This window comes from Nonomuraea sp. NPDC049624, from assembly GCF_040675255.1.
Classification (GTDB): domain Bacteria; phylum Actinomycetota; class Actinomycetes; order Streptosporangiales; family Streptosporangiaceae; genus Nonomuraea.
Genome location: NZ_JBFAOR010000012.1, coordinates 1 through 55910 on the forward strand (window position 1 = coordinate 1; position 55910 = coordinate 55910).

Annotated in this window: 53 protein-coding genes and 1 riboswitch (1 of these 54 running past the window's edge); of the genes, 32 read left to right on the forward strand and 21 right to left on the reverse strand. The window is 71.2% G+C overall.

The window, feature by feature from the left end; all coding sequences use genetic code 11:
* Nucleotides 1-311: 311 nt before the first annotated feature.
* Both AB0J76_RS39745 and mgrA read left to right on the forward strand, forming a co-directional pair.
* Entirely contained in the window at nt 312-2402 is a 2091-nt protein-coding gene (locus tag AB0J76_RS39745; RefSeq protein WP_352320537.1) for a S9 family peptidase, read from the forward strand.
* Nucleotides 2399-3397: an L-glyceraldehyde 3-phosphate reductase gene (gene mgrA / locus AB0J76_RS39750; RefSeq protein WP_352320535.1), complete on the forward strand. Its 999-nt coding sequence runs from the start codon at nt 2399-2401 to the stop codon at nt 3395-3397. Before AB0J76_RS39745 ends, mgrA begins: the two co-directional genes overlap by 4 nt.
* 42 nt (nt 3398-3439) lie before the next feature.
* On the opposite strand, the gene AB0J76_RS39755 is transcribed toward mgrA, so the two are convergent.
* A complete protein-coding gene (locus AB0J76_RS39755) occupies nt 3440-5815 on the reverse strand; it encodes a lysylphosphatidylglycerol synthase transmembrane domain-containing protein (protein WP_352320533.1) in 2376 nt (791 codons plus the stop codon).
* A 425-nt stretch (nt 5816-6240) separates the two neighbouring features.
* Between AB0J76_RS39755 and AB0J76_RS39760 the strand changes: the two genes are divergently transcribed.
* Nucleotides 6241-8253: a molybdopterin oxidoreductase family protein gene (locus tag AB0J76_RS39760; protein WP_352320531.1), complete on the forward strand. Its 2013-nt coding sequence runs from the start codon at nt 6241-6243 to the stop codon at nt 8251-8253.
* Nucleotides 8254-8264: 11 nt separating this feature from the next.
* On the opposite strand, the gene AB0J76_RS39765 is transcribed toward AB0J76_RS39760, so the two are convergent.
* On the reverse strand, nt 8265-9011 hold the full coding sequence (locus AB0J76_RS39765; protein ID WP_352320529.1) for a hypothetical protein: 747 nt from the start codon (nt 9009-9011) through the stop codon (nt 8265-8267).
* 93 nt (nt 9012-9104) lie between these two features.
* Between AB0J76_RS39765 and AB0J76_RS39770 the strand changes: the two genes are divergently transcribed.
* Complete coding sequence (locus tag AB0J76_RS39770) at nt 9105-9656, forward strand: helix-turn-helix transcriptional regulator (protein ID WP_352320527.1); 552 nt, start codon at nt 9105-9107, stop codon at nt 9654-9656.
* On the opposite strand, the gene AB0J76_RS39775 is transcribed toward AB0J76_RS39770, so the two are convergent.
* Nucleotides 9645-10571: a GNAT family N-acetyltransferase gene (locus tag AB0J76_RS39775; RefSeq protein WP_352320525.1), complete on the reverse strand. Its 927-nt coding sequence runs from the start codon at nt 10569-10571 to the stop codon at nt 9645-9647. The two genes, AB0J76_RS39770 and AB0J76_RS39775, sit on opposite strands and share 12 nt — an antisense overlap.
* Nucleotides 10572-10646: 75 nt before the next feature.
* Here AB0J76_RS39775 and AB0J76_RS39780 point away from each other — a divergent pair, with 75 nt between their 5' ends.
* Complete coding sequence (locus AB0J76_RS39780; RefSeq protein WP_352320523.1) at nt 10647-11096, forward strand: hypothetical protein; 450 nt, start codon at nt 10647-10649, stop codon at nt 11094-11096.
* Here AB0J76_RS39780 and AB0J76_RS39785 read toward each other — a convergent pair.
* From AB0J76_RS39785 to AB0J76_RS39800, 4 genes are all read right to left on the reverse strand, one after another.
* Nucleotides 11062-11334, reverse strand: coding sequence for a zinc-binding dehydrogenase (locus AB0J76_RS39785; protein ID WP_352320521.1), 273 nt, complete (start codon nt 11332-11334; stop codon nt 11062-11064). The two genes, AB0J76_RS39780 and AB0J76_RS39785, sit on opposite strands and share 35 nt — an antisense overlap.
* Nucleotides 11335-11503: 169 nt before the next feature.
* Nucleotides 11504-11887 (reverse strand): VOC family protein, encoded by a 384-nt coding sequence (locus AB0J76_RS39790; protein ID WP_352320520.1) that lies wholly within the window; start codon nt 11885-11887, stop codon nt 11504-11506.
* 4 nt (nt 11888-11891) lie between these two features.
* Nucleotides 11892-12212: a multidrug efflux SMR transporter gene (locus AB0J76_RS39795; protein WP_352320519.1), complete on the reverse strand. Its 321-nt coding sequence runs from the start codon at nt 12210-12212 to the stop codon at nt 11892-11894.
* Nucleotides 12213-12244: 32 nt separating this feature from the next.
* Nucleotides 12245-12318, reverse strand: a riboswitch (guanidine-III (ykkC-III) riboswitch).
* Between the two features lie 10 nt (nt 12319-12328).
* Nucleotides 12329-13126: a methyltransferase domain-containing protein gene (locus AB0J76_RS39800; protein WP_352320517.1), complete on the reverse strand. Its 798-nt coding sequence runs from the start codon at nt 13124-13126 to the stop codon at nt 12329-12331.
* A gap of 103 nt (nt 13127-13229) precedes the next feature.
* Here AB0J76_RS39800 and AB0J76_RS39805 point away from each other — a divergent pair, with 103 nt between their 5' ends.
* The 3 genes from AB0J76_RS39805 (at nt 13230) to AB0J76_RS39815 (ending at nt 16337) form a co-directional block, all read left to right on the forward strand.
* Entirely contained in the window at nt 13230-15035 is a 1806-nt protein-coding gene (locus AB0J76_RS39805) for an acyl-CoA dehydrogenase (protein WP_352320516.1), read from the forward strand.
* Between the two features lie 67 nt (nt 15036-15102).
* Nucleotides 15103-16041, forward strand: coding sequence for an MBL fold metallo-hydrolase (locus tag AB0J76_RS39810; RefSeq protein ID WP_352320515.1), 939 nt, complete (start codon nt 15103-15105; stop codon nt 16039-16041).
* A gap of 71 nt (nt 16042-16112) precedes the next feature.
* On the forward strand, nt 16113-16337 hold the full coding sequence (locus tag AB0J76_RS39815; RefSeq protein ID WP_352320513.1) for a hypothetical protein: 225 nt from the start codon (nt 16113-16115) through the stop codon (nt 16335-16337).
* Nucleotides 16338-16353: 16 nt separating this feature from the next.
* Here AB0J76_RS39815 and AB0J76_RS39820 read toward each other — a convergent pair whose 3' ends face one another.
* Nucleotides 16354-16647 carry a Dabb family protein gene (locus tag AB0J76_RS39820; protein WP_352320511.1) on the reverse strand — a complete coding sequence of 98 codons (294 nt, stop codon included), beginning with the start codon at nt 16645-16647 and terminating at the stop codon, nt 16354-16356.
* 79 nt (nt 16648-16726) lie between these two features.
* On the opposite strand from AB0J76_RS39820, the gene AB0J76_RS39825 reads away from it, so the two are divergent.
* From AB0J76_RS39825 to AB0J76_RS39840, 4 genes are read left to right on the forward strand one after another with little or no spacing between them, the layout of a single operon-like run.
* Nucleotides 16727-17458, forward strand: coding sequence for an NUDIX hydrolase (locus AB0J76_RS39825; protein ID WP_352320509.1), 732 nt, complete (start codon nt 16727-16729; stop codon nt 17456-17458).
* Nucleotides 17455-18309, forward strand: a complete 855-nt coding sequence (locus AB0J76_RS39830) for a molecular chaperone DnaJ (protein ID WP_352320507.1) — start codon at nt 17455-17457, stop codon at nt 18307-18309. The genes AB0J76_RS39825 and AB0J76_RS39830 overlap by 4 nt, the downstream gene beginning before the upstream one ends.
* 11 nt (nt 18310-18320) lie before the next feature.
* On the forward strand, nt 18321-19289 hold the full coding sequence (locus AB0J76_RS39835) for a hypothetical protein (protein ID WP_352320505.1): 969 nt from the start codon (nt 18321-18323) through the stop codon (nt 19287-19289).
* Nucleotides 19286-20470, forward strand: coding sequence for an adenylosuccinate synthetase (locus AB0J76_RS39840; protein ID WP_352320503.1), 1185 nt, complete (start codon nt 19286-19288; stop codon nt 20468-20470). The genes AB0J76_RS39835 and AB0J76_RS39840 overlap by 4 nt, the downstream gene beginning before the upstream one ends.
* 52 nt (nt 20471-20522) lie before the next feature.
* Here the strand turns inward: AB0J76_RS39840 and AB0J76_RS39845 are convergent, their stop codons facing one another.
* From AB0J76_RS39845 to pdhA, 3 genes are read right to left on the reverse strand one after another with little or no spacing between them, the layout of a single operon-like run.
* Entirely contained in the window at nt 20523-22043 is a 1521-nt protein-coding gene (locus tag AB0J76_RS39845; RefSeq protein WP_352320501.1) for a dihydrolipoamide acetyltransferase family protein, read from the reverse strand.
* Between the two features lie 17 nt (nt 22044-22060).
* A complete protein-coding gene (locus AB0J76_RS39850) occupies nt 22061-23041 on the reverse strand; it encodes an alpha-ketoacid dehydrogenase subunit beta (RefSeq protein ID WP_352320500.1) in 981 nt (326 codons plus the stop codon).
* The gene (gene pdhA, locus AB0J76_RS39855; RefSeq protein WP_352320498.1) at nt 23038-24129 is read right to left on the reverse strand and encodes a pyruvate dehydrogenase (acetyl-transferring) E1 component subunit alpha; all 1092 of its coding nucleotides are present in this window, start codon (nt 24127-24129) and stop codon (nt 23038-23040) included. The genes AB0J76_RS39850 and pdhA overlap by 4 nt, the downstream gene beginning before the upstream one ends.
* A 228-nt stretch (nt 24130-24357) precedes the next feature.
* Here pdhA and purS point away from each other — a divergent pair, with 228 nt between their 5' ends.
* From purS to purL, 4 genes are all read left to right on the forward strand, one after another.
* On the forward strand, nt 24358-24603 hold the full coding sequence (gene purS, locus AB0J76_RS39860) for a phosphoribosylformylglycinamidine synthase subunit PurS (protein WP_352320496.1): 246 nt from the start codon (nt 24358-24360) through the stop codon (nt 24601-24603).
* A gap of 221 nt (nt 24604-24824) precedes the next feature.
* Entirely contained in the window at nt 24825-25214 is a 390-nt protein-coding gene (locus AB0J76_RS39865) for an ATP-binding protein (RefSeq protein WP_352320494.1), read from the forward strand.
* A 151-nt stretch (nt 25215-25365) separates the two neighbouring features.
* Nucleotides 25366-26049 carry a phosphoribosylformylglycinamidine synthase subunit PurQ gene (purQ, locus tag AB0J76_RS39870; protein WP_352320492.1) on the forward strand — a complete coding sequence of 228 codons (684 nt, stop codon included), beginning with the start codon at nt 25366-25368 and terminating at the stop codon, nt 26047-26049.
* Nucleotides 26046-28298 carry a phosphoribosylformylglycinamidine synthase subunit PurL gene (gene purL, locus AB0J76_RS39875; RefSeq protein ID WP_352320490.1) on the forward strand — a complete coding sequence of 751 codons (2253 nt, stop codon included), beginning with the start codon at nt 26046-26048 and terminating at the stop codon, nt 28296-28298. Before purQ ends, purL begins: the two co-directional genes overlap by 4 nt.
* Nucleotides 28299-28455: 157 nt before the next feature.
* Here purL and AB0J76_RS39880 read toward each other — a convergent pair whose 3' ends face one another.
* Nucleotides 28456-29343 carry a hypothetical protein gene (locus AB0J76_RS39880; protein ID WP_352320488.1) on the reverse strand — a complete coding sequence of 296 codons (888 nt, stop codon included), beginning with the start codon at nt 29341-29343 and terminating at the stop codon, nt 28456-28458.
* 196 nt (nt 29344-29539) lie between these two features.
* Between AB0J76_RS39880 and AB0J76_RS39885 the strand changes: the two genes are divergently transcribed.
* The 3 genes from AB0J76_RS39885 to AB0J76_RS39895 are packed head-to-tail and all read left to right on the forward strand — an operon-like array spanning nt 29540 to nt 33762.
* A complete protein-coding gene (locus AB0J76_RS39885; RefSeq protein ID WP_352320486.1) occupies nt 29540-31552 on the forward strand; it encodes an adenylate/guanylate cyclase domain-containing protein in 2013 nt (670 codons plus the stop codon).
* A 32-nt stretch (nt 31553-31584) separates the two neighbouring features.
* Nucleotides 31585-32247 carry a Crp/Fnr family transcriptional regulator gene (locus AB0J76_RS39890; protein WP_352320484.1) on the forward strand — a complete coding sequence of 221 codons (663 nt, stop codon included), beginning with the start codon at nt 31585-31587 and terminating at the stop codon, nt 32245-32247.
* A gap of 45 nt (nt 32248-32292) precedes the next feature.
* Nucleotides 32293-33762 carry an MFS transporter gene (locus AB0J76_RS39895; RefSeq protein WP_352320482.1) on the forward strand — a complete coding sequence of 490 codons (1470 nt, stop codon included), beginning with the start codon at nt 32293-32295 and terminating at the stop codon, nt 33760-33762.
* On the opposite strand, the gene AB0J76_RS39900 is transcribed toward AB0J76_RS39895, so the two are convergent.
* Together AB0J76_RS39900 and AB0J76_RS39905 are read right to left on the reverse strand one after the other, a co-directional pair.
* Entirely contained in the window at nt 33723-34469 is a 747-nt protein-coding gene (locus AB0J76_RS39900; RefSeq protein ID WP_352320480.1) for a methylenetetrahydrofolate reductase, read from the reverse strand. The genes AB0J76_RS39895 and AB0J76_RS39900 overlap by 40 nt on opposite strands.
* Nucleotides 34470-34479: 10 nt before the next feature.
* Complete coding sequence (locus tag AB0J76_RS39905; protein WP_352320539.1) at nt 34480-35133, reverse strand: TetR family transcriptional regulator; 654 nt, start codon at nt 35131-35133, stop codon at nt 34480-34482.
* 73 nt (nt 35134-35206) lie between these two features.
* Between AB0J76_RS39905 and AB0J76_RS39910 the strand changes: the two genes are divergently transcribed.
* Nucleotides 35207-36628, forward strand: coding sequence for an MFS transporter (locus AB0J76_RS39910; RefSeq protein ID WP_352320479.1), 1422 nt, complete (start codon nt 35207-35209; stop codon nt 36626-36628).
* Here the strand turns inward: AB0J76_RS39910 and AB0J76_RS39915 are convergent.
* Complete coding sequence (locus tag AB0J76_RS39915; protein ID WP_352320477.1) at nt 36589-38469, reverse strand: ABC transporter ATP-binding protein; 1881 nt, start codon at nt 38467-38469, stop codon at nt 36589-36591. The two genes, AB0J76_RS39910 and AB0J76_RS39915, sit on opposite strands and share 40 nt — an antisense overlap.
* A 63-nt stretch (nt 38470-38532) precedes the next feature.
* The gene (locus AB0J76_RS39920; protein WP_352320476.1) at nt 38533-40617 is read right to left on the reverse strand and encodes a PhoX family phosphatase; all 2085 of its coding nucleotides are present in this window, start codon (nt 40615-40617) and stop codon (nt 38533-38535) included.
* 114 nt (nt 40618-40731) lie between these two features.
* Here AB0J76_RS39920 and AB0J76_RS39925 point away from each other — a divergent pair, with 114 nt between their 5' ends.
* Nucleotides 40732-41169 carry a sterol carrier family protein gene (locus AB0J76_RS39925; protein ID WP_352320474.1) on the forward strand — a complete coding sequence of 146 codons (438 nt, stop codon included), beginning with the start codon at nt 40732-40734 and terminating at the stop codon, nt 41167-41169.
* Here AB0J76_RS39925 and AB0J76_RS39930 read toward each other — a convergent pair.
* Nucleotides 41166-41432, reverse strand: a complete 267-nt coding sequence (locus AB0J76_RS39930) for a DUF4190 domain-containing protein (protein WP_352320472.1) — start codon at nt 41430-41432, stop codon at nt 41166-41168. The genes AB0J76_RS39925 and AB0J76_RS39930 overlap by 4 nt on opposite strands.
* Nucleotides 41433-43173: 1741 nt before the next feature.
* On the opposite strand from AB0J76_RS39930, the gene AB0J76_RS39935 reads away from it, so the two are divergent.
* The 4 genes from AB0J76_RS39935 to purM all read left to right on the forward strand — a co-directional run bounded on the left by AB0J76_RS39935 (nt 43174) and on the right by purM (nt 46932).
* Nucleotides 43174-43581, forward strand: a complete 408-nt coding sequence (locus tag AB0J76_RS39935; protein ID WP_352320471.1) for a MarR family transcriptional regulator — start codon at nt 43174-43176, stop codon at nt 43579-43581.
* A 94-nt stretch (nt 43582-43675) separates the two neighbouring features.
* On the forward strand, nt 43676-44422 hold the full coding sequence (locus AB0J76_RS39940; RefSeq protein ID WP_352320469.1) for an SDR family NAD(P)-dependent oxidoreductase: 747 nt from the start codon (nt 43676-43678) through the stop codon (nt 44420-44422).
* A gap of 51 nt (nt 44423-44473) precedes the next feature.
* Entirely contained in the window at nt 44474-45910 is a 1437-nt protein-coding gene (gene purF / locus AB0J76_RS39945) for an amidophosphoribosyltransferase (RefSeq protein ID WP_352320467.1), read from the forward strand.
* Complete coding sequence (purM, locus tag AB0J76_RS39950) at nt 45907-46932, forward strand: phosphoribosylformylglycinamidine cyclo-ligase (protein ID WP_352320465.1); 1026 nt, start codon at nt 45907-45909, stop codon at nt 46930-46932. Before purF ends, purM begins: the two co-directional genes overlap by 4 nt.
* A gap of 35 nt (nt 46933-46967) precedes the next feature.
* Here purM and AB0J76_RS39955 read toward each other — a convergent pair whose 3' ends face one another.
* Nucleotides 46968-47513, reverse strand: coding sequence for a CGNR zinc finger domain-containing protein (locus AB0J76_RS39955; RefSeq protein WP_352320463.1), 546 nt, complete (start codon nt 47511-47513; stop codon nt 46968-46970).
* An 86-nt stretch (nt 47514-47599) separates the two neighbouring features.
* Here AB0J76_RS39955 and AB0J76_RS39960 point away from each other — a divergent pair, with 86 nt between their 5' ends.
* Nucleotides 47600-48442 (forward strand): alpha/beta hydrolase, encoded by an 843-nt coding sequence (locus AB0J76_RS39960; RefSeq protein ID WP_352320461.1) that lies wholly within the window; start codon nt 47600-47602, stop codon nt 48440-48442.
* A gap of 91 nt (nt 48443-48533) precedes the next feature.
* Here the strand turns inward: AB0J76_RS39960 and AB0J76_RS39965 are convergent, their stop codons facing one another.
* Both AB0J76_RS39965 and AB0J76_RS39970 read right to left on the reverse strand, forming a co-directional pair.
* Nucleotides 48534-48761: a DUF3073 domain-containing protein gene (locus AB0J76_RS39965; RefSeq protein WP_352320460.1), complete on the reverse strand. Its 228-nt coding sequence runs from the start codon at nt 48759-48761 to the stop codon at nt 48534-48536.
* A 151-nt stretch (nt 48762-48912) separates the two neighbouring features.
* Nucleotides 48913-49992: a Glu/Leu/Phe/Val dehydrogenase dimerization domain-containing protein gene (locus tag AB0J76_RS39970; protein ID WP_352320458.1), complete on the reverse strand. Its 1080-nt coding sequence runs from the start codon at nt 49990-49992 to the stop codon at nt 48913-48915.
* Nucleotides 49993-50097: 105 nt separating this feature from the next.
* Between AB0J76_RS39970 and AB0J76_RS39975 the strand changes: the two genes are divergently transcribed.
* Both AB0J76_RS39975 and bldC read left to right on the forward strand, forming a co-directional pair.
* Entirely contained in the window at nt 50098-50961 is an 864-nt protein-coding gene (locus tag AB0J76_RS39975; protein WP_352320456.1) for a hypothetical protein, read from the forward strand.
* A gap of 322 nt (nt 50962-51283) precedes the next feature.
* Nucleotides 51284-51487 carry a developmental transcriptional regulator BldC gene (gene bldC, locus AB0J76_RS39980; protein WP_013133571.1) on the forward strand — a complete coding sequence of 68 codons (204 nt, stop codon included), beginning with the start codon at nt 51284-51286 and terminating at the stop codon, nt 51485-51487.
* A gap of 123 nt (nt 51488-51610) precedes the next feature.
* Here bldC and AB0J76_RS39985 read toward each other — a convergent pair whose 3' ends face one another.
* Entirely contained in the window at nt 51611-52222 is a 612-nt protein-coding gene (locus AB0J76_RS39985) for a TetR/AcrR family transcriptional regulator (protein WP_352320454.1), read from the reverse strand.
* A gap of 257 nt (nt 52223-52479) precedes the next feature.
* Between AB0J76_RS39985 and AB0J76_RS39990 the strand changes: the two genes are divergently transcribed.
* From AB0J76_RS39990 to AB0J76_RS40005, 4 genes are all read left to right on the forward strand, one after another.
* A complete protein-coding gene (locus tag AB0J76_RS39990) occupies nt 52480-53472 on the forward strand; it encodes a LacI family DNA-binding transcriptional regulator (protein WP_352320452.1) in 993 nt (330 codons plus the stop codon).
* A gap of 209 nt (nt 53473-53681) precedes the next feature.
* A complete protein-coding gene (locus AB0J76_RS39995) occupies nt 53682-53930 on the forward strand; it encodes a hypothetical protein (RefSeq protein ID WP_125645653.1) in 249 nt (82 codons plus the stop codon).
* Nucleotides 53931-54061: 131 nt separating this feature from the next.
* A complete protein-coding gene (locus AB0J76_RS40000; RefSeq protein WP_352320449.1) occupies nt 54062-54910 on the forward strand; it encodes an N-acetylmuramoyl-L-alanine amidase in 849 nt (282 codons plus the stop codon).
* Nucleotides 54907-55910, forward strand: the 5' portion of a protein-coding gene (locus AB0J76_RS40005) for a beta-N-acetylhexosaminidase (protein WP_352320448.1). The gene runs 589 nt beyond the window's last position; the window shows 1004 of its 1593 coding nt (coding positions 1-1004); it begins with the start codon at nt 54907-54909; its stop codon lies beyond the right edge, outside the window. The genes AB0J76_RS40000 and AB0J76_RS40005 overlap by 4 nt, the downstream gene beginning before the upstream one ends.

Sequence of the window (55910 nt, forward strand, 5' to 3'; positions counted from 1 at the left end):
CAGCCGTTCAAGTCTCTGTCAAATTGACCGGACTTGCTCGACCTGCTGGAATTAAGTCGCGCCCCGCTTCCGGGACAACCCCTCTAACTTACCAGCCTGTCGCTCGGTTAGCGAACCGATCTTCAAACCCGCGAGCCAGAAGGGATTGCCGTCGATACGCGTCGCAACACACCAAAGTCACCGGAGTGAAGGGAGTGGGTTGCGCCGCACCTCGTCGGCTCCTAAAGATTAGCAGCGCTCCCGACCACTCGGGACGCGTTCGGCAGCTCTCCCGGCCACAGAACGATCACGGCCGAACATAGACTCCCCCCGTGAGCAGCAACACGCCGCCAGTGGCGAAGAAGGTACCGACTGAGCGCATCCATCACGGCGACACGTTCATCGACGAGTACGCCTGGCTAAGCAACAAGGACGACCCGGACACAACGGCGTACCTGGAGGCAGAGAACGACTTTCTCAAAGAGCACACCGCGCATCTCGCCGAGCTCCAGGAACAGGTCTTCCAGGAGATCAAGGGGCGCACTCAGGAGACCGACCTGTCGGTGCCGAGCCGTAAGGGGGCGTGGTGGTACTTCTCGCGTACCGAGGAGGGCAAGCAGTACGCGGTGTCCTGCCGGGTGCCGGCCAACAGTGACGCGCCGCCGCAGATCACCCCGGGCGAGCGCCTTGAGCGCGAGCAGGTCGTGCTCGACGGCAACGAGCTCGCCGGCGACAGCGCGTTCTTCTCCGTCGGCACCAGCGCCGTCGCGCCCGACGGGACGATGCTGGCCTACTCGACCGACTACAAGGGCGACGAGCGTTTCACGCTGAGGTTCAGGAACCTCGAGACGGGCGAGGTGCTGCCCGACGAGATCAAGGACATCTTCTACGGCGGCGCCTGGTCGGCCGACGGCTCGGCGTTCTTCTACACGCGGGTGGACGACGCCTGGCGTCCCTACCAGGTCTACCGGCACACCCTCGGGACGGAAGAGGACGTCCTGGTCTACGAGGAGACCGACGAGCGCTACTGGGTGGGCATCGGGCTGACCCGCAGCGAGCGGTACCTCGTACTGGGCGCGGGCAGCAAGATCACCAGCGAGGTGCGCATCCTCGACGCCGCCGACCCCACCGGCGAGTTCCAGGTCGTCCGGCCCAGGAAGACCGGTGTGGAGTACGGCGTCGAGCACGCGGGCGACTTCTTCTACGTCCTGCACAACGAGAACGCCGAGAACTTCGAGCTGGCCACGGCCCCCATCGACGAGCCCGGCTCCTGGACCCCGCTGATCGGGCACCGCGAGGACACCAGGCTGCTGGAGATCGACGCCTTCTCCGACCACGCCGTCGTGCACTTCCGCCGTGACGGCCTGACCGGCCTGCGGGTGCTGCCCTACGGCGCCGCGGGCGCGGGCTGGCGGGAGCGGATCGAGGCCGCCGAGCGGAACGCGTACGAGATCGACTTCCCCGAGCCCCTGTACGACGTCGGCCCGGCGGGCAACCCCGAGTTCACGACGACGCGGCTCAGGCTGGCGTACACGAGCATGGTGACGCCGCCGAGCGTCTACGACTACGAGCTGGACTCGCACGAGCTGATCCTGCTCAAGCAGCGTCCGGTGCTGGGCGGCTACGACGCGGGCGACTACGAGCAGTTCCGGGAGTGGGCGACGGCCGAGGACGGCACGCGCGTGCCGATCTCGATCGTCAAGCGCAAGGACACCACGACGCCTGCTCCGACCCTGCTCTACGGCTACGGCAGCTACGAGACCTCGATCGACCCCGGGTTCTCGGTTCCCCGGCTGTCGCTGCTCGACCGCGGGTTCGTCTTCGCCGTCGCGCACGTCAGGGGCGGCGGCGAGATGGGCCGTCGCTGGTACGAGGACGGCAAGCTGACCAGGAAGCGGAACACGTTCACCGACTTCGTGGCGGCGGCCCGGCATCTCAAGGCGAGCGGCTGGAGCGGGCGGATCGTCGCGCGCGGCGGCTCGGCGGGCGGGCTGCTGATGGGGGCGGTGACGAACCTGGCTCCCGAGGAGTTCGCGGGGGTGGTGGCCGAGGTGCCGTTCGTGGACGCGCTCAACACGATCCTCGACCCGTCGTTGCCGCTGACGGTGATCGAATGGGACGAGTGGGGCGACCCGCTGCACAACCCGGACGTCTACGCGTACATGAAGAGCTATTCGCCGTACGAGAACGTGGACGGCAGGGTGTACCCGCCGATTCTGGCGATCACCAGCCTGAACGACACGCGGGTGCTGTACCACGAGCCGGCCAAGTGGATCGCGCGGCTGCGGGCGACCGCGTCCGGCGGGCCGTTCCTGCTCAAGACGGAGATGGGCGCGGGCCACGGCGGGCGCAGCGGCCGGTACGACGCCTGGCGCGAGGAGGCGTTCGCGCTGTCCTGGATCATCGAGAGGGGGACGGCGTGAGCTTCGTGGCCGATGAGCGGCGGTACGAGCGTCAGCCGTACAACCGCAGCGGGCGCAGCGGGCTGAAGTTGCCGGCGGTGTCGCTGGGGTTGTGGCACAACTTCGGCGACGACCGGCCGATCGAGAACTCGCGGGCGGTGCTGCGGCGCGCGTTCGACCTCGGGGTGACGCATTTCGACCTGGCCAACAACTACGGCGTGCCGTACGGGTCGGCGGAGCGGAACTTCGGGCGGATCCTGCGGGAGGACTTCGCGGCGTACCGGGACGAGCTGGTCATCTCGACCAAGGCCGGGTACGACATGTGGCCGGGGCCGTACGGGGAGTGGGGGTCGCGCAAGTACGTGCTGGCCAGCCTCGACCAGTCGCTCGCCCGCATGGGCCTGGAGTACGTGGACGTGTTCTACAGCCACCGTCCGGACCCGGAGACGCCGCTGGAGGAGACCATGGGGGCGCTGGACCGGGCGGTGCGCTCGGGCAAGGCGCTGTACGCGGGCGTCTCCAACTACTCGGCCGAGCAGACCGCGCAGGCCGCGCGGATCATGCGCGAGCTGGGCACGCCGCTGCTCATCCACCAGCCGTCGTACTCGATGATCAACCGGTGGATCGAGGACGACGGGCTGCTCGACGTGCTGGAGGAGGCGGGCATGGGCTGCATCGTGTACTCGCCGCTGGCGCAGGGGCTGCTCACCGACCGCTACCTGGAGGGCGTGCCCGAGGGCTCGCGGGCGGCGACGAGCCGGTTCCTGAGCGCCGAGCAGATCGACCGGGACCTGGCGCGCGACCTCAACGAGATCGCCAGGGGCCGGGGTCAGACGCTGGCCCAGATGGCGCTGTCGTGGACGCTGCGCGACCCGCGGGTGACGAGCGTGCTGATCGGGGCGAGCAGTGTCCGGCAGCTGGAGGACAACGTGGCGTGCGTGGACGGCCCAGTGTTCACCGAGAGCGAGCTGGCGGCGATCGACAAGATCACCGAGCCGGTCACGTCGGCCCGCTGACTCACCCGCGGCGCACGGGGTCCTGTTCCGCCCGAGTGCGGTTCACAGGGCCTCGTGCCGCTGGAGGTAGGTGAAGGCGGCCCAGCCCGGCAGCACCGGCAGCCAGAACGTGAGCAGCCGGTGCAGCAGCACGGCCGAGGCGGCCAGGTCCCATTCGAGGCCGGCCGCGACCAGGCCGAGGGTGAGCGCGTACTCGACGGCGCCGAGGCCGCCCGGCGTGGGGGCGGCCGAGCCGATGGCGTTGGCCGTGAGGTAGACGACGGCGACGGCGGTGAAGCTCAGCTGGCCGCCGAACGCCGCGACGCAGGCGTCGAGGCAGGCCACGAACGCGATCGTGATCATGAGCGTGCCGAAGGCGGCCTCGATCATCTTGGCCGGCGACTGGAGCACGTCGAGCAGGCGGGGCAGCACGTTCGAGAACAGCCTGCGCATGCGCACGGTCACCATCCTGCGCAGCGGCGGCACGCCGAGCACCACCGCGACCAGCAGCGCGATGGCGAGCATCGCCACGACCAGGCCGCGCGAGGGGGTGAAGGAGGTGGCGGCGTCGGAGCCGGTGATGTAGGCGAACAGCAGCAGCAGGGCGATGTGGAAGACCAGCATGATGAGCTGCGAGGCGCCCACGCTGGCCACCGCGAGCGCCGGCGCGATGCCGCGCTTCTGCAGGTAGCGGGTGTTGATCGCGACGCCGCCGACCGCGGCGGGCGCGACCAGCTTGACGAACGACGACGCGAACTGCACCAGGACGGTACGCCACAACGGCAGGCGTTCCGGGACGAACCCGCGCAGCATGAGGGCGGCGGCGACGAAGCTGGTGAACGAGGCGATCAGCGCCAGGCCGGACCACCCCCAGTTGGCCGTGGTCACCACCTTGTAGAGGTCGACCTTGCTGAGCTGGGACAGCACGACGTAGGCGGCGACCGTGCTGGCGATGATCGTGATCAGGGTGCGCGGGCGGAAGCGCTCCAGGCGTACCTCTTCGACCTTGCCCTGGGGCTTGAGGGCGACGATGTGGTCGCGCAGGCCCGTCAGCACGTTCTTGGCCTTGGACAGGGCCGAGCGGGTCTCCCTGGTCAGGGCGATGCGCTGGAGCAGCGGCATGGCGGCGGCGAGGGCGTCGGGGCCCATCACGGCGGCGGCGGCCCGGACCGAGCGCTCGGCGCCGACGCGCAGCGCCAGGTAGGTGAGGAGCTGGGCGATGTCGAGCCGGAGCAGCAGGTCGCCGGCGGCGATCTCGCCGCTGCGGGCGTCGGTCAGCACGACCCGGCCGGCGCGGTCGAGGTGGATGCTGTCGCCGGTGAGCCGCCGGTGTGCCAGCCGCTGGATCTGCAGCAGCTCGACCTGCTCCCAGATCTGGGCGAGCAGGGCGTCGTCGATCTCGGCGTCGGGCACCTCGTCGAGCGGGCGGGTCTCGATGTGCTCGTAGGCGAGCAGGGCGGCCTCGGTGCCGATCTCGCTGGTGCCGAGCAGGCGCGGCGTGCTGGCGCCGGCGGCCTGGGCCGCGTAGGCCATCAGGGCCTCGCGTTCCAGCTCGGCCCGGAGCGAGCGGATGGCCCGGCGCCTGGTCTCGGAGTTGAGCCTGATGCGCCGCCACAGCCGGTACGGCAGCCCGGCCACCTGGCGGTCGCGGTCGAGGACGGTGACGTCGAGGCTGGTGCCGTCCTTGAGGCCGATGGCGTAGCGGCGGCTGCCCTGGTGGTCGTCCTCGATGCGGCGGGCGGAGACGGGCGAGAAGGACAGCTTGCGCAGCGCGGCGACCACGGCGCTGCCGGGCGGGCGGGTGTTGGGGCTGCCGACGCCGTAGAGGGTGGCGTAGCCGATGGCCATGCCGACCAGGACGGTCACGATGGCGCTGGGCAGGGTGATCTGCCTGCCGGAGAAGTAGGTGAGGATGTAGAGGGCGATCGAGGTCCACATGAGCATGCGCCACGTGGGGCGGCGCGCGATGCGCACCGCGGTGGTGTAGGCGATCACCGAGGTGAGCAGCGTGTTCAGCGGCTCGATCGCGCGGTCGCCGGTGAGCAGGATGCGCAGGTCGGTCAGACTGCTGGCCTCGATCCACTGGCCGAGCAGGAACGACCCGGCCATGCCGATGATGGCCGCGATCAGCCCTTCGGCGACGCGCAGGCCGTCGCGGTGGAAGACCCGCTCGACGGCGAACGCGGCGGGCACGATGAGCACGGCCGCGCTGCCGATGAAGGCCGCGACCCGGCTGAGCAGCGGGACCATCTCGGCGCCGACCTTGACGTCCTGCTCCAGACCGTTGAGCGTCTGCTTGGCGACGAGGGCGAGCAGGATCACCGCCGCGAGCACCGCCAGCGTCGCGAAGAAGCGCAGCAGGTCGGACGGCCGCCGCAGCCGCTGGGGAAGGAGCGGCTCGACTACGTAGACGCCGCCGTCGGCGCGTGGCTCGGACACGGCTGGATCCCCCTCCGTGAGGTCCTCCGTGTCATCGTCTCGTTCCCTGATTTCGGCCACCGACAGTGATTCTGCACCTTCCCGGCCGGACCGTACGATCTCTGTTGTCCAGTGTCCTCGTTCGCCGCTCCGGCGCGCGCACCGGGTGAGGACCCGACCGGCGTCGGCCTGCCCGCGTGTCTGGCATGTTCACTCCCGCGGTGCCGGTGCCGGCCCTCGTCGCCCCCGACGCCCGGCGCCCACGGGGAAAACCGCGCGGCCGGGCGGCCCGGTCACGACGCGTCGGCCGAGTACACCGCGGCCAGGCTGCGCGAGGCAGGGTACACGGTGGAACTCCCACCGTTCACCTTTGACTTCTTTCACGAGGTCGGCTCGGCGGTGTCGCGGGGACGGCGGGCGCGGGCCTCTCGACGTAGGCTGTGCGCATGTCGGGTGATTTGAGGGTTTTGGGGGCATGTCCGCTTGACTGCCCCGACACCTGCTCCTGGATCGTGACCGTACGGGACGGGCAGGCCGTCAAGATGCGCGGCAACCCCGACCACCCCTACACCCGCGGCGCGTTGTGCGTGAAGGTCAACCGGTACCTGGAGCACACGCAGGCGCAGGACCGCATCCTGTACCCGATGCGGCGCACCGGGCCGAAGGGGTCGGGCCAGTTCGAGCGCATCACCTGGGACGAGGCGCTCGACGAGATCTCGACCCGCCTGCGCGCCATCGTGGACGAGCACGGCGGCGAGGCGATCTGGCCGTACCTGGGCACCGGGTCGCTGGGTTACCTCCAAGGCTGCGAGGGCGTGGCGGGCCGCCGGTTCTGGAACGTGCTGGGGGCGTCCAAGCACTGGCTGAACATCTGCTCGGCGGCCGGCAGCAGCGGGCTGATGAAGGCCAACGGCACCGCGGGCGGCATGGACCCGGAGAACTTCGCCCAGGCCAGGCTGATCCTGCTCTGGGGCACGAACACGCTGACCAGCGGCCACCACCTGTGGAAGTTCATCCAGGACGCCCGCGCGGACGGCGCGCACGTGGTCGCCATCGACCCCATCCGCACCAGGACCGCCGACCAGGCCGACCAGCACCTGGCGATCAGGCCGGGCACGGACGCCGCGCTCGCGCTCGGGCTGCTCAACGTCGTGCTCGCGGAGAACGCCCAGGACGAGGAGTTCCTGGCCGAGCACACCGAGGGCTGGGAGGACTTCCGCAAGGAGATCCTGGAGTACCCGGTGGAGCGGGTGGCGGAGATCACCGGCATCCCGGCCGAGGACGTCCACAGCCTGGGGATGCGCCTGGCCCACACCCGGCCGACCGCGATCCGCGCCACCATGGGCATCCAGCGGCACGCCGGCGGCGGCACCGCGATGCGCACGATCGCCGCGATCCCCGGCGTGACCGGCGACTGGCGGCATCCGGGCGGCGGCGTGGCGTACTCGACGAGCGGTCACGTGCGCGTGACCGTCGACACCCGCGACGACCTGCTGGCCAAGCCGGTGCGCACGCTGGTCATGACCAAGCTCGGCTCCCAGCTCGACGACGTCAAATGTCTGTGGGTGTACGCCGCCAACCCGCTCGGCTCGACCCCCGACGCCAACGCGATCAGGCGGCAGCTCGCCCGCGAGGACCTGTTCACGGTCGTCATGGAGCAGTTCCCGACCGACACTGTGGACTACGCCGACATCGTGCTGCCCGCGACCATGCAGACCGAGCACATGGACCTGCACGCCGGTTACGGCCACATGTACCTGCTGTGGAACGAGCCCGCCGTGCCGCCGCCCGGGGAGTGCCTGTCCACCACCGAGACCTTCCGCCGGCTGGCCGCGCACATGGGGCTGAGCGAGCCGTCCCTGTACGACTCCGACCTGGAGCTGGCCGAGTCGTTGTTGTCGGGCGGGCACCCGTCGCTCGAAGGCGTCACGCTGGACCGGCTGCGCAAGGAGGGGTGGGTGCGGATGAACTACCCCAAACCGTTCGCGCCGTTCGCCGAGGGCTTCCCGACGCCGTCCGGGCGGCTGCGCTTCCCGCCCGCCGGGAAGGCGTACGTGCCCTCGCACACGGCGGCCGCCGACCGGTCGGCGTACCCGCTGACGCTGGTCACGCCGGCCTCGCACACGTTCCTGAACACGATCTTCGCCAACAATCCGGAGCTGCGGCGGCGGGCCAAGGGGCCGGCCGTGCTGGTCAACCCGGCCGACGCGGCGGCCCGGGGGCTGGTGGCCGGGCAGCGCGTACGGGTGCACAACGACGGCGGCGAGTTCCTGGCCGACGTGGAGATCAGCGACCGGGTCGCGCCCGGCGTGGTGGCCTCGCCCAAGGGCCGGTGGCCGAAGCTGACCCCGGGCGGCGCGAACGCCAACGCGGTCGTGGCCGAGCGGGACGGCGACATGGGCCGGGGGCCCGCCTTCCACGACAATCTGGTCGAGATCAGCCCCTGCGCCGGTCCATGACCTGGTGAAGGTCAGCCCTTGTGCCGGTCCATGAACGCCACGACCGTGTCGAGCACCTTGGCGGCGTGCGGGCTGCCGAGCAGGGCCGAGGCGTGCAGCGACTCGCCGGGGATGATCAGCACCTGGTTGTCCGGGGACTTGGTCGCGGCGGCCTCGGCCGCGCGCATCGATTCGGCGCCGCCGTAGGAGTCGTGCTCGGAGCCGATCTGCAGCAGCGGCACGGTGAGCGCGGCGGCGTCGCCCTCGTCGATCTCGCCGGACAGGGCGACGACGCCGGCCACCTCGGCGCCCAGCCGCTCGGCCGCCGGGACCGAGGCCGTGGCGCCGATCGAGCCGCCGACCAGGAACAGCCGCTCGACGCCCTTCTCCTTGGCCAGGCGCTTGCCCATGGCGACCGCGCCGTCCTCCGGGAGCAGGCCGGCGTCCCTGGCGTACAGCAGGACGCGGTAGCCGGCGGCGACCAGGCGGTCCGACAGCGGGCGCCAGGAGCACACGGTGCCGCGGCGCTCGTAGCTGATCACCACGCCCACCGGGCCGTCGCCGGCGATCACGCCGGGCAGGCCGCGGACGTGGGTGAAGATCTTGCCGTCCTGCTCGGTGAAGCAGCCCGAGACGTTGGGGCCGGTGGGCGGCGCGCTCGGGGTGGCGCTTGTCTCGCTGACAGGGGCGGGGGACTCGGCGGCCGTCGTGCGGACGGCGGTGGTGCCGGCGCCGACCGCGCCCCCGCAGCCGGTCAGCCCCATGGTGAGGAGTGCCATCCATCCGACGATCTTTCGCATGGCCGCCGCGCCCTTCTCCCGACTATGTCTGAACTGACATAGTGCCGCAAGCACCATATCCTTGGACGCACCATGACCTCAACGCTCGGATACGCGATCCTGGCCGTGCTGGCGCGCGGCGATCGCACCGGATATGACCTCGCGGCGGCCATGCGGCGGCCGGTCGGCTACTTCTGGACGGCCGGCCACAGCCAGATCCACGCCGAGTTGCAGAAGCTGCGGGCGGCCGGGCTGGTCGGGTTCGAGAGCGCGCACGGGCCTGGGCCGCAGGCCAAGAAGGTCTACCACCTGACCGCCGAGGGCCTGGCGGCGCTGCGGGCATGGGTCACCGAGCCGCCGCGCGAGCGGCCGGAGCGCGACGAGCTGGTGCTGAAGACGTACGCGGCGTGGCTGGCCGAGCCGGAGCTGCTGCGGCGGCTGTTCGCCGACCAGCTCGCCGCGCACGAGGAGCGGCTGGCCGACTACGAGCGGCAGGAGGCGTCGTTCGGCGGCCGGCCGGCCTTCGGCGACCCCGGGTTCGGCGGCTACGCGACGCTGCGCTGCGGGCTGAGCTACGAGCGGCACCGGGCCGAGTGGTGCCGCTGGATGCTGACCCAGCTCGCCGACGCCGCGTCAGCCGAGTGAGAGTTTGTAGCCCTCGTGGGAGGCGGTGAAGCCGAGCGCGTCGTAGAAGCGGTGGGCGTCGGTACGCGACTTGTCGGAGGTGAGCTGGACGACGGCGCACCCCCTGGCCCGCGCCCGGTCGACGGCCCACTGGATCATCTTGCCGCCGAGCCCCTGGCCGCGCGTCGAGGCGGCCACCCTGACGGCCTCGATCTGACACCGCTCGGAACCCAGCCGCGACAGCCCGGCCAGGTACGTGAGCTGCATCGTGCCGACCACCTCGCCCTCCCGCTCGGCCACGATGAGCTCGTCGTGCGGGTTGGCCTCGATGCGGTCGAAGGCCATCAGGTAGCGGGTGTCGTCGGGGTCTCCCTCGCGGGCGGCGCCGAGCGGGTCGTCGGCCAGCAGCTTGACGATGGCCGGGACGTCCTCCTTGCGGGCCTGGCGGAACAGCAGGGACAACACGTAGTGGGACTCCATCAGGGACGGGTTGGAGGGCAGGGCCATGACCTTGCCGCTGCGCACGAAGCCCTTGGCCGCGTAGAGCGCGCGGGCGGCGTGGTTGCGGTCGACGGCCCAGAGCTGCACCTGCTCGGCCCCGGCCGAACGGGCCCACTCGACGGACCGGTCGACCAGGCGGGAGGCGAGCCCACGTCCCCTGGCCTCGGGGGCGACCCACATGGACAGCAGGTGGGCGCCGGTCTCCTCCAGGAGCATGCACACCAGGCCGACGTCGCCCAGGTCGTCGTCCTCGGCCACCCACCACCGCGAGTGCGGGTTCTTCAGCCGATCGGCCCAGTCGTCTGCGGAGAACGCGACCTCGCGCGCGTAGGAGGAGCCGAACGCGTCCGGTGACTCCTGCAGCGCCCGCAGCCGGACGTCCCTCAGCCGTTCTCCTTCGTCCGGCCCCAACTGCACAATGGCGATTTCCGTCATATGGGAATCATGTCAGGGACAGGTCAGGGTCCGTCCCCGATGCCTCACGGGGGCCCGCGGCGGCACCATGAGGACATGAACGAAATCAGTAGGCGCGACGAGGTCTCACTGTCCGCGGCGGCCCTGCGGGGCGCCCCTTGGAAGACCGCCGCCATCGGCGGCGTCGTGGTGTCGGCCGCCAGCTTCGGGATGGGCCTGGTCACCGGCGGCGGTGACCTGGTCTGGGCCCTGGGCCTCGGCATCAGCCTGTTCGCGCTGATCGCCGCGATCGGCGCGGTCGCCAAGCCGCACGAGGGCGACCGCGTCACCCGCCAGGCGCGGCTGTGGTCGCTGCGGCACCCGTGGAAGTTCGCGCTCCTGCCCTCCGCGATCACGGCGGTGCTCGACTACCCGGTGCAGCTCGTGCTCGACGACGAGGGCGTGTTCGGCTCGGCCGTGCAGGCGATGTGGCACGGCGCGCTGGTCTACCTGATCGCCGCGATCCTCACCCTCACGATGAAGGGACGAGCACGATCTTCCCAGTGACCCGCCGCTCCAGCAGGTCGTCCATGGCCCGGTTCTCCGCGGCGTGGCCCATGGACCACGCGCCCCAGTCGACGCCCACCACGGCCCGGTTACGCAGCAGCACCTGGTTGGCCGGCAACCTCACGATCCCGCCCGAGGCGAATCCGACGACCAGGAGCCGCCCGCCCTCGCGCAACCCGCGAAGGGCCTGCTCGGACAGCTCGCCGCCGACCGGGTCGACGCCACGTCCACGGACCACGCCCTGGCCGCTTCCTTGAGCCCGTCGTAGCCGATCACGTCGTCGGCTCCCGCCCGCCGGGCGCGCTCCCTCTTCTCGCCGGTGGACGCCGCCGCCGCGAGCACGTCGAAACCCTCGGGCAGCGGTACGGCGCACCATCAGCCCGTCCACGAGCTTCACCGACAGAACATCATTCCGGCAAGGCCTTCTCCGCCTCGCTCCGGCACACGCAGAACTCGTTCCCCTCCGGGTCGAGCATGGTCACCCAGCCCGTGCCGTCGGGCCTGCGCTGGTCCTGGAAGACGGTCGCGCCGAGGCCGAGCAGCCGCTCGATCTCCTCGTCACGCGTACGGCCCTCGGTGCCGTTGACGTCGAAATGCACCCGGTTCTTGCCCGTCTTGGTCTCGGGCACGCGGATGAACAGCAGGAAAGGGTCGCGCGGCGTACGCAGCATCACCTCGTCGGCGCCCGGCTTGTCACCCTCGCCGAGCGGCCACCCGGTGGCCTGGCTCCACCAGTTCGCGAGCTCGTAGGGATCGGCGGCGTCGACGGTGACGGCGTGAATCTCAATCATCGCACTAGTGTCCACCAGCCAGATTGAGCCCCACGACACCGGCCAGGATGAGCGCGATCGAGGTCAGGCGCAGCGGCGACACGTCGTCGCCCATGGCGACCATGCCGAGGATCGCGGTGCCGACGGCCCCGATGCCGGTCCACACGGCGTACGCGGTGCCGACCTCCAGCGACTTGAGCGCGTAGGCGAGCAGCCCGAAGCTGAGGGCGGCCGTGGCCAGGAAGGACAGGGTCCACCACAGGTTGCTGAGGCCGTTGCTGAGCTTGAGCGACAGTGCCATGGCCACCTCGAACAGGCCGGCCAGCACGATGAGGATCCACGCCATGATCAGACTCCTGAGGACGAGACGTACGGGTACGTGCGTCGTCTTGGCGTGTCCGGGTACGGCGCGTCTCGTCCGGGAGCGTCAGCTCATTTCGTACAACGGCTGAGCAAAACGGATCATTCCCACCAGACGGTGACCCACCGATCGCGCGGCACCGGCCACATGCCCAGCTCGACGGCGGTCTCGGCCACCTCCGCCACCCTGGACGGGTCGAGGCACACCCGGCGGCAGGCGCTCTCGGCCAGCTCCTCGACGGTCGTGAAACGTTCCAGGGGCGCCTCACGCTCCTCCACGCGTACCGGGAAGCCCAGCGCCGCGGCCAGGGCCACGCAGTCCTCCGCGATGGGCCGGACCGGGCGGTCGACGCCGTGGAAGTGCTGCCAGAGCGGCGTCATCCAGCTCATGGGATGGCGGTGGGGCAGTTCGAGCACCACCCGGCCGCGGGTGCGGCTGTCGAGCGCCTGGAGGAACTGCGCCAGGTCGGGCACGTTGTAGACCACGTGCGCGGCGACGGACACGTCGGCCACCGGCACCTGGTCGGCCACGTCGGGCCAGCGCCCCTCGACGGTGGTGGCGGGCACGCCGAGGTTCATCGCCCTGACCTTCAGGCCCTCCAGCATCGGCGCGGAGGTGTCGACCGCGTAGAGGTGGCCGATGCGCTCGCGCAGCGGCAGCGACGCGGCGCCGGGACCCGAGCCGACGTCGAGCAGCGTGCCCTTGTCAGGCAGCGCCTCGGCGAGCCGGGTCATGGTCGGGCCGTCGTCGGGCTCGGCCAGCGCCCGGTCGGTCCGCGTGGCGAACCTTTCCGGCGAGTGGCTCCACGGATCGGCCGGAGCCTTGGCCAGGATCTCCTCGGGGATGGCCCAGGATTCCAGTCGCTCCCGCCATCTTGTGGCGAGTTCTTCGGCGTCCATGGAGTCGAGCATGCCACGCATGGGCGGGGTTACCCACGGGTAGCATTGCAGGTAAGGTTACTGGCCAGTACATGAAGACCTCGGTTCAAGGAGATCTGCACCCATGGGCCACTACAAGAGCAACGTGCGTGACCTGGAATTCAACCTCTTCGAGGTGTTCGGTCGACGCGAGATCCTCGGCACCGGGCCCTTCGGCGAAGTGGACGAGGACGTCGCGCGGAGCATCCTGGACGAGGTCAACAGGCTGGCGACCGGCGTGCTCGCCGACTCCTTCGAGGAGGGCGACCGCACCCCGCCGGTGTTCGACCCCGCGACGAGCACGGTGACCGTCCCGGCCGGCGTCAAGAAGTCGTTCAAGGCGCTGGTGGACGGCGGCTGGGCGCACCTCGACCTGCCCGCCGAGCTGGGCGGCCCCGGCATCCCGCGCAGCCTCGCCTGGGCGACGGCCGAGATGGTGCTCGGCTCCAACCCGGCCCTGTACATGTACGCCGCCGGCCCCAACTTCGCCTACACCCTGTGGAAGCTGGGCACGCCGGAGCAGAAGCGCTTCGCCGAGCTGGCCATCGAGAAGAACTGGGGCGCCACCATGGTGCTCACCGAGCCGGACGCCGGCTCGGACGTCGGCGCCGGCCGGGCCAGGGCGGTCCAGCAGCCCGACGGCACCTGGCACATCGAGGGCGTCAAGCGCTTCATCACCAGCGCCGAGCACGACATGGCCGACAACATCTTCCACCTGGTTCTGGCCCGTCCCGAGGGCCACGGTCCGGGCACCAAGGGCCTGTCGATGTTCCTGGTGCCCAAGTTCCACGTGGACCTGGAGACCGGCGAGCTGGGCGAGCGCAACGGCGCCTACGTCACCAACGTCGAGAAGAAGATGGGCCTGAAGGTCTCCACGACCTGCGAGCTCACCTTCGGCGACAAGCACCCGGCGATCGGCTGGCTGGTCGGCGACGTGCACGAGGGCATCAAGCAGATGTTCATGGTGATCGAGCACGCCCGCATGATGGTCGGCACCAAGGCCATCGCCACGCTCTCCACCGGCTACCTGAACGCCCTCGACTACGCCAAGTCCCGCTACCAGGGCGCGGACCTGACCAAGATGGCCGACAAGTCCGCCCCCCGGGTGACCATCACCCACCACCCGGACGTGCGCCGCGAGCTGATGCTGCAGAAGGCGTACGCCGAGGGCATGCGCGCCCTGGTCCTCTACACGGCCACCTTCCAGGACGCCCTCCTGATCGACCCGGCGGACCGGCACGCGGAGGCCATGAACGACCTGCTGCTGCCCCTGGTCAAGGGCGTCGGCTCGGAGCGCTCGTACGAGCTGCTGGCCCGCTCGCTGCAGACCCTGGGCGGTTCGGGCTACCTGCAGGACTACCCGATCGAGCAGTACATCCGCGACGCCAAGATCGACTCCCTGTACGAGGGCACCACCGCGATCCAGGGCCTCGACCTGTTCTTCCGGAAGATCCTGCGCAACCAGGGCGCCGCGGTGGGCGCGCTGCTCGCCGAGATCAACGAGTTCGCCGCCTCCGAGGCGGGCAACGGCCGGCTCAAGGAGGAGCGCAAGCTGCTCGCCGAGGCCGCCGCCGACGTCAAGGTCATGGGCGACACCATGGCCGGCTGGGCGCTCGGCTCGCTGGAGAAGCCGGAGGAGGTCTACAAGGTCGGCCTGAACAGCACCCGGTTCCTGCTCGCGCTGGGCGACCTGGTGATCGGCTGGCTGCTGCTGCGCCAGGCCGAGGTGGCCCTGGCCCGGCTGGCCGAGTCGGAGGACCCGTTCTACCAGGGCAAGGTGGCCGCGGCGTCGTTCTTCGCCACGACCGTGCTGCCCAGGCTGGCGGCCGAGCGGCGCGTCCTCGCCGCCACCGGCCAGGACCTCATGGAGCTTCCCGAAGAGGCCTTCTGAGCGTGATCCGCGTTCCGTGACGCCCGCTCCCCGTCCGGGGGGCGGGCGTCGCTGTTAGGTTCCGGGCATGAGCTCCTCACCTCATGACCACCCCCTGCCCCCGCCGCGCGTCGAAGAGGTCTGCGAGGGCGTCTACGCCTACGTCCAGCCCGACGGGAGCTGGTGGATCAACAACACCGGCTTCCTGGCCGGGCGGCGCGGCGTGATCTGCGTGGACGCCTGCTCGACCGAGCGCCGCACCCGCGACCTGCGAGAAGCCGTCGCCAAGGTCAGCGGCAGGCCGATCACCACGCTGGTCAACACCCACCACCACGGCGACCACACCTTCGGCAACTGGCTGTTCCCTGAGGCCACGATCGTCGGGCACGAGGGCGTACGCGCCCAGATCCTGGCCGACGGCGTTCCGGCGTACCGGGGGGCCTGGTCGCCGGAGGTGGTGTGGGGGGCGATGGAGGTCGCGCCGCCGTTCCTGACGTACACCGAGGGGGTCACCCTCTACTCCGACGACCTGCGCTGCGAGGTGCGGCACGTCGGGCCGGCCGCGCACACGACCAACGACTCGATCGTCTGGATCCCGGAGCGGCGGGTGCTGTTCTCCGGCGACCTGGTCTTCAACGGCGGCACGCCGTTCGTCCTGATGGGCTCGGTGGCCGGGACGATCGCCGCCCTGGACACGCTCAGGGAGCTGGGCGCGGAGACGATCGTCCCCGGGCACGGCGAGGTGTGCGGGCCGGAGGTCTACGAGCGGGTCGAGGGCTACCTGCGGTTCGTCCAGGAGACCGCCCGGCGGGGCCACGCGGCGGGCCGGACGCCCCTGGAGGCGGCGCGGGAGACCGACCTCGGCGAGTGGGGCGCACTGCTCGACCCCGAACGGATCGTGGGCAACCTGCACCGGGCCTACGCCGAGCTGGACGGCCGCCCGCCGGGGGCGCCGATCGACGTCGGCGCGGCCGTCCAGGACATGATCGCCTACAACGGCGGGCGGCCATTGTCCTGTCTCGCCTGACGCGGCGGGGGTGTGGTCACCGATACCCGGGTATGACCGTGGGCACATCTCGCCTTTGCCTGGAGGTCGTCATGGGTGTCGGGGTCAGCATCTTCTTCCTCACGCTCGGCGCCATCCTGCGGTTCGCCATCGAACCCGACGTGTTCGGCCAGAGCGTGCACATGGACATCATCGGCGTCATCTTCATGATCGTCGGAGGCGTGGGCGTCGTGCTGAGCATCGTGCTCGCGCCCCGGCGCGGACGCACCTCCGAAGACCGGCTGATGCACCGCGAGAACCACCCGCCCGAGTTCTAAAGGGTTCTAGAGGGTTCTAGAGACTGAGCTGCACGGCGGCGCGCGTCGCCAGGATCGGCTTGATGTGCTCCGCGATCACGGCCTGGTGGCGGGGGTGGTCGCGGTAGATCACGAAGTCGTCCACACTGTCGAGGTCGGCGACCACGGCGAAGTCGTGGTTGCCCTGGGTGATGCCCGCGTCGGGCCCCACCGTGTACGCCCGTAGCTGCGGGATCTCGCCCGGCAGCTTGCGCAGCTCGGTCGCGACCGCGGCCTTCTGCTCGTCGGTGGCGTCGTCGGACCAGGTGAACAGCACAATGTGACGGATCATGCGCCAACCCTATCGACACACACCCGTCGGCGGAGTTATTCTCAGATCGAGATTGACTCGAACTGAGAAGGACTTGGGGATGGAAGAGTTCCTGGCCGGCTACAACCCCCGCCTCTACGCGCCGGTCGCGGTCACCGTCGACGTGGTCGCGCTGACCATCCGCGACCGGCGGCTGCACGTCCTGATCGTCGAGCGCGGCGTGGAGCCGTACGCGGGCCGCTGGGCCCTGCCCGGCGGCTTCATCAAGCCGGACGAGGACCTGGCCGAGGCGGCGGTGCGCGAGCTGGCCGAGGAGACCGGCGTGGCCACCCGCCCGGCGCACATCGAGCAGCTCGCCAGCTACGGCGGCCCCGGCCGCGACCCCCGCATGCGGGTGGTGTCGATCTCCTACCTCGCCTTCGCCCCCGACCTGCCCGACCCCCGGCCCGGCACGGACGCCGCCGCGGCCGTCTGGCACCCGGTCGACGACGTGCCGCCGCTGGCCTTCGACCACGCCCGCATCCTGGCCGACGGCGTCGAGCGGGCCCGGTCGAAGCTGGAGTACACGCCGCTGGCCACGGCCTTCGCCGGCCCCGAGTTCACCGTCTCGGAGCTGCGGCTGATCTACGAGACCGTGTGGGGCACGCCGCTGCACGCGGGCAACTTCCACCGCAAGGTCCTGTCCGTCCCCGGGTTCGTCGAGAGCACCGGCCAGACCACCGAGACCGGCGGCCCCAGGGGCGGGCCGCGGGCCAAGCTCTACCGGGCGGGCGACGCCCGGCTGCTCCACCCCGCGCTGCTGCGGCCCGCCCGGGAGGAGGAGGTGCGGTGAACACCGAGCGGGCGGCGGCGATCGTCATGGGCGCGCGATCGGCCCAGGAGCTCTTCGCCGGCGGGTCCGCCGCCCGCGTCTACCGGCGGCTGGCCAGGGCGCTGCATCCCGACCTCGCGCCGGGCGGTGAGGAGGCGTTCAAGCGGCTGGTCGCGCTCTGGGAGACCTACCACCGCGGTCAGCGGGTCGGCGACTTCCTGGTCGGGCCGCCGCTGCACAAGGGCGGCACCGCCGTGCTCTACCCGGCCGGGCGCGGCGCCGAGCGCGACTCGCTGCTCAAGGTGGCCCGCGACCCGGCCGCCGACCGGCTGCTGGTCCGCGAGGCCGCCGCGCTGCGGAAGATCGCGGCCGACGGTGACCCGCGCTCCCTGCCGTACGTCCCCCGCCTCGTCGCAAGCTTCCGCTACCGCGGCGGCGGGGTGGTCCGGCAGGCGAACGTGGTCAGCCGGGCGCCCGCCGGGTTCGTCACCCTCGAACGCGCCGGCACCGGGCTCGCCCCCCGCGACGTGGCGTGGATCTGGCGGCGGCTGCTCGTGGCCGCCGGGCTCGCCCACCGGGCCGGCGTCGCGCACGGCGCGGTGCTCCCCCGCCACGTCCTCGTCCATCCCCTCGACCACGGGCTCGTGCTGGTCGACTGGTGCCACGGCGACCGGCTCGACGAACGCGCCGACATCGCCGCCCTGACCCGGTGCGTCGACCACCTGATGGGCGAGCGCCCGCGCCGGATGCGCGCCTTCGTCCGGGGCTGCCTGCTGCGGCCGCCGTCCGACGCGTGGGAGCTGCTGCGCGAGCTCGACGACCTGCTCGACGACCTCTACGGGCCCCGTACGTACCGTCCGCTCCACCTTTGAGGGAGGCTGCCATGGGCAGCGGAATCTGGTCCACGAACGTCTACGACTCGGCCGCGCGCTACCGCGCGGCCACCGGCTCCAGCGCCTTCGCCTACAGCGACGGCGGAGCCCGGCGCGTCCACCCCGACCTCGACCCCTTCGGCGTGACGCGGGAGAGCCGCGACTCGGCCGAGCACCCCGACTCGCTGGCCATCGCCGTGCTGTTCGACGTGACCGGCTCGATGCGCGCGGTCCCCCGCACGCTGCAGACCCGCCTGCCCGACCTGCTCGGACTGCTGCTGCGCAAGGGGTACGCCACCGACCCGCAGATCATGTTCGGCGCGATCGGCGACGCCACCTGCGACCGGGCGCCGCTGCAGGTCGGCCAGTTCGAGTCCGACAACCGCATGGACGACCAGCTCGGCCTGATCCTGCTGGAGGGCGGCGGCGGCGGGCAGAAGCGCGAGTCCTACGAGCTGGCCATGTACTTCATGGCCAGGCACACCTCGATCGACTGCCACGAGAAGCGCGGCAGGCGCGGCTACCTGTTCGTCATCGGCGACGAGATGCCCTACCAGCGGGTGTCCAGGAACCACGTCAAGGACCTCGTCGGCGACCGCCTGACCGCGCCCCTCGGCGTGGACGACGTCGTGGCCGAGCTGACCCGCAAGTACGACGTCTACTTCATCCTCCCGCAGGGGGCCAGCTACGCCGGCGACCCCGAGGTGCTGGACTCCTGGCGCGGCCTGCTCGGCCAGAACGTGCTGGAGCTGGACGACCTCGACGCCGTGTGCGAGACGATCGCGCTCACCGTCGGGCTCGGCGAGGACGCGATCGGCCTGGACGAGGGCCTTGAGGACCTGGCCGAGCTGGGCTCGACGGCCGGCGCGTCGGTGTCGCGCGCCCTGGCCAGGCTCGACCGCGGCACGGTGGTCACCGGCGAGCCGCTCGACGGGCTCGGCGGCGGGCTGGGCGGCGGGCTGGGCGGGCTCCTGCCGTGAACGAGCACCTCGTCGTCGTCGACCTCGGGTACGGCGACGCCGGCAAGGGCACGGTCGTGGACTGGGCGTGCGCCACGCTGCCCGTCCACGCCGTGGTCCGGTTCAACGGGGGCGCCCAGGCGGGGCACAACGTCGTCCTGGACGACGGGCGGCACCACACGTTCGCGCAGTTCGGCGCCGGGACGTTCCGGGGGGTTCGCACGCATCTGTCGCGGTTCGTGGTGGTGGATCCGCTGGCGTTGTCGGCCGAGGCGGAGCACCTGGCGCGGCTCGGCGTGCCCGACCCCTACGGGCTGCTCACGGTGGACCGGGACTGCCTGCTGGCGACGCCGTACCACGTCGAGGCCGGGCGCAGGCGGGAGCTGGCGCGCGGGGCGGCGCGGCACGGGTCGTGCGGGATGGGCGTCGGGGAGACGATGGCGTACCACCTGGAGCACGGCGCGCTCGCGCCCCGGGCGGGCGACCCGCCGCGCGAGCTGACGCGGAAACTGACCGTGCTGCGGGAGACGCTGCGGGACGCGCTGGGGGTCGAGGGGCCGCCGGTGGCCGACTGCGTGGCCGTCTACCGGGCGTTCGCCGAACGGGTGCGGCTGGTGGACTCGTCGTACACCGCCGGGCTGGTCGGGCGGGGGCCGGTGGTGTTCGAGGGCGCACAGGGCGTGCTGCTGGACGAGCGGCAGGGGTTCGACCCGTACACCACGTGGAGCACGACGACGTTCGCCAACGCGCTGGAACTGCTCGACGGGGCCGGGGCGGCGCGGCTCGGGGTGCTGCGGACCTACACCACCCGGCACGGCCCCGGCCCGCTGGTGACCGAGGACCCCGGCCTGGAGCTGCCCGAGCCGCACAACGTGACCGGGCCGTGGCAGGGGTCCTTCCGCCGCGGGCACTTCGACGCGGTCGCCCACCGGTACGCGGCCGAGGCGGCCGGCGGCGTGGACGGTCTCGCGCTCACCCACCTCGACGCGGACGTCTCCCGCATGTGCGTGCGCTACGACCGGCCCGTCACGTTTGCCGAGCCGGACCGTACGGCCCGGCTGCTGCGGGCGACGCCGGTCTACGAGGAGGGTGTATCAGACTGGCCCGCGGCGGTCTCCCATGTCGTGGGCGCGCCCGTGTGGCTGGAGTCGTACGGCCCCCGCGCGCGGGACAAGAAGGCGCCCTGGCCGAGCCTGCGGTGACCGCCGGGGAGAGGGGTCCTCCCGGCGGTCGCCGCCCGGCTTCAGCCCGGTTTCAGCCCCAGGCGAGCATGCGGAGCGGGTCCTCCAGCATCGCGCCGACGTCGCGCAGGAACATCGAGCCCAGCTCGCCGTCGACGATCCGGTGGTCGAAGCTGAGCGCGAGGGTGGTCACCTTGCGCACCGCCAGCTCGCCGTCCACCACCCACGGCATGTCCCTGACCTGGCCGAAGGCCAGGATGGCCGACTCGCCCGGGTTGAGGATGGGGGTGCCGGCGTCGACGCCGAACACGCCCACGTTGGTGATGGTGATCGTCCCGCCGGCCATCTCGGCCGGCTGGGTGCGGCCCGCCCTGGCCGTCTCCGCCAGCGCGCCCAGTTGCCTGGCCAGCTCGGGGAGCGGGAGGGCGTGGGCGTCCTTGATGTTGGGCACGACGAGGCCGCGCGGGGTGGCGGCGGCGATGCCCAGGTTCACGTAGTGCTTGACCACGATCTCCTGGGCCGCCTCGTCCCAGGACGAGTTGATCATCGGGTAGCGCCTGACCCCGGTGAGCAGGGCCCGGCAGACCAGGAGCAGCGGGGAGACCTTGACCTCGGCGAAGTCGGGCAGGGCCCGCAGCCGCCGGACCGCCTCCATGGTCTCCGTCACGTCGACCTGGAGGAACTCGGTGACGTGCGGGGCCGTGAAGGCGCTGGCCACCATCGCCTGGGCGGTCATCTTGCGCACGCCCTTGACGGGGACGCGCTCCTCCCGCCGCTGGGGCTCGGCCTGCCGGACGGGCTCGGGCGCCCCCTGCGGACCGCCCTGCAGACCGCCCTGCAGACCACCCTGCAGGGCGGCGTGCACGTCGTCGCGGGTGATGGAGCCCTGGGGCCCGGTGCCGGTGAGCGTGGCCAGGTCGACGCCCAGGTCCTTGGCCAGCTTGCGGACCGGCGGCTTGGCCAGCACGGCCACGCGGCCGGAACCGGCGACCACGCCGGCGGCCGGCGCGGCGGCGGGGACGGGCTCGGCCGGGCGGGCCGTCGGGGCCGGGCCGGGCACCTCCACGCGGGCCGGGTTGGCCACGGGCGCGGCCGGGATCGGCTCCGCCTGCTGCTTGCGGGGACGGCGCTTGGAGGCGCCGGTCTTGACCCCGTAGCCCACCAGGACCGCCTGCCGCTCCTCCTTGGGCGCGGGGCTGCCGTGGGCGCCGGGCTCGACCGCGCCCTCCTCCGGCGGCTTGGGGACCATGTCGTCGGCCAGCGCCTTGAGGCCCTGGTCGGCGCTCCCCTGGTCGGCACGGTTCCGGTCGGCCACGCCCTGGCCGGCTGAGCCCTGGTCGGGGCCGCCCGCCTCGCCGCCGGTGTCCACGGCGACGATCGGCGTGCCGACGTCGACCGTGCGGCCCTCCTCGACCAGCACGCCCGCGACCACGCCGTCCCAGGGGATCGGCAGCTCGACGATGGACTTGGCGGTCTCGATCTCCACCACGATCTGGTTGACCTTGACCTCGTCGCCCGGCCGCACGTGCCAGCGGACGATCTCGGCCTCGGTCAGCCCCTCCCCGACGTCGGGGAGCTTGAACTCGCGTCGCATGGAAGCGCGTCCCCCTTTCAGAACCCGAAGGCGCGGTCGACGGCGTGCAGCACCCGGTCCAGATCGGGCAGGTAGTGCTCTTCGAGCTTCGACGGCGGGTAGGGGGTGGAGAAGCCGCCGACCCGCAGGACGGGCGACTCCAGGTGGTAGAAGCACTGCTCGGTGATCCGGGCCGCCAGCTCGGCGCCGAAGCCGCTGTAGACGGGCGCCTCGTGGACCACGACCACCCGGCCGGTGCGGCGGACGGACTCCATGACCAGCGGCTCGTCCAGCGGGTTGAGCGAGCGCAGGTCGATCACCTCCAGCGAGCGGCCGTCGTCCTCGGCGGCCGCGGCGGCCTCCAGGCAGGTCTTGACCATCGGGCCGTAGGCCAGCAGCGTGACGTCGGAGCCGGGCCGTACGACCGTGGCCTTGTCGAACGGCGTCCACCAGTCGGTCGAGGCCGTGTCGATGTCGGCCTTCTCCCAGTAGCGGCGTTTCGGCTCGAAGAAGATGACCGGGTCGTCGCTCCGGATGGCCTGCTGGATCATGGTGTAGGCGTCGGCCGGGTTGGAGCAGGCCACCACGCGCAGGCCGGCCGTGTGCGCGAAGTACGCCTCGGGCGACTCGCTGTGGTGCTCGACCGCGCCGATGCCGCCGCCGCACGGGATGCGCACGACGACGGGCAGCTTGATCGCGCCGAGCGAGCGCATCGGCATCTTGGCGAGCTGCGTGATGATCTGGTCGGCCGCCGGGAACACGAACCCGTCGAACTGGATCTCGCACACCGGCCGGTAGCCGCGCAGCGCCAGGCCGATCGCGGTGCCGATGATGCCGGACTCGGCGAGCGGCGTGTCGATGACCCGGTCCTCGCCGAAGTCCTTCTGCAGGCCGTCGGTGACGCGGAACACGCCGCCGAGCTTGCCGACGTCCTCGCCCATGATGAGGACCTTGGGGTCGTCCTCCATGGCGCGGCGCATGCCCTCGTTAAGCGCCTTGGACAGGCTCAACACCGTCATTTCTCGAAGCCCTCCAAGTAGGCGGCGAACTGAGCGCGCTCTCCGTCGATGAGCGCGTGGGGCTCGCGATAGACGTGGTCGAAGATATCGAGCGGCTCGGGGTCGGGCATCGCCAGGCACCGCCTGCGCAGGTCGGCGCCGAGCTGGTCGGCCTCGGCGGTCACGGCGTCGAAGAAGCCCTGATCGGCCAGCTCGTTGCGGAACAGGTACGACTTGACCCGCTCGATCGGGTCCTTCAGCTTCCACGCCTCCAACTCGCTGGCCACCCGGTAGCGGGTCGGGTCGTCGGTCGTGGTGTGGGCGCCCATCCGGTACGTGAACGCCTCGATCAGCGTGGGCCCCTGGCCCGTGCGGGCGGCTTCGAGCGCCTTCCTGGTCACCGCGAGGCAGGCGAACACGTCGTTGCCGTCGACCCTGATGCCCGGGAAGCCGAAGCCCGAGGCCCGGCGGTAGAGGGGGATGCGGCTCTGCTTCTCCAGCGGCTCGGAGATGGCCCACTGGTTGTTCTGGCAGAAGAAGACGACGGGCGCGTTGAACACGCTGGCCCAGATGAACGACTCGTTCACGTCGCCCTGGCTGGTGGCGCCGTCGCCGAAGTAGACGATCGTGGCGGCGGAGGCGTCGTCGCGCTGGATGCCCATGGCGTAGCCGACCGCGTGCAGGGTCTGGCTGCCGATCACGATCGTGTACAGGTGGAAGTTGTGCTCCTCGGGGTCCCAGCCCCCGTGGTTGACGCCCCTGAACAGGCCGAGCAGCTTCACCGGGTCGACGTCGCGGCACCAGGCGACGCCGTGCTCGCGGTAGGTGGGGAAGGCCATGTCGGAGTCGGTGAGCGCGCGGCCCGAGCCGATCTGGGCGGCCTCCTGGCCGAGCAGCGAGGCCCAGATGCCCAGCTCGCCCTGACGCTGCAGCGCCACGGCCTCCAGGTCGATGCGCCGGACGAGCACCAGGTCGCGGTAGAGCGACCTGACCTCTTCGGCCGTCAGGTCTATGTCGTAGTCGGGATGCTCGACCCTCACTCCCTCGGGGGTGAGCAACTGCACGAGCTCAGGGGGTGCTTCGGCACCACGAGAGGCGTCGACTGTCACGTGCCGCTCCTGTGCGGTCGGGGCCGGTGTCGATGGGGTCGCCACCTGAGGCCAGCCGTGTGTGCGTGCGAACCATGTGGTGGTGGTTCATACGCGTTTGGGGACATCGTGGCAGACGTCACAGCCCTCCGCGCAAGCCCCATGTCCTCCCCGTTCCCGTTGTGTTGACGGCCATGCGCGCCGGTAGGCTTGCTTTCCCAAGCACCCACTCCACCCAGGAGGAACGTAGTGGCGCGCGTCATCGTCGACGTCATGCTCAAGCCCGAGATCCTCGACCCGCAGGGCCAGGCCATCGCCAGGGCGCTGCCCAGGCTCGGTTTCTCCGGCGTCTCGGCGGTCCGTCAGGGCAAGCGGTTCGAGGTCGAGCTGGAGGGCCCGGCCGACGAGGCGGCTCTCGACGAGGTACGGAAGATGGCCGAGACACTCCTGGCCAACACCGTGATCGAGGACTACAGCGTCCGGGTTGAGGGGTAGAAGGCACATTTGATGCCTGGTTTTACCCCTGGTGAGTTAAAGTCGCGTTCGGGCATGCCACAATGCCACGGGCGTGCCAACACTAAATAACAACAACGTGATTTTGCGGTTAGCCCCGATTTCACAGGGAAACCTACTCCAGGTGACATTCCGGAGCCCGGAGGAGTCCGGTGGATATTGAGTTCTCGTTGGCGCTGCCTCGGGATGCGATCGGCATACCGATGGTCAGGCGAGTGCTTGGCGACGCGATGCGCTCACTCAACGTGAGTGAGACCTGCATCGCCGACATGCTGCTCGCCGTCTCCGAGGCGTGCTCCAACGCGGTGCGACACGGCGGCCCCGCCAACCGTTACGAGGTCTCGGCGTCGATCGGCTACGGCCGCTGCGACGTGCGCGTCGCCGACAGCGGCGACGGCCTCCCGTCGATGCCGCTGCACTTCCCTCCGCCCGACACCGAGAACGGCCGCGGCCTGCTCATCATGCGGTCCGTGGTGGACGAGATCTCCTTCGGCACCACGCCCGGCCGCGGCACCACGGTCCACCTGCGCAAGATGCTCGCCTGGGACGACGAGGCCGAGGGCGCCCGTCACCGCGAGCTGGCCGCCGTCTGAGCGTCATCTGAGCGCCGTCCGAGCGCGTCCCGACCCGCTGCCCGGAACACAGCCGTGCACCCGATAATCTGAGTACACCGCCGTAGACCGCCGTCCGCCCCCAAAGAGACGGTGGCACGCGCGTGCGCATTCCTCGGAGGGGACGACTGTCATGAGCGCTGCCCGTGTGGGCGTAGTCACGTTTCCAGGAACTCTCGACGACCAGGACGCCGCCAGAGCCGTGCGCCTCGTGGGCGCGCAGGCGGTCCCGCTGTGGCACGCCGACCACGACCTGAAGGGAGTCGACGCCGTCTTCCTGCCCGGCGGCTTCTCCTACGGCGACTACCTGCGTTGCGGCGCGATCTCCAAGTTCGCCCCGCTGATGGACGAGCTCGTCCCGGCCGCCAGGGCCGGTCTGCCGGTCATCGGCACCTGCAACGGCTTCCAGATCCTCTGCGAGGCCCACCTGCTGCCCGGCGCGCTCACCCGCAACGCCTCGCTCCACTACGTCTGCCGCGACCAGCGGCTCACGGTGGAGCAGACCGCCACCGCCTGGACCGGCTCCTTCGAGCGCGGCCAGGAGATCGTGCTGCCGGTCAAGCACGGCGAGGGCCGTTACGTCGCCTCCGCGGAGACGCTGGCCGAGCTGGAGTCCGGCGGCCACGTCGTCGTGCGCTACGCCGGGGGCAACCCCAACGGCTCGCTCAACGACATCGCCGGCATCCGCAACGAGGCGGGCAACGTGGTCGGCCTCATGCCGCACCCCGAGCACGCCGTGGAGGAACTGGTCGGCGCGCCGAGCACCGACGGGCTCGGCTTCTTCACGTCCATCCTGAGGAATCTGGTGAACGCATGAGCACCGACAACGTCAAGCGGGCCGCCGAGACCCCCGACGAGCCGATGCCCTTCGCCGAGCTGGGGATGAAGCAGGACGAGTACGACCGGGTCAAGGAGATCCTGGGTCGCCGTCCCACCGGCTCCGAGCTGGCCATCTACAGCGTCATGTGGTCGGAGCACTGCTCGTACAAGTCGTCCAAGGTGCATCTGCGGCAGTTCGCCACCAAGGCGCCCAAGTCCGAGGCGCTGCTGGTGGGCATGGGCGAGAACGCGGGCGTCGTCGACATCGGCGACGGCTGGGCGGCCACGTTCAAGATCGAGTCGCACAACCACCCGTCCTACGTCGAGCCGCACCAGGGCGCGGCCACCGGCGTCGGCGGGATCGTGCGCGACATCATGTCGATGGGCGCCCGCCCGATCGCCGTCATGGACGCGCTGCGCTTCGGCGGCGCCGACGCCGTCGACACCCGGCGGGTGCTGCCCGGCGTGGTCGAGGGCATCAGCCACTACGGCAACTGCCTGGGCCTGCCCAACATCGGCGGCGAGGTCGTCTTCGACCCCTGCTACATCGGCAATCCCCTGGTCAACGCGCTGTGCGTCGGCCTGCTGCGCAAAGACCAGATCAAGCTGGCCACCGCGCCGGGGCCGGGCAACCAGGTCGTGCTGTTCGGCGCGTCCACGGGTCCCGACGGCATCGGCGGCGCGTCCGTGCTGGCCTCGGCGACGTTCGAGGACGAGTCGCAGGCCAAGCGGCCCGCCGTGCAGGTGGGCGACCCGTTCATGGAGAAGCTGCTCATCGAGTGCTGCCTGGAGCTCTACGCGGCCGACGTGGTCGTCGGCATCCAGGACCTCGGCGCGGCCGGCGTCTCCTGCGCCACGACCGAGCTGGCCGCCAAGGGCACCGGCGGCATGAAGGTCGACCTCAACCTGGTCCCGCTCCGCGACTCCTCGCTCAAGCCCGAGGAGATCCTGATGAGCGAGTCCCAGGAGCGGATGATGGCCGTGGTCCGGCCCGACGACATCCCCGCGTTCATGGCGATCTGCGCCAAGTGGGACGTGCCGGCCACCGTCATCGGCGAGGTCACCGACACCGGCCGCCTGGTCATGACCTGGGACGGCGAGGTCATCGTGGACATCCCGCCGGGCACCGCCGCCGACGAGGGCCCGGTCTACGAGCGTCCCTACCACGAGCCGGCCGGGCAGGCCGCGCTCAACGCCGACACCACCGACCGGCTGGCGCGCCCCGACGACCTGCGGGCCACCCTGCTGCAGCTCCTCGGCTCGCCCAACCTGGCCTCCAAGGAGTGGGTGACCTCCCAGTACGACCGCTACGTCCGCTCCAACACCGTGCTGGCCCAGCCCGCCGACGCCGGGATGCTGCGCATCTCCGAGGCCATCGCCGGGGCCGAGCCCACGACCCGGGGCATCGCGCTGTCCACCGACGGCAACGGCCGTTACGCCAAGCTCGACCCCTACGCGGGGGCGCAGCTGGCGCTGGCCGAGGCGTACCGGAACGTGGCCGTGACCGGCGCCAAGCCGCTGGCCGTCACCAACTGCCTCAACTTCGGCTCGCCGGAGGACCCCGAGGTGATGTGGCAGTTCGCCGAGGCCGTACGCGGGCTCGCCGACGCCTGCCGCACCCTCGGCGTGCCGGTGACCGGCGGGAACGTCTCCTTCTACAACCAGACGGGCTCGACCGCCATCAACCCCACGCCGGTCGTGGGCGTGCTCGGCGTCATCGACGACGTGGCCAAGCGGGTGCCGTCCGGGTTCACCGCCGAGGGGCTGCGGGTGGTGCTGCTCGGCGACACCGCCGAGGAGTTCGGCGGCTCGGAGTGGGCGCACGTGGCCCACCGCCACCTGGGCGGCCTGCCGCCGCACGCCGACCTGGAGGCCGAGCAGGCGCTGGCGACCGTGCTGGTCGAGGCCGCCGCCCGCGGGCTGCTGGAGGGGTCGCACGACCTGTCCGACGGCGGGCTGGCCGTGGCGCTGGCCGAGTCGTGCCTGGCCCGCGGCATCGGGGCCACCGTCGCGCTGAGCGGCGAGCCGTTCACCGACCTGTTCAGCGAGTCGGCGGCGCGGGCCCTGGTCGTGGTGCGGCCGGAGGCGTTCGAGGAGTTCGCGGCGCTGTGCGGGCGGCACGAGGTGCCGTGCTACGGGCTCGGGGTCACCGGCGGGGCGTCGCTGGTGGTCGAGGGCGTGTTCGAGGTGGGGGTCGAGGAGCTCCGCGAGACCCACTCGGCGACGCTGCCGGCGCTGTTCGGCTGACGTCGAACGAGAAGGGCCGGTGCGGGGTGACCCCGCACCGGCCCTTTCAGCATCGTCAGACCTTCTCGGCCGTCAGACCTGCTTGGCCGTCAGACCTGCTTGGCCGTCAGACCTGCTTGGCCGTCAAACCTGCTTGGCCGTCAGACCTGCTTGATCGTCAGACCTTCTTGATGCAGACGACGTACACCTTGCCGGAGACGCTGGTGCCGTTGGCGCCGTGGTCGTTGCCGCCGTTGTCGTCCTTGGCGACGGTCACCGTCCAGCCGCTGTCGCCGGGGTAGCTGCCCAGGACTTCGGCGTTCTTCAGGGTGCTGAAGGAGAAGCCGCCGCCGGTGGGGTTGCCGCCGTTGTTGCAGGAGGCGGTCACCGAGCCGAGGCCGTTGATGGTGGCGCTGTTGGTGTAGGTGGCGTAGGTGGCGCCGGCGCCGTCCTTGCCGGGCTCACCCTTGGGGCCCTGCGGGCCCTGCTTGCCGTCGTCGCCCTTCGGGCCCTGGGGGCCCGCCGGGCCGCGCTCGCCATCCTTGCCGTCCTTGCCGTCCTTGCCCGGCAGGCCCTGCTTGCCGTCCTGGCCGTCCTGGCCGTTCTTGCCGGGGAGGCCGTCCTTGCCGTCCTTGCCGTCGTCGCCCTTCGGGCCCTGGGGGCCGGCTGGGCCGCGCTCGCCGTCCTTGCCGTCCTTGCCGGGAAGGCCGTCCTTGCCGTCCTTGCCTGGGAGGCCCGGCTTGCCCTGGGGGCCCGTGTGGCCGTTCTCACCGCGGGGGCCCTGCGGACCCTGCGGGCCCTGGGGTCCCTGGTCGCCCTTGGGGCCGGACGTGCCGCCGTTCAGCTGCGTCGTGCTGCCGCCGATCACCACGCGCTCTTCGGTCTTGCGGCACGGCGTGGTCGGGTTGACGATGCGGACGTACCGCGTCTTCTTGTGCACGCAGGCGTACACCTCGCTCGCCGCCGACGAGGCGGTGGCCACGCCACCGACGGCGAGGAGCGAGGCGGCGAGCGCTCCGACAGTGGCGAGGGTGAGCGTACGCCCACCGCGAACGTTGATAGCCACGGCTTTCCTTCCAGGGAACAAGTGATGCTTATGTGCTGCATGAGATTCACGTTTCAACCGTTCCAACGGTTGGCAGAAACTACATAACGTATATGTCACGAAACGGAGGGTTACTGACCGGATTGACCGACTGTCGCCGTCACAGTGGGTAAAAGGACGCATTGGCGGCGGCGATCCCGCGTGCATAATCGGGTCTGTGCCCAGCACCTACCTGCCGCCGGCCACGCAGCCCGTCCGAGGCGTGGTCTGGGTCATCCATCTCGCCCTTCCCCTGCTGGGGCTCTGGTTGCTGCTCTCCCAGCCGCACCTCAACGTCGTCTGGCAGCACAACGCGAGCCACTTCTGGATGATCCTCGCGGTGGCCGGGATCAACGTGGCGCTCGGCGGGCTGATCACCGAGGCCGCGCGCCGCCGTCAGGACGCCCGGCTGTTCCTGGTCTCCATGGTGTTCCTCAGCAGCGCGGGGTTCTTCCTCCTGCACGGCCTGGCCACGCCGGGGATCATCCTGCCGACCGGCTCGCTGGGCTTCGACCTCGGGCAGCAGGTGGGGCTCACGATCGCCTCGATGTTCGCGTTCGCCTCGGCCCTGCCGCTGGGCGAGCGGGCCGCCAGGAGCGTCCTGGCGGCGCAGCACTTCGTCCGGGCGATGTTGTTCGGGTTCATGCTGTTGTGGGCGCTGGTGTCGTTGGTGCCCGAGCTGACCGAGCTCAGCCGGCCGCCGCCGGTCGCGCCGATGAGCTGGCTGGGCGCGGCCTCGATCCCCGGCGTCCTGCTGTACGGCGCGGCCGGCGTGCTGATGTTCCTGCTCCACCGCCGCCGTCCCTCGGCCATGCTGGTCAGCCTGATCACCGCGTACGCGCTGCTGGCCGAGGCGATGGTCGCCGGGATGTCGCAGCACAACTGGCACCTGACGTGGTGGGAGTGGCACGTGCTGCTCACCCTCGCCTTCGTGTTCGTGGCCTACAGCGCCTACCTGCAGTTCCGGCGGGAGGGGTCGAGCGCGGGGCTGTTCGACTCGGTGACGCTGGCGGCGACCGTCGCCCGCCTCCAGCAGGACTACGACCAGGCCCTGGAGGAGCTGGTCGAGCACGTACGCCGGGGCGAGCCGCTGGCCGCGGCCCGGTTGTCGGGCAAGTTCCGGCTGAACGAGAGCCAGGCCGCCGTGCTCGACCGGGCCGGGACGGCGCTGGCCCACGAGCGGGAGTTGTCGGAGCGGCTGGCCGCGCTGGTGGCGGTGAGCGCGCAGACTCGCGTGGGCCTGCCGGAGGGCGAGCTGCTGACCACCGCGCTCGACCGGGTCAGGCAGGCGTACGGAGACGTCAAGATCGCGCTGGTGTCGGAGGGGAAGACCCAGATCGGCTCCCGCGCGTACGAGTTCGAGGGCGACGGCCCGATCCGCCGCGACCACCGGCTGGCCTACCCGCTCACGGTCAGGGGCCGCCTGGCCGGCGTGCTGGAGGTGCCGGTGGGCCGCAGCGGCCACGACGAGGCGCTGGCCGCCACGCTCGCCGGCCAGTTGTCCATCTCGCTGGAGAACGCCCGCCTCTACCAGGAGCTGGACACTCTCTTCCGCCAGTACATGTCGCCCGACGTGGCCAACGCCCTGCTCGCCGACCCGGCGCGGGCGGCGCTCGGCGGCGAGTTGCGGGAGCTGACCGCGCTCTTCGCCGACCTCAAGGGGTTCACCTCGTTCTCCGAGCAGGTCACGCCCGGCGAGATCGTCGAGATGCTCAACCGCTACCACACGGCCGCCGTCCCGTGCGTGCTGAACAACGGCGGCACGATCGTGCAGTTCGTCGGCGACGCGATGCTGGCCCTGTTCAACGCGCCCGCCCCGCAGGCCGGTCACGCCAGGGCGGCCTGCCGGGCCGCGCTGGAGATGCAGCGGGCCGCCGCCGAGGTGGCCGAGGAGATGGCCTGGAAACGCGCGGACGACGTGGAGTGGCCGACCTTCCGGGTGGGCGTCAACACCGGCCCCGCGCTGGTCGGCAACATCGGCAGCCCCGAGTTACGCGGCTTCAACGCGATGGGCGACTGCGTCAACGTGGCCGCCAGGCTCCAGGCCCTGGCCGAGCCGGGGACCGTGGTGATCGGCGAGACGACGCTCAGACAGCTCGGCCGCGACGCCTCGGTGAACGCCCTCGGACGGCTCAGCCTGAAGGGCAAGGAAGAACTCGTGGCCGCGTACGTTCTGACTGGAATGCCATAGAACGGCAATAGCCGTACGTACATAATCGGCGCATGGATCCAGAGCCCGGCGAGTTCCTTTCCCTGCTCACCGCCGAGGAGATCGAGGCGCTGCGAGCCGCCGGGCGCCCGCGCCGATGGGACCGCGGCACGACGGTGATCACCGAGGGCGACGCGGCCGACTGGGTGCTCGTGCTGACGCAGGGCCGGGTCAAGGTGTCCTCGCACACGAGCGGCGGCACCGAGGTGGTCCTCGCGGTCCGCGGCCCGGGGGCGCTGCTGGGCGACATGTCGGCCGTGGACGGCTCGCCGCGCTCGGCCACCGTGACCGCGCTGGAGCCCATCGAGGGCATCGTGGTCCGCGACTTCAGCGGTTTCCTGGCCGCGCACGGCCGCATCGCCGTCCTGCTCCTGCAACTGGTCGTCGGCCGGCTGCGCGACGCCGACCGCAAACGCGTCGAGTACGGCGCGTTCGACACCACCGGCCGGGTGGCGACCCGGCTGCTCGAACTGGCCGACCGGTACGGCGAGCGCACCAGCACCGGCGTGCGCGTGGCCCTGCCGCTCAGCCAGGACGAGCTGGCCGGCTGGACGGGCTCCTCACGGGAGGCGGTCAGCAAGGCGCTGCGCTCCCTGCGCGACCGCGGGCTCATCGAGACCGGCCGGCGACGGGTGGTCATCCACGACGTCGAGGGGTTACGGAAGCGAGCCAGGTGACCCCTGGTACAAAACGGACGTACGACGTACGTCATAGTGGGAGGCATGGTCGCGGTCACCCCCGAAGCCGGCACCCGCATGCGCTACGCCTGGCGCGTGTGCTCGGTCACCAGCCTGGGCCTCGTCCTCATCGGCATCGCCGGCAGCACGCTCAACGTCGCGCTGCCGACCGTCGTGCGGCACTTCCGGGCCGACGCGACGCAGTCGGGATGGATCCTGCTGGCGTTCCTGCTGGTCAACACCGCGAGCCTGGTGTTCTTCGGCCGGGTCGCCGACCTGCTCGGGCGGCGCGAGGTGTACCTGGCGGGCTTCGCCCTGTTCACCGCGGCCTCGCTGCTGGCCGGCTTGTCACCGGACGTCTGGTTCCTGGTCGGCATGCGCGTGCTCCAGGCGATCGGCTCAGCCATGATCCTGGCCAACGGCACGGTGATCATCACCGACGCGTTCCCGCCCGAACGGCTCAGCCAGGGCATGGGCGTCTACATCGGCACGCTGTCGGTGGCCCAGCTCGCCGGTCCGACGCTCGGCGGCCTGATCGCCGAGACCGCCGGCTGGCAGTGGATCTTCTGGGTGAACGTGCCCGCCGGGCTGATCGCGCTCGGCTGGGGCGCGGTGATCTTACGCAAGATGCCGAAGAGGCCCAGGCAGCCGGTGGACGCGCTCGGCAACGTGCTGGTGTTCGCCGCGCTGTCGGCGGTGCTGCTGGCGGTCAACGAGGCCGGGTCGGGCGGCCTGACCAGCCCGGTCGTCCTGACGGGGGCGGCGCTGTTCGTGCTGCTGGTGCCGCTGATCGTGCTGGCCGAGCGGCGCTCCACCAACCCGGTGCTGGACCTGCGGCTGTTCGGCGGCCGACTGCTGGCCTACGCGAACCTGGCCTCCTTCTGCAACGCGCTCGCGCGGTCCGCGCTGATCCTGGTGGTCGCGCTCTACTTCCAGGCGGCGCGCGGGCTCGACGCGTTCTCGGCCGGGCTGAGCGTGCTGCCGGTGCCGGTGGGCATCGGGCTGGCCTCGCCGATCGCGGGCCTGCTCGGCCCGCGGGTCTCGCCGTACGGGCTGTCGATCGGCGGCGCGGCGATGAGCGCGCTCGGGCTCGGCACGCTGATGCTGACGGCCGACCCGGCGACGCCGTACTGGGTGACGGGGATCGCCCTGTTCGTGGCCGGCTGCGGCAGCGGGACGTTCCTGACCGGCAACACCACCCAGGTCATGGCCGCCCTGCCGAGCGGCAGCCTGGGCGTGGTCAACGGCTTCCGAGTCATGATCATGAACGTCGGCATCGTGATCAGCGTGGGCCTGTCGCTCAGCGTCGTGACCAGCTCCGTGGGCCCGGCGCTGCGCGCCCAGGTGTACGCGGGCACGCTGTCCACGCTCTCCCCGGTGGCCGTCGGGCAGCTCATGGACGGCTTCCAGCGGGCGTACGCGGTGCTGTTCGCCGTGGCGCTGGCCGGCGCGGTGCTGGCCGCGCTCGCCCGCTCTCAGAGGGCTCCGGCGAGCCTCGACTCCACGTCGCGGTAGCGCGAGACCGGGATGAGGTGCACGCCGTCGAACGCGCCCGAGTCGCGCAGCGCGAACACCTGCTCGCAGGCCGCCTCGACGCCCGCCATGCGGTCGGCGGCCACCCGCTCGACCAGCTCGCCGGGCAGGGCGATGTCGGGGATGGCGGCGGCCAGCGTACGGGCGTGGCGCTCGCTGGCCAGCACCATGACGCCCGCGTAGACCGGCACGTCGACCTGGTTGGCCTCGCGCCACCGGACCTGCGCCTCCACCGAGAAGCTGACCTGGGCGAACAGGAAGTCGGCCGCGCGCTTCCAGGCGGGCAGCGGGCGCAGCCCGGCCGCCGCGCCGACGCGGAAGGCCGGCGAGAAGCCCCTGGCCTCCTCGATCATCGAGCGGACCGTCAGGTCGCTGGTCCGGCTGCCGCTGGCCGGCTTGTCGCCGTGGACGAACAGGAACTGGTCGACGCCGTACGCCGCGGCCGTCAGCAGGTCGCGGTGGAAGCCGAGCAGGTTGCGGTCGCGGGAGTTGAGACAGGCGATGCTGCGCCCGCCCATCGCCTCGACCTCGTGGGCCACGGCCACGCTGGACACGGTGGCCCGGCCGATGTGGTTGTCGGGGATCAGGAAGGAATGGGCGACCTGGCTGAGCGTGCCGATCTGGTGGCGTACGCGCTTCAGATCGGGCTTGGTGGGCGGTTCGATCTCGCAGACCAGCTCGAAAGGCATGATCCCGACCCTAACGCCCGGCGGCCAGCGCCTCGATGCCGCGCAGCACGAGATCGACGCCGAAGGAGTCGTAGAAGGCCGGGTCGGCGCCCGCGACCAGCGGTGAAGCCATCTCGACCAGGTACGGGTACTTCTCCGGCGGCAGCGACTGGAGGCCGGCCCGCTTGCCCCTGACCAGCTCGGCGATCTCCTCACCGGTCCGGCCGGCCTTGAAGTGCACGGGCGCGTCGGCGATCGACAGGGCGCTCTGCAGCAGGTACTTGGTGATCAGGCAGCTCTCCTCCACGTCGAACCCGGCCGTACGGGCCAGGCCCAGCGCCTTGTCCCAGACGACCAGGAAGTTGGGGACGGAGATCGGGTCGATCTGCTCGATGACGTTCTTGGCGCAGGGATGGGTGCGCAGGGTCCTGATGAGCCCCTGGGTCAGGTCGCGGAGCTGCTCCTGCCAGGGCCGCTCGTCGGCCGGCTCCGGCACGAAGCCGCCGATCAGGTGGTCGGCCATGCCGACCAGGAGCTGGTCCTTGTTCTTGAAGTGCCAGTAGAGGGCCATCGGCGTCACGCCCAGGTCGCTCGCCAGCCGGCGGATCGTCACGGCGTCGAGCCCCTCGGTGTCGCCGATCTCCAGCGCACGCTCGGCGATGGCCCGCGCGTCCAGTTTTCCCATCACGGTTGACAACTATACGCCGTACAAGTTGAACTGTACGACGTACAAGTACGGCGTATAGGAGGTTGGCGACATGCGATGGTGGGCGCTGGGTGCCGTGACGTCGGGCACGTTCATGACCTATCTCGACAACAACGTGGGGAACGTCGCGTTGCCGACGATCCAGCGGGAGCTCGGGCTGACGATCTCCGGGCTGGAGTGGATCGTGAGCTCGTACATCCTGGTCTTCGCCGGGCTCATGCTGGTCGGCGGCCGGCTGGCGGACCTGTTCGGGGCCCGCGTGGTGTTCCTGGCCGGGCTCTCCGTCTTCACCGCGGCCTCGCTGGGCGCCGGGCTGGCCACCTCGGGCGGCGCGCTGATCGCGGCGCGGGCCGTCCAGGGCGTGGGGGCGGCGCTGCTCACGCCCACGTCGCTCACCCTGATCAGCCAGATCTTCCCCGAGCCCGGCGAGCGCGGCAGGGCCGTGGGCATCTGGAGCGCGTCCGGGGCGCTGTCCATGGCGCTCGGCCCGGCGGCCGGCGGTTTCATCAGCGAGCACCTGCACTGGGGCTGGATCTACCTGATCAACGTGCCGATCGGGATCGCCACCCTCGGCCTGGCCCTGTGGGCGGTCCGGCCCGCGTTCACCCGCCGGCGGCACCGGCTCGACCTGCCCGGCCTGGCCACCTCGGCGCTCGCGCTGGTCTCCCTCACCTACGCGCTCATCGAGGGCGACCGCGCCGGATGGACGTCGGCCGAGATCCTGGCCGCGTTCGGGCTCGCGGCGGCGGCCGCCGTGGCGTTCGCGCTGGTCGAGACTCAGTCCGAGCGCCCGATGATCGACCTGTCGCTCTTCCGCTCGCGGGTGTTCACCGGCGGCGCGCTGACCATGGGCATCTGGTCGTTCGGCGTGTTCGGCATCTACTTCTTCAGCGCCCTGTGGCTGCAGAACGTGCTCGGCTTCTCCCCCACGCAGGCCGGCCTGGCGTTCGTGCCGATGGCCCTGGTCATGGCGGTCGTCGCCATCACGTCGCAGCGGATCTCCGCGCGGCTCGGCACCGGCCGCACGGTGGCGCTCGGCATGGCGCTCATGGGCGCGGCGATCTACCTGATCTCCGGCGTCGGGGCCGACGGCGACTACGCCGACGTCGCCCCCTGGTTCCTGCTCTACGGCCTCGGCGGCGGCCTGCTGGTGCCGCTGACCTCGGCGATCCTCGGCGGCCTGCCCAAGGACAGGGCGGGCGTGGCCTCAGGCGTGCTGAACGTCTCGCGGGAGGTGTTCGGCCTGCTCGGCATCACCGTGCTGGGCGCGATCCTCAGCTCCCGCCAGAGCGGGAGCGATCAGCCCCCGCCGGCCGCCTTCCTCGACGCCTACCAGTTCACGCTCGTCATCGCGGCGGTGATCGTGCTGGCCGCCGTCCCGCTCGGCCTGTACGCGCTGCGCCCGTCCCGCCGCCCGCCGGTGACGGACGAGCCTCAGGCCACCGCCCCCGCGACCGTCGGCTCGTCGAACTGAGTGCGGTACAGCTCCTCGTAGCGGCCGCCCATGGCCAGCAGTTCGGCGTGCGTGCCCCGCTCGGCCACGCGGCCGTCCTCGATCACCAGGATCTGGTCGGCCGCCCGCACGGTCGACAGCCGGTGCGCGATCACCACGGCGGTCCGGCCCGCCAGCGCCTCCCCCAGGGCCTCCTGCACGGCCGCCTCGGAGGTGGAGTCGAGCGCGGCGGTGGCCTCGTCCAGGATCACCACGCGCGGCCTGGCCAGCAGGAGCCGGGCGATCGTCAGCCGCTGGCGCTCGCCGCCGGACAGCCGGTAGCCGCGCTCGCCGACCACCGTGTCCAGGCCGTCGGGCAGCGACTCGATCAGCGTCCGCAGCCGGGCCCTGGACAGGGCGTCCCAGATCTCCTCCTCGCTCGCCGCCGGCCTGGCCAGCAGCAGGTTCTCCCTGATCGTGTCGTGGAAGAGGTGGCCGTCCTGGGTGACCATGCCGAGGGTGTCGCGGATGGCGTCGAAGGTCAGGTCCCGTACGTCCACGCCGCCGAGGCGGACCGCGCCGGAGTCGACGTCGTACAGCCTGGGCAGCAGCTGGGCGATCGTGGACTTGCCGGCCCCCGACGAGCCCACCAGCGCCACCATCTGGCCCGGCAGGGCCGTGAACGAGATGCCGTGCAGCACCTCCTCGCCGCCCCGCGAGTCCAGCGTGGCGACCTCCTCCAGCGAGGCCAGCGACACCTTGTCGGCGGCGGGGTAGGCGAAGCGCACGTCGTCGAACTCGACCGCGACCGGGCCCTCGGGAACGTCGCGGGCGTCCGGGCGCTCCTGGATCAGCGGCTTGAGGTCGAGCACCTCGAAGACGCGCTCGAAGCTGACCAGGGCGCTCATCACGTCCACCCGGGCGCTGGCCAGGGCGGTCAGGGGCGCGTAGAGGCGGGTCAGCAGCAGGGCCAGCGACACCACGGCGCCGGGTTCGAGCTGGTCGCGCAGGGCGTAGAAGCCGCCGAGGCCGTAGACGAGGGCCAGCGCGAGCGCCGAGACCAGGGTCAGGGCCGTGACGAACACCGACTGGTTCATGGCCGAGCGCACGCCGATGTCGCGCACCCGCCGCGCCCGCGCGGCGAACTCCGCGGACTCGCGCGCCGGACGGCCGAACAGCTTCACCAGCGTCGCGCCCGGCGCGGAGAACCGCTCGGTCATCTGGGTGCCCATGGCGGCGTTGTGGTCGGCGGCCTCGCGCCGCAGCCGCGCGATCCTGACGCCCATCCGGCGCGCGGGCAGCACGAACACCGGCAGGAGCAGCAGCGCGAGCAGCGTGATCTGCCACGAGATGCCGATCATCACGGTGAGCGTCAGCACGAGCTGCACCAGGTTGCCCGCCACGCTGGACAAGGTGTCGGTGAAGGCCCGCTGCGCGCCGATCACGTCGTTGTTCAACCGGCTCACCAGCGCCCCGGTACGCGTGCGCATGAAGAACGCGACCGGCATCCGCTGCACGTGGTCGAAGACCGCCGTGCGCAGGTCGAGGATCAGCCCTTCGCCGATGGTGGCCGACTGCCAGCGGTTGAGCAGGCCGAGCCCGGCCTCGGCGAGCGCCAGGCCCGCGATCAGCAGCGCGACCACGACCACCACGCCGAGCGGCTCACCGTTGAAGATCGCGTCGACCACCCGCCCCGCGAGCAGCGGCGACACCACGGCCAACCCTGCCAGCACCACGCTGAGCACCAGGAACAGCACGATCCTGCGCCGGTGGGGACGGGCGAACCCGCCGATACGCCGGAGCGTCGCCCTGTTCAGCGGGCGACGCTCCGGCCGGTTGTTCATCGAGTAAAGCTGATGCCAGGCGGTCACTTCCATGCTCATGCATGGGAGACTATTTCCTCAAGTTAACTTGAGGTCAACCGGTTTTCGCCGGGGAGCCGGGTATCAGCTGCCGATCTTCCTGCCCCTGCCGTGCCAGACCACCGCCACCGACGGGCGCGGCTGGTCGCCGTCGGGCCAGCGGCTGGCCGGGTTGTCCGGGGTCGCGCCGTCGATCTCGCCCGGGTGCTGCACGGCCACGAACACGCTCTTCTGGTCCTCGGTGACCAGCGGGCCGCAGGTCTCCGCGCCGAGCGGGACCGTGAGGAACTGGCGCAGGTGACCGCGGTCGGAGCCGCGCACCGGCATGACGAACAGGCCGTCGTTGCTGCCGAGCTGGTTGCCGTCGGTGGAGATCCACAGGTTGCCGTCGGCGTCGAACGTCACGTTGTCCGGGCACGAGATCGGCGAGACCTTGGTCTTGTCGAAGCCGGCGAAGTACGTCGCGGGGTCGTTCGGGTCGCCGCAGACGAGCGGGAGCGACCAGGCGAAGGTGGTCTCGCCCGCGTCGTTGCGCCGCTCGGCCACCTCCAGGATGTGACCGTGCTTGTTGGACGGGCGCGGGTTGGCCTCGTCCACCTGGGCGGCGGTGCGGTTGGAGTTGTTGGTCAGGGCCACGTAGACGCCGCCGGTGACCGGGTTGCGCTCCATGTCCTCCGGACGGTCCATCTTGGTCGCCCCGACCTTGTCGGCCGCCGTACGGGTGTAGACCAGCACCTCGGCGGCGGTCATGCCGTCCACGTACGACCTGTCGCCCGACACCAGCGGGATCCACTGGCCCGAGCCGTCGAACAGCCCGTCGGAGGGCAGCTTGCCGGAGCCGTCGATCTCGGCGGCCGGGCTGTCGCCGGTGAACTTGGCGACGTACAGGGTGCCCTCGTCCAGCAGGGTGCGGTTGTGGCGGTCGAAGCCGGGGATGTACCGGTTCTTGGAGACGAACTTGTAGATGTACTCGAAGCGCGAGTCGTCACCCATGTAGACGACCAGGCGGCCGTCCCTGGCCAGGGTGGTGTTGGCGGCCTCGTGCTTGAACCTGCCGAGCGCGGTGCGCTTGACGGGCGTGGAGTCGGGGTCGAACGGGTCGATCTCCACGATCCACCCGAACCTGTTGGCCTCGTTCGGGTGCTTGGCCAGGTCGAAGCGCTCCTCGACCCGGTCGAAACGGCGGTTGCCCGCCGGGGTGCCCGTCGTGATCGTGTACCGCGAGATGTACGGCCGCTGCGCCTCGGGCACCTTGTCGCCGTTGACGAAGTACTGGTCGAAGTTCTCCTCGGCGGTCAGGACCGTGCCCCACGGGGTGGAACCGCCCGAGCAGTTGTTCAGCATGCCGACCGGTGCCAGACCCTTGGGGTCGGCGGCCGTCCTGAGCAGGGCGTGACCGGCGGCGGGGCCGGAGAAGCGCATCGGCGTCTGCGCGGTGACGCGCCGGTTGTAGCGGCGGCGGCCCTTGGTGGTGAGCTTCCACTCGCCGGTGCCGTGCGCCCGCTCGATCTCCACGACCGAGCCGCCGTGCGCGGCCAGCGCGATCTTGATCTGCTCCTCGGTCGCCGCCGCGCCACCCGTGTACCCGCGGAACATCAGGTTCTCGTCGGTGTACTCGTGGTTCACCCACAGCAGGCCGCGGTTGTGGCCCATCGGGAAGAACGTCACGTAGTCGCAGTTGTAGCCGAACTGCTTGTTCTGGGCGTCGGCCGTCTGGTTGGCGAAGTCGAAGGCCGGCGCGTCGGGCAGCACCGGGTCGCCCCAGCGCACGACCACGGAGGAGTTGTAGCCGTCGGGGATGCGCAGCGCGTCGTCCTTGTTCGGCGGCACCGGGGTGAAGGCGATCCCGCTCCGGCCGCGCAGGCCCTCCGCGACCGGCCCGGCGGCGGTCTCGGCGGCCGCCTCGGCCGCCGGCTCGTCGGCGAACGCCGGGACCGCGCCCGCCACGCCCACGCCCGCCACCAGCGCGCCGAGCGCGCCCGCGCGCAGCACGCCGCGGCGCGTCAGCGCCTCCTTCACCACGTCGCCGAAGTAGGCGTTGCCCGTCGTGTTGGCCACGTCGTGCGCGCACGCGTTCCCGCAACGGAACTGACAGGTCAGAGCGGATCGGCCACCTTTGTGCGGGGTGGAAAGCAGCGGCAGCAGCCGCCCCGCCTCAGGGTTCGCCACAGGTCCTCCAGATATGTGCGCGGTTGTACGGCGGGGACGTTACGGTCGCCGACGAAACCCGGGGTGAACGACGACCTCCGTCCCGATGAACGCTTGCCGCGAGACAATGGACTCGTGCCACCACGCAAGATCGACCCGGAGAAGCTGCGCGCGGCCCTCGACGGCCAGCTCGTCGCCCTCGACGAACCGCCCTACGACGGCCCCGCATCGGCCCTGCCCGACGCCCTGGTCGCCGCGGTGCTGACCGCCTACGACCGCGGGCTCGCCCCCGAACGCGACGCGGCCCGGCAGGCGGTGCGCCACCTGCTGGAGAAGCTGGCCGCCGCCGCTCCCGGCCGCACGGTCGAGGTGCGCGTGCCGCCCTACGCGGCCGTCCAGGCCGTCCCCGGCCCCCGCCACACCCGCGGCACGCCGCCGAACGTGGTGGAGACCGACGCCCGCACCTGGCTGGAGCTCGCGCTCGGCCGGCTCACCTGGGACGAGGCCGTGGCCAGGGGCTCGGTCGCGGCGAGCGGCTCCCGCGCCGACCTGTCAGCCCACCTGCCGCTCTAGCGGCCCTTGCTCATCCAGGGGAACCTGCTCTCGAAGCACTGGTCGGCGAGCTGGCCGGGAAGCTGGCCGCACTCCTGGACCACCTTCCAGAACCAGATCGCGACGATCGCGAACAACACCAGCGACAGCGCGCTGATCACGATCCCGGCGATGGCCCGGCCCCTGCCCACGCGCTTGGCGAGCGCCACACAGCCGAAGACGATCGACAGGATCGCGGTGAGCACGCCGGTGAAGCAGACGAACACCAGGAACGGGCTGGCCACGCCCAGCACCAGCGAGGCGGTGGCCAGGCCGCTGCCGGGCGGCGCAGGCGGCTGGGCGCCGTAGGGGCCGTACTGGCCGTAGGCGGGGGCTCCCGGTGGCGGGCCGTAACCGGGCGGGCCGCCGTAGGGGCTGGAGGGGGTGGTGCCGGGGACGGACGCGTCCCGGCCCCCGGTCTCGTACGCCCCCGGCGCCTCATAACGCCCGCCAGCCGCCGCCGACCCCCCATAGGCCCCCTCACCGCCCCCGCCGACCCCCGGCCCGCCATACGGCCCCTCACCACCTCCGCCGGCCGCCGTGGGCCCGGTGTAGGCTCCCTCGCCCCCGTAGGCCCCCGGCCCGCCGTAGGCTCCCTCGCCCCCGTAAGGTGCGCCAGGACCTCCTGTGGGTCCTCCTGCGCCTACGGAGGGGGGCGTCACGCCTTCCGCGCCCGCGGTGGCACCCCTGCCTACGGCGCCTCCGGGGCGCTCGATGCCTCCTGGGCCTTCCGCACCTCGTGGGCCCTCCGTACCGCCCTCCGTACCGCCCTCCGCGCCGCCCGGCCGCGCGCCCGGCTCCTCGGGGCCGCCGGCCGCGTGGGTGCCGGTGGGCGGGGGCTCGAAGGTGGGCACGTCGCCGTATTCGTACCGGGAGGGCGCGGGGCGGCTCGGCTCCTCGTCCGGTTGCGTGCCCCAGCCCGGATAGGCCGGGGTGCCGCCGGGCATCGGATAGACCTGCGTCTCCTCGGCGTCCCTGCCAGACCATCGCGTCCCGCCGGTGCCGCCGCCCTCGGCCGGTTGCGGCGTCTCGGGCGAGGTGGGCAGGTCGGGATGGTCGGGACGTCCCCCGGGCCTGGGCTCGTGCGACGGCGGCACGTCGGGTGGCGGCGGTGGCACCACGGGTGGCACGGGCGCGATCGGCTCCTCGCCCTCCCGCTCCTCCTCGAACGGCCACTCATCCGCCCACCGCCCACCCCCGGACCGCCCCCCAGCTCCTTCGCCCTCAGACCGCCCGGCCTGCCGCTCCCCCGGCCGTTCGCCGGGCTGCTCGCCGGGCTGCTCGCCGGTCCGCTCGCCGGTCCGCTCGTCGGGCTGTTCGCCCTCGTGCCGCCCGCCGCCCGACCGGCCTCCCTCTCCGGGACCTACGCCTCCGCCTGGGGCTGCGCCCTCCGGAGTGTCCGCGTGACGAGGGGCGTGCTCGGGTCCAGAGAACTGCTCGGGTCCAGAGCCGTGCTCGGGTCCAGAGGCGTGCTCGGGTCCAGAGGCGTGCTCGGGTCCAGAGGCGTGCTCGGGTCCAGGGGCGTGGTCGGGGGCGTGTTCGTGGTCGGGGGCGGTCCAGCCCTCCGGGGTGCCGGCGCCGCCGGTCGGCCCCGCGCCGGGCGGGCCGCCGACGGCCCACTCGCTCGGGCGCCACTCGTTGCTCGTCGGCCCGCCCTCGTACGGCCCGATCTCCGGCGGCTCCTCCTCGGGCGCCGGCCGCTCCTCCTCGGCCGTCCCCTCCCGCCTCCATTCGGGCGTGTGCTGCGGCGGCGCGGATTCGGGCCGGCCCTCGCGGGGGTGGCCTTCGCGGTGCTGCGGGTCCTGCCCCTCGCGGGGTTCGTTGGGGTCCCCAGGTGTGGTCACGTCTGCGTCTCCCGACGGGTCTGCATGCCGGATACTTCACCTTTTCGCGGAGGGCATCGGCTAAAGCGCACGACACGGTAAGACGGCCGCCATCCTTGGGTCACCATGCGCCAAAGCGGCAGGCGGCGGGCAAGATGAGTGCATGCTGGACGAGACCCTGACGTACGCCCTGATCATGGTCATGAAGACCCACCGCAACCGGATGGCCGCCGCCCTGGCGCCACTGGGCCTGCACACGGGCCAGGAGCTGCTGCTCAACCAGCTGTGGCGGCAGGACGGCCTCACCCAGGGCGAGCTGATCGCCCGGCTGGGCGTTGAGCCGCCGACCGTCACCAAGACCCTCCAGCGCCTGGAACGCGCGGGCTTCGTCCACCGCTCCCCCGACCCCGACCGCCCGCGGGTGGGCCGCGTGCACCTGACGGAGGCCGGCAAGGCGCTGCGCCAGCCGGTCGAGGAGATCTGGGCCAGGACCGACGAAGAACTCCAGCACGGCCTGGACGACACCGAACGCGCCCTGCTGTCCCGCCTCGTCCGCGCCATCCCCCAGTAACTCTCTTCACCAAGAGCGAAACCCCCTTGCCTCCAGCACCCACAAAGGACTTAGCTGGCTAATTAGTCGGCTAATCAATCAAGAGAGGCATCCCATGCACGCGTTCATCACCGGCGGCTCCTCCGGCATCGGCGCCGCCACCGCGCTCGCCTACGCCAGGGCCGGCGCGCGGGTCACCCTCACCTACAACACCGGCCCGGACCGCGCCGCGGAGGTCGTCAAGCGCATCGAGGAGGCGGGCGGCCAGGCGGCGGCCGTCCATCTCGACCTGGAGGACCACGCCACCGTCGCGCCCGCCGCCGCCCAGGCGGGCCCGGTGGACGCCCTGGTGCTCAACGCCGTCCGCTGGGGCACGATCATGCCCAACAGCATGAGCTTCGAGGACGTCCCCGCCGCCGAATGGACGGCCGCCCTGCACGCGAACGTCGTCGGCAACGCCCTGCTCGTCCAGGCCTTCCTGCCCGGGATGCGGAGGAACGGCTTCGGCCGGATCGTCTTCGTCTCCTCGGGCGCCGCCGAGGAGGGCCAGCCGGGCCCCGGCCCGTACGGCACCGCCAAGATGGCCCTGCACGGCATGGCCCGCGCCCTGGCCTGGGAGGCCGGCCGGGACGGCGTGCTGGTCAACGTGGCCGTCGCCGGGCTCACGATCACCGAGGCCGAGCGCCCGGTCACCCAGGAGGTCCTCGACCGCGTCGCGGCCCGCACGCCCAGCCGCCGGCTCTCGACCGCCGACGACATGGCGGCGCTGATCCATTTCCTCGGATCGGCGGCGAACCGCAACGTCACCGGAGAGTTCGTCCGCGACGGATCCAACGCCGGCAGATCCTCCCACGCCGGCTGATGAAGCACCCGGGTGTGCGAGCACGGAAGCCCGCAACCTAAACTGAGGCATGTGCTGAAGGGCGACGGCCGGCTCGGCCATGACCTGGACCCCCACGACCGCGCACCCAAAGACGCTTGTGGTGTCTTCGGCGTCTGGGCACCAGGCGAGGAAGTTTCCAAACTCACCTACTACGGGCTGTACGCGTTGCAGCACCGCGGCCAGGAGTCCGCGGGCATCGCGGTCAGCGAGGGCAGCCGCATTCTCGTCTACAAGGACATGGGCCTGGTGGCCCAGGTCTTCGACGAGTCCGTGCTGGGCACCCTCCGCGGCCACCTGGCCATCGGCCACTGCCGTTACTCCACCACGGGTTCGAGCGTGTGGGAGAACGCGCAGCCGACCCTCAGCTCCACCGAGGTCGGCGGGCTCGCGCTCGCGCACAACGGCAACCTGATCAACACCCCGGAGCTGGCCGAGCGCCTGGCTCCCGGCTCCACCCGGGCGACCACCGACACCGAGGTCCTGGCCTCGCTGCTCGCCCAGGATCGCACGCGTTCCATCGAAGACTCGGCGGCCGAGCTGCTGCCGCAGGTCAAGGGCGCGTACTCGCTGGTGTTCATGGACGAGAAGACCCTCTACGCGGCCCGCGACCCGCAGGGCATCCGCCCGCTGGTCCTGGGCCGTCTGGAGCGCGGCTGGGTGGTGGCCTCCGAGACGGCGGCCCTCGACATCGTGGGCGCCACGTTCGTCCGCGAGATCGAGCCCGGCGAGCTGCTCACCATCGACGAGGACGGCGTCCGGTCCCGCCGCTTCGCCCTGCCCGACCCCAAGGGCTGCCTGTTCGAGTACGTCTACCTGGCCCGTCCCGACACCACGATCGCGGGCCGCGGCGTGCAGGTCACCCGGGTCGAGGTCGGCCGCGTGCTGGCCCGCGAGCACCCGGTCGAGGCCGACCTGGTCATCCCCACGCCCGAGTCCGGCACCCCGGCCGCCGTCGGCTACGCCGAGGAGAGCGGCATCCCCTACGGCCAGGGCCTGGTGAAGAACTCCTACGTGGGCCGCACGTTCATCCAGCCCTCGCAGACCATCCGCCAGCTCGGCATCCGGCTCAAGCTCAACCCGCTGCGCGAGGTCGTCGCGGGCAAGCGCCTGGTGGTCGTCGACGACTCGATCGTGCGCGGCAACACCCAGCGCGCCATCGTGAAGATGCTGCGCGAGGCGGGGGCGCGTGAGGTGCACGTCCGCATCTCCTCGCCGCCCGTGGCCTGGCCGTGCTTCTACGGCATCGACTTCGCGACCCGCGCCGAGCTGATCGCCGGCTCGCTGTCGGTGGAGGAGATCAGGGCCTCGCTGGGCGCCGACTCGCTGGGGTACATCTCCCTGGAGGGCCTGACCAAGGCCACCACCATCCCCGCCGGGCGGCTCTGCCGGGCCTGTTTCGACGGCTCGTACCCGATCCCCATCGACCAGGACAACGTGGGCAAGTTCGTGTTGGAGAGCAAAGCGTGAGTACCTACGAGGCCGCCGGCGTCGACATCGAGGCGGGCGAGCGCGCCGTCACCCTGATGAAGGACAAGGTGGCGCGGGCCCGCCGGCCGGAGGTGGTCGACGACGCCAGCGGCTTCGCCGGGCTCTTCGACGCCTCGGCGCTGCTGCGTTACCGGCGTCCGCTGCTCGCCTCCTCCACCGACGGCGTGGGCACGAAGGTCATGATCGCCCAGCGCTACGGCAAGCACGACACGATCGGCATCGACCTGGTCGGCATGGTCCTCGACGACCTGGTGGTCTGCGGGGCCGAGCCGCTGTTCATGACCGACTACATCGCCGTCGGCAAGGTCGTGCCCGAGCGCGTGGCCGAGATCGTCGGCGGCGTGGCCGAGGGCTGCCGGCTGGCCGGCGCGGCGCTGGTCGGCGGCGAGACCGCCGAGCACCCGGGCGCCATGGGCCCCGACGAGTACGACCTGGCCGGAGCCGGCACCGGCGTGGTCGAGGCCGACGCCATGCTCGGCCCCGACCGCATCCGCGAGGGCGACGTGGTCCTCGGGCTGGCCTCCTCCGGTGTCCACTCCAACGGCTACTCGCTGGTGCGGCACGTGCTGCGCGAGGCGTCGCTGTCGCTCGACGCGGTGCTGCCCGAGCTGGGCCGTCCGCTGGGCGAGGAGTTGCTGGAGCCGACCCGCGTCTACTCGCTCGACTGCCTCCACCTGGCCCGTTCCACCGAGGTGCACGCCTTCGCGCACATCACGGGCGGCGGCCTGGAGGCCAACTTGTCGCGGTCGCTGCCCGGCCACCTCGACGCGCTGCTCGACCGGTCGTCCTGGACCCCGCCGGCGATCTTCGAGGTGCTGGCCGGGCACGGGCGGATCGCCCAGAAGGACATGGACCGTACGTTCAACCTCGGCGTGGGCATGGCGGCCGTGGTGGCGCCCGGCTCGGCCGACGAGGCCGTCCGGCTGCTCGCCGAGCGCGGTCTGCCCGCGTGGGTGCTGGGCGAGATCGTCCAGGGCTCCGGCCAGGCGCGCTACCGCTGACCCGCGACGGGGGCCGGCTCGATGCCGGCCCCCGTTCAGCCGGTCCTGTGCCGCTGGTAGTGGCGGGCGACGCGCACCCGGTTGCCGCACAGCTCCGGTGAGCACCAGCGCCGCCGGGGGTGGGCGGGCAGGAAGATCATGCGGCACCGGGGCCCCTCACAGGCCCTGATCCGGCTCGCCGCCGGATCGGCGAGCAGGTCGGCCGCGGCCTCGGCGAGCTGCGCGAGCAGGCGGGCGAGCCGGTCGCCGTCCCTGTGCGCGCCCTTGGTGAGCCCGCCGTCCGTGACGTCCAGACGCCCGTACGCCGGCGCGGCGCGCATCGCGTCGTTGATCGCCGCGACCGCCTCGCCAGGCGGCCGCTCGCCCCGGCGCACGGCCTCGACCGCCGCCGCCACGTGCGCCCGCAACTCCCGGAGCACGCCGAGATCGTCCGCCGTGAACGGCCCCCGGACGGACGCCAGCCGGCCCGCCTGACGATCGAGCCAGTTCCCGAACACCTCGGGCGTGTCGAGGACGTCGAAGTCCTGGCCCCGGGTGTTCACCAGGTCCAGCGCGAGCGGCTCACCGATCAGGAACTCCATGAGTCCTAATGCTACATCTCCCCCTTGACGCGTTAGAAGCCTGCTCGTTATAACTAACGCATCATTACGTGAGAAAGGCATTAGGCATGGAGATCCCGCAGATCCGCCACGGTTTCGTGGACGTGGAAGGCGTCCAGGTGTTCTACCGGGAGGCGGGCCCGCGCGACGGCATCCCCGTGCTCCTGCTGCACGGCTTCCCCTCGGCCTCCCACCAGTACAGGCGCCTGATGGACGCCCTGGGCGCCCGCTACCGCCTGATCGCGCCGGACTACCCCGGCTTCGGCCACACCGAGGCCCCCGGCGACTTCGTCTACTCCTTCGACCGCCTGGCCGACGTGGTCGAGGGTTTCGTGCGCGAGATCGGGCTCGACCGCTTCGTCTGGTACGCCTTCGACTTCGGCGGCCCCGTCGGCTTCCGCCTGGCCACCCGGCACCCCGAATGGATCGCCGGCCTGATCGTCCAGAACGCCAACGCCTACGACGAGGGCCTGTCGGACCTGGCGCGCACCACGATCCACGCGTCCGCGGAGAACCTGGGCGACCTGTTCACCCTGCCCGTCACGCGCGGCCAGTACGAGGGCGGCGCATCGGACGTCTCAGCCGTCGCACCCGACGGATGGACCCTGGACCAGCACTTCCTCGACCTGCCCGGACGCCGGGAAGCCCAGCTCGCGCTGGCGCTCGACTACCGCTCCAACCTCGCGCTCTACGCCGACTGGCAGGCATGGCTGCGCCGCCACCGGCCGCCCACGCTGATCGTGTGGGGCCGCAACGACGCCTTCTTCCCGGAGCCGGGCGCGCACGCCTACCTGCGGGACCTGCCGGACGCCGAGCTGCACGTGCTGGACACCGGGCACTTCGCCCTGGAGGACAAGCTCCCCGAGATCGCGCCGCTGGTCGCGGGCTTTCTCGACCGCACGCAAGCGTGACGAAAGCCCCACGGTTGCCCGTGGGGCTCGACGCTCATGAACGAGGATCCGGCACATGCCGGATCCTCGGCCACGTCACTCTGAAGAACGGCTATCGGCGACCCGAAGGACGGCCGTCTTCGTCGTCCCCGGAGCCGTAGTCATCGGCGTAATCGGCATAGCGATCCGCCAGCTCATCGTTGAGGTCGTCGGCGTCGTCATTGCTGGAGTCTCCGACCCCGAGTTCGTCGCGCAGACGGTCAAGATCCGTGCCACCGCTGTTGTACTTCAGCTGGCGAGCAACCTTGACCTGCTTGGCCTTTGCTCGGCCGCGCCCCATTGGCTCGACCCCCTCGTGTGGGGTCGTCCCCGACCCCTCGTCGCTAACGCACCACACACTGACGCCGCCTGACTTTGGACGTCAGCCTATCGTTCGCCTATTACCGTACCTGTTTTGTGCCCAGCTCGGTACGTCGTATGGGCGTGAGGCGTCAGTGGCCCAGCCAAATGGCCCTAATACGCCCGACTTCCGACATTCTGCGCTCGGCTAGCCTATCCGCTGCCACAGCCGGCGGAACGCCCTCGTCCGCCGCGATCCCGAAGATCTTCAGGGTTGTGTCGTAGATCTGGGCCGCCTTCGCCCTGGCCCGGTCCATGCTGAAGCCCTCGATCTCGTCGGCGACCTGGATGACGCCGCCGGAGTTGACCACGTAGTCGGGCGCGTACAGGATCCCGCGGTCGGCCAGCTGCTTCTCGACGCCGGGATGCGCGAGCTGGTTGTTGGCCGCGCCGCAGACGATCTTCGCCCGCAGACCGGCCACCGTGGCGTCGTCGAGCGCGCCGCCCAGCGCGCAGGGCGCGAAGACGTCGATGTCGGACGTGGTGAGCGCCTGGGCGTCGGCGACCACCTCGACCTCCGGATGCCGCTGGCGCACCCGCTCGACGGCCCGCGGGTCGACGTCGCAGATCACGACCTCGGCGCCGTCCTCGCGCAGGAGGTCGACCAGGCGGTGGCCCACCTTCCCGACCCCCTCGACGCCGACCCGCCTGCCGTGCAGCGACGGCGTGCCGAAGACCCGTTCGGCCGAGGCGCGCATGCCCTGGAAGACGCCGAACGAGGTCAGGACGGAGGAGTCGCCGGCGCCGCCGTGGGCCAGGGTGCGGCCGGTGACGTGCCGGGACTCGCGGGCGACGACGTCCATGTCCTCGCTGAAGGTGCCGACGTCGCAGGCGGTGATGTAGCGCCCGCCCAGCGACTCGACGAACCTGCCGTAGGCGCGCAGCAGCGCCTCGCTCTTGACCTTGGCCGGGTCGCCGATGATGACGGCCTTGCCGCCGCCGAGGTCGAGGCCGGCCAGGGCGTTCTTGTAGGACATGCCCTTGGCCAGGTTGAGCACGTCGGCCAGGGCCGCCTGCTCGTTCTCGTACGGATAGAACCTGGTGCCGCCGAGCGCGGGCCCGAGGGCCGTGCTGTGGACGGCGATGATCGCACGCAGGCCGCTCTGCTCGTCGGCGCAGAAGACGACCTGCTCGTGGACGTCCTTGTGGGACGTGCCGAAGACGTCGGTCACGGTAGTGACTCCCTGTCCGGTCCACCGCTCCTTCGCGGCGGAGGTCACTCTCAGACTAGTGAGCCCGACGGTGCGCGCAGGTGCTCTTCGTGACACGATGCCTCCGTGCTGCCCTATGCCGCCTACCTCCGCGTCTATGAGCCACTGACCGCGTTCGCCGAGTCCGAGCGCAAGCTGTGGGCCGACTACGCCGACTCACGCGACCGTCCGCGCCGGGCGAACGCGCTCAACGCGGAGCACAGCGAGTCGGTCATGCGCCTGCTCGGCATGCCCCCTCAGCCCGTTCCCGCCCAGGAGAGCCCCAATGCCTATCTGCGGCGCGTTGAGGACCGTTTGTACGTATGTCCCTGGCAGACGCGTCTGCGGTCGTGGCTGGCCTTCTCACGGCTTCGTGGCGCCACTCCCGTGAAACTGATGGACCGGCTCGTGCCGAAGGCCATCGCCGAGCAGACGGCCGACGACTTCGACCGGTTCAAGCGCCGGGCCGGTTCGTCCGCCTTGCGTACGCACATTCGCACCACGGCGTGGCATGTGCCGCCATCGTGGTTCGTGCCGTTTGATGGGAACGAGCGCTGGCTGGTGCTCGGCTCCTCCACCCCGGGACAGGACGTGACGACCACTACGGGCCGTAACCTCATCTACGTCACCTCCATGGCCCAGGCCAGGAGGCGGGCGGCCCGCGCCCTCAACGTGATGCGCCGGCACCTCGGCGACGCGTCGTCCAACTTCGACGTGGAGGACATCGCACGCTGGCTGGAGGAGTTCCACCCGCACTCGCTGGTCGAGCTCGACTACGGCGGCCTGGTCCACCTGATGAACGACGACGCCCTCCAGGCCGACCAGTCGGTTGCTGAGCTTTCGGCCGCTTTGACCGGTCTGGACACGGGTCAAGAAGAACTTGCCTATGCCATGTACCAGCGCGTCATCCTTCGGTGGAAGTCAATGCAACAGCTGGAATCCGCCAACTGATTCCCAAAACAACCGTCTGACCTGCATGAGTAGGTCACGTCTCGCGGCTGCTCTCTTCTGCGAACTGAGTAGTTTGCCGTTTTCACTGCGATACCACGAACCGTGTCGCTAGAATCACCGAGCGTGACATCGCCATAGGGGCGGGCAGTTGGGTCAAAGAAGGGCTCGCCAATCGCTCTGCGTGGCGGTATGGTCACATCGGGTGATGCCGCATATGGCTCAGAAAAGCCGCACGCTCTGCGCCATAGGGGGACATCCGTGACACGCGCAAAGGCAGTCACAGGATCGCTAAGCCGGTCCACACGGAGGAGAGGCCGCACAAATGTCAGCTCGTACACCCGAGGCCGAGCCACTGCTCACGCCCGCTGAGGTCGCGACCATGTTCAGGGTCGACCCCAAGACCGTTACGCGGTGGGCCAAGGCGGGCAAGTTGACGTCGATTCGTACCCTCGGCGGTCATCGGCGTTACCGGGAGACCGAGGTTCGCGCACTGCTGGCGGGCATTCCACAGCAGCGTTCCGAGTAGTTCGCAAAGGGTCGTCACGAACCTCAGGGGGGTTGAGGGTGGACCAGGTACGCTTGCCCGGTCCACCGACGTGACGTCGCACGGGGAAGTTGGCGTCGCCCGCCCGGCGCCACTCTTCCCCCGCTACGCCAGTTGCTCGCCGGTGAGCACGTCGAGCAGCTCGCCGACCTCGCCGTCGTAGGCGGCGGCCACGCCCAGCAGGGCCACCATGTGGTCGACGAGCATCTTCTCCAGGATCGGCCGCTCGACGTCGCGGTGCTCCAGCCAGTCGAGACCGGCCGTCTCCACGGAGGCGATCCACGAGCGCAGCGTGGTGCGCAGCACCGGGCTCGGCTCCTCGACGCGCATCTGCTTCTGGATGAGGCGGAACAGCCTCCGGCGCACGCCGTCGACGATCTCCCCCACCTCGCCCGCCCGGTTGGCGGGCCCCCCGCGCAGCAGCGCGGCGAAGCCGGCGGCGTGCTCCTCGACGAAGTCGAAGTAACGCCCGAGGCCCGCGGCCAGCTCGTCGAGCGGCCTGCCGCCCTCGGCCGGGCGCAACCGCGACTCCAGCTGCTCGGCCGCGCTCCTCAGCGCGGCCACGTAGAGCTCCTGCTTGCCGCCGAAGTAGTGGTAGACGAGCGCCCGCGAGGCGCCTGCCGCGGAGGCGACGTCGTCGATCGAGACGTCCTCGGCGTCACGGGTGCTGAACAGCTCCAGCGCGGCCGCCATGAGCTCCTCGCGACGGCGGTCCACGCTCAGCCTTCGGCGTGCGGGGCGTGCCGTCTCGGCTGACTTCCCGGGTGTCACACCTGCACAGTATCCGACGACGTGCCCAATAGCGGACGTGTGGCGAATGGGTCAATATCAGGCTTCCCTAACCCGAACCCGTACCCTGCGGCTTACTCGATCGTTTGGTGAGACAGGTGCCCATATCCGCATCGCGGGGGAGACACATGTCAGGACCGCCCGTCAACACTTCAACCATCGCCGAGCTCCGCGAGGTAGACCCATTGCCTCGGCCACGACCCACCATCCGCAACGTCGCCGAGCGAGCCGGCGTCTCGAAGTCGCTGGTCTCACTCGTGCTGCGCGGATCCCCGCACGTGAGCGAGCACCGGCGGCAGGCAGTGCTCCAGGCGGCGCGCGAGCTCGGCTACCGGCCGAACGCCGTCGCGCGCAGCCTGGTGGAAGGACGTACCCATCTGGTCGGTGCGCTCGTCGCCGACCTGCACAACCCGTTCTACGCCGAGTTCCTCGACGGCCTGCAGGAGAGCCTGCACGGCGACGGGCTGCGCATGCTGATCGGGAACAGCCAGTGGGACCCGGCGTTCGAGGACGAGGCCGTCGAGGCCTTCCTGGAGCTCCGGGTCGACGGGCTGGTGCTCTTAGGCATCGCGCCGACCAGCGAGACGCTGATCGAGGCCACCGCCTACACCCCGACCGTCGTCGTGGGGGAACGTGACATCGAGCTCGACGGCGTCGACATCGTGGTCGACGACGACCAGCTCGGCGCCCGCCTGGCCATCGACCACCTGGTGAACTTCGGGCACAAGCGGATCGCGCACATCGAGGGCCCCCGGTCCTCACGCTGCGAGGGCTACCTCGTGGCGATGCGCAGGCATTCGCTGGCCCCGTACATCATGGTCGAGGCGGCGGACGCGACCGAGGAGGGCGGCCGCGAGGCGGCGATCGCCCTGCTGACCCGCGACCCGCGGCCGACGGCCGTGTTCGCGGCCAACGACGTGGTGGCGCTGGGCGTGCTGGCCGCCGCGGCGGAGCTGGGGCTGCGGGTGCCGGAGGACCTGTCCGTGGTCGGCTACGACAACACCCACCTGTCGGCCTCACGGCACATCTCGCTCACCTCGGTCGACCAGCCGCGCCGCGCCATGGGCAGGTCGGCGGCCGCGCTGCTGAGCGACAGGATAGGCGAGCCGGCCAAGGGCGCCCGGCTGCGCGAGATCCAACCCGAGCTGGTCGTGCGCCGCAGCACGGGACCCGCCTGAGGGGATATCTGCCGGTTGCGCTGCCGTTGCGGGCCTTCACCGGGCGCCGCAATGGCACGGCGGGCCAATGCACAGGTCTCTCGTCGGCAAGCCCGACCAAAGCCTGGGTCAAGCCGTACGGCAACGTCGCCGGACGGCGGTTTACTCGTCAGGGTCATGCTAATTGTGGCCGAATCTGGTTCGGTCACGATCTGATCCGGGGGACAGTCATGCGTGATCCAGAACTGGTGTCCTGCGCCCAGCGCGCGGCGGCCGAGCTCGAACGCGCCTGGGGGCACTGGCGCGCGGGCAGGGGGCGGGGCACCGACGTCGGCGCCGAGTCCGTCGCCAGCTACGTGGCGCATTCCCTCGACCATCCGTGGGGCCGCCCCCGCGTCGTCCTCGGCCTCGACGCCGAGGACGCGCGGGAGCTGGCCGCCCTGCTCGAACGGCAGGAGGTTGGCGAGCACGTGTGGTGAAGCGGACGGCGAAACCGCCAGACGGACCGTCGCAGCGGTCCCGATCCGGCACTTCGGCAGGGTCGCGTGCCGACTCGCAGGATTGCTGTTGATACGGGCCTGAACGCGTGGCTTCACGTAAGTTGGAGCCCATGCGTGCTCTACCAGCCACCGTCCTCGCCGTCTGCGGCCTGATCGCCTCCGCGTGCGGCGGCACCGAGCCTGGTGGCGCCGCGGCAGGTCAGGCCCCCTCCACCGCCCAAGGGCCCAGTAAGGCGTCCGTCCAGGACGGGACGACGGAGACGGCCACGGCGAAGCAGGCGCCGCCCGGCGCCAAACCGCTCGCCGGCAAGGTCATCGTCATCGACCCCGGGCACAACGGCGCCAATTACCGCCATCCGGCCGAGATCAACCGCAAGGTCAACGTGCTGACCCAGATGAAGGCCTGCGACACGACCGGCACGGCCACGAAGAGCGGTTACAGCGAGGCCGCCTTCACCTGGGACGTCTCCAACCGCATGGCGAAGATCCTCAAGCAGCGCGGCGCGACCGTCAAGCTGACCAGGCCGGACAACGACGGCGTCGGGCCGTGCATCGACCAGCGGGCCGCGATCGGCAACAAGGCCCATGCCGACGCCGCGATCTCGGTCCACGGCGACGGCTCGGACAATCCCTCGCACCGGGGGTTCCACGTGATCCTCCCGAAGAAGATCAACGGGCCGGTCGACAAGGTCGTGGGCGCCTCGACCAAGCTGGGGATCGACGTACGCGACGCCTACCTCAAGGGCACCGGCATCCCCTACTCCAACTACATCGGCAACAAGGCGCTGAACTTCCGCAACGACATCGGCGGGCTCAACCTCTCGACCGTGCCGAAGGTCCTCGTCGAGTGCGGCAACATGCGCAACGCCGTCGACGCGGCCAAGTTCCAGGACCCGAAGTTCAGGCAGCGGATCGCCTTGGCACTCGCGAACGGGATGCAGCACTATCTCGAAGCATGATTCCTCGCCCAGAGCTGCTCAGTGATCTTTCCGGCTCCTTCGAGCTGACCTCGGGCGCGACCGTCGCCGGTCCGTACGCGGACGCGGTACGTCGCGCGCTGCCCCTCCTCGACCTGCGCCCGGGAGACTCGGGCGAGATCGAGGTACGCCAGGATCCCGCGCTCGGCGCGGAGGCCTACCGGCTGACCACCGGGTCGCGTGGGATCGAGATCGTCGCCGGCGGGGCGGCGGGCGCGTTCTACGCGGCGCAGTCGTTGCACCAGTTGCTGCCGGACGCCTCCTACCGGTTCGCCGACGGCGCGTCGTGGCCGGTGCCCGGGGTGCGGATCGAGGACGCGCCGCGGTTCGCCTGGCGTGGGCTGCACCTCGACGTGGCCCGGCATTTCTCCCCCAAGCGGGAGGTGCTCCGGCTGATCGACCTGATGGCCGTGCACAAGCTGAACCGGCTGCACCTCCACCTGGTCGACGACCAGGGCTGGCGGGTGGAGAGCCGGGCGTACCCGCTGCTGCACGAGGTCTCCTCGCACCGGCCGCGCACGGCCACCAACTACTACCGGGAGCCGGAGGCGTACGACGACATCCCGCACGGCGGCTACTACACGCTGGAGGACCTGGCCGAGATCGGCGCGTACGCGCGGTCCAGGTTCGTCACGGTGGTGCCCGAGATCGACGTGCCGGGGCACGCCTCGGCGATCCTGGCCGCCTACCCGGCGCTCGGCGCCACCGGCGAGCCCTACGACGTGCTCGACCGGTGGGGCATCTCGCCGGCGATCCTGTCGCCGCTGCCGCCGACCGTCGAGTTCCTGATCACGATCTTCGACGAGATCATCGGCGCGCTGGGCGAGGTGCCCTTCTTCCACATCGGCGGGGACGAGGTCGTGCTCGACCACTGGGCGCAGTCGGCCCAGATCACGGCCTACCGCGAGTCGCTGGGGCTGTCCACGGTGCCCGACCTGCAGGCGTGGTTCCTGCGCCGGCTGGCCGACGCCCTCGCCGAGCG

Coding starts and splice junctions, on each gene's coding strand:
- AB0J76_RS39820 (WP_352320511.1), bottom strand. CDS start 16,647: ATGATCCGTCACATTGTGCTGTTCACCTGGTCCGACGACGCCACCGAC.
- AB0J76_RS39960 (WP_352320461.1), top strand. CDS start 47,600: ATGGAGATCCCGCAGATCCGCCACGGTTTCGTGGACGTGGAAGGCGTC.
- AB0J76_RS39900 (WP_352320480.1), bottom strand. CDS start 34,469: ATGCCTTTCGAGCTGGTCTGCGAGATCGAACCGCCCACCAAGCCCGAT.
- AB0J76_RS39910 (WP_352320479.1), top strand. CDS start 35,207: ATGCGATGGTGGGCGCTGGGTGCCGTGACGTCGGGCACGTTCATGACC.
- purQ (WP_352320492.1), top strand. CDS start 25,366: ATGAGCGCTGCCCGTGTGGGCGTAGTCACGTTTCCAGGAACTCTCGAC.
- AB0J76_RS39760 (WP_352320531.1), top strand. CDS start 6,241: ATGTCGGGTGATTTGAGGGTTTTGGGGGCATGTCCGCTTGACTGCCCC.
- AB0J76_RS39815 (WP_352320513.1), top strand. CDS start 16,113: ATGGGTGTCGGGGTCAGCATCTTCTTCCTCACGCTCGGCGCCATCCTG.
- AB0J76_RS39795 (WP_352320519.1), bottom strand. CDS start 12,212: ATGGCGTGGATCCTCATCGTGCTGGCCGGCCTGTTCGAGGTGGCCATG.
- AB0J76_RS39780 (WP_352320523.1), top strand. CDS start 10,647: ATGAACGAAATCAGTAGGCGCGACGAGGTCTCACTGTCCGCGGCGGCC.
- AB0J76_RS39835 (WP_352320505.1), top strand. CDS start 18,321: ATGGGCAGCGGAATCTGGTCCACGAACGTCTACGACTCGGCCGCGCGC.
- AB0J76_RS40000 (WP_352320449.1), top strand. CDS start 54,062: ATGCGTGCTCTACCAGCCACCGTCCTCGCCGTCTGCGGCCTGATCGCC.
- AB0J76_RS39775 (WP_352320525.1), bottom strand. CDS start 10,571: ATGACGGAAATCGCCATTGTGCAGTTGGGGCCGGACGAAGGAGAACGG.
- purL (WP_352320490.1), top strand. CDS start 26,046: ATGAGCACCGACAACGTCAAGCGGGCCGCCGAGACCCCCGACGAGCCG.
- bldC (WP_013133571.1), top strand. CDS start 51,284: ATGTCAGCTCGTACACCCGAGGCCGAGCCACTGCTCACGCCCGCTGAG.
- AB0J76_RS39935 (WP_352320471.1), top strand. CDS start 43,174: ATGCTGGACGAGACCCTGACGTACGCCCTGATCATGGTCATGAAGACC.
- AB0J76_RS39965 (WP_352320460.1), bottom strand. CDS start 48,761: ATGGGGCGCGGCCGAGCAAAGGCCAAGCAGGTCAAGGTTGCTCGCCAG.
- AB0J76_RS39770 (WP_352320527.1), top strand. CDS start 9,105: ATGACCTCAACGCTCGGATACGCGATCCTGGCCGTGCTGGCGCGCGGC.
- AB0J76_RS39865 (WP_352320494.1), top strand. CDS start 24,825: ATGGTCAGGCGAGTGCTTGGCGACGCGATGCGCTCACTCAACGTGAGT.
- AB0J76_RS39850 (WP_352320500.1), bottom strand. CDS start 23,041: ATGACGGTGTTGAGCCTGTCCAAGGCGCTTAACGAGGGCATGCGCCGC.
- AB0J76_RS39805 (WP_352320516.1), top strand. CDS start 13,230: ATGGGCCACTACAAGAGCAACGTGCGTGACCTGGAATTCAACCTCTTC.
- AB0J76_RS39955 (WP_352320463.1), bottom strand. CDS start 47,513: ATGGAGTTCCTGATCGGTGAGCCGCTCGCGCTGGACCTGGTGAACACC.
- AB0J76_RS39905 (WP_352320539.1), bottom strand. CDS start 35,133: ATGGGAAAACTGGACGCGCGGGCCATCGCCGAGCGTGCGCTGGAGATC.
- AB0J76_RS39765 (WP_352320529.1), bottom strand. CDS start 9,011: ATGGCACTCCTCACCATGGGGCTGACCGGCTGCGGGGGCGCGGTCGGC.
- AB0J76_RS39845 (WP_352320501.1), bottom strand. CDS start 22,043: ATGCGACGCGAGTTCAAGCTCCCCGACGTCGGGGAGGGGCTGACCGAG.
- AB0J76_RS39825 (WP_352320509.1), top strand. CDS start 16,727: ATGGAAGAGTTCCTGGCCGGCTACAACCCCCGCCTCTACGCGCCGGTC.
- AB0J76_RS39895 (WP_352320482.1), top strand. CDS start 32,293: ATGGTCGCGGTCACCCCCGAAGCCGGCACCCGCATGCGCTACGCCTGG.
- AB0J76_RS39915 (WP_352320477.1), bottom strand. CDS start 38,469: ATGAGCATGGAAGTGACCGCCTGGCATCAGCTTTACTCGATGAACAAC.
- AB0J76_RS39790 (WP_352320520.1), bottom strand. CDS start 11,887: ATGATTGAGATTCACGCCGTCACCGTCGACGCCGCCGATCCCTACGAG.
- AB0J76_RS39810 (WP_352320515.1), top strand. CDS start 15,103: ATGAGCTCCTCACCTCATGACCACCCCCTGCCCCCGCCGCGCGTCGAA.
- AB0J76_RS39995 (WP_125645653.1), top strand. CDS start 53,682: ATGCGTGATCCAGAACTGGTGTCCTGCGCCCAGCGCGCGGCGGCCGAG.
- AB0J76_RS39940 (WP_352320469.1), top strand. CDS start 43,676: ATGCACGCGTTCATCACCGGCGGCTCCTCCGGCATCGGCGCCGCCACC.
- AB0J76_RS39800 (WP_352320517.1), bottom strand. CDS start 13,126: ATGGACGCCGAAGAACTCGCCACAAGATGGCGGGAGCGACTGGAATCC.
- AB0J76_RS39890 (WP_352320484.1), top strand. CDS start 31,585: ATGGATCCAGAGCCCGGCGAGTTCCTTTCCCTGCTCACCGCCGAGGAG.